The 57,671-nt window shown below is 55.8% G+C and carries 50 protein-coding genes and 1 tRNA gene (2 of these 51 running past the window's edge); 27 read left to right on the top strand and 24 right to left on the bottom strand.

Annotated elements, in window-relative coordinates:
- The 5 genes from ABJL60_RS05415 to ABJL60_RS05435 all read left to right on the top strand — a co-directional run.
- Nucleotides 1-486, top strand: the 3' portion of a protein-coding gene (locus tag ABJL60_RS05415) for an ASKHA domain-containing protein (protein WP_348375205.1). The gene continues 1,566 nt to the left of window position 1, outside the view; only the last 486 of its 2,052 coding nucleotides appear in the window; the start codon falls outside the window, past its left edge; its stop codon occupies nucleotides 484-486.
- Nucleotides 483-1,322: a methyltransferase domain-containing protein gene (locus ABJL60_RS05420; RefSeq protein ID WP_348375207.1), complete on the top strand. Its 840-nt coding sequence runs from the start codon at nucleotides 483-485 to the stop codon at nucleotides 1,320-1,322. Before ABJL60_RS05415 ends, ABJL60_RS05420 begins: the two co-directional genes overlap by 4 nt.
- A gap of 64 nt (nucleotides 1,323-1,386) precedes the next feature.
- Nucleotides 1,387-1,460, top strand: a tRNA-Gly gene (locus tag ABJL60_RS05425).
- Nucleotides 1,461-1,536: 76 nt separating this feature from the next.
- A complete protein-coding gene (nrtS, locus tag ABJL60_RS05430; protein WP_348375209.1) occupies nucleotides 1,537-1,782 on the top strand; it encodes a nitrate/nitrite transporter NrtS in 246 nt (81 codons plus the stop codon).
- Nucleotides 1,779-3,425 carry a sulfatase-like hydrolase/transferase gene (locus ABJL60_RS05435; RefSeq protein WP_348375211.1) on the top strand — a complete coding sequence of 549 codons (1,647 nt, stop codon included), beginning with the start codon at nucleotides 1,779-1,781 and terminating at the stop codon, nucleotides 3,423-3,425. The genes nrtS and ABJL60_RS05435 overlap by 4 nt, the downstream gene beginning before the upstream one ends.
- Nucleotides 3,426-3,461: 36 nt before the next feature.
- Here the strand turns inward: ABJL60_RS05435 and ABJL60_RS05440 are convergent, their stop codons facing one another.
- A complete protein-coding gene (locus tag ABJL60_RS05440; RefSeq protein ID WP_348291806.1) occupies nucleotides 3,462-5,084 on the bottom strand; it encodes a long-chain-fatty-acid--CoA ligase in 1,623 nt (540 codons plus the stop codon).
- A 123-nt stretch (nucleotides 5,085-5,207) separates the two neighbouring features.
- On the opposite strand from ABJL60_RS05440, the gene ABJL60_RS05445 reads away from it, so the two are divergent.
- Complete coding sequence (locus tag ABJL60_RS05445; protein WP_348291805.1) at nucleotides 5,208-5,687, top strand: thioesterase family protein; 480 nt, start codon at nucleotides 5,208-5,210, stop codon at nucleotides 5,685-5,687.
- A 57-nt stretch (nucleotides 5,688-5,744) separates the two neighbouring features.
- Here the strand turns inward: ABJL60_RS05445 and pgi are convergent, their stop codons facing one another.
- The 3 genes from pgi to zwf are packed head-to-tail and all read right to left on the bottom strand — an operon-like array spanning nucleotide 5,745 to nucleotide 9,465.
- Nucleotides 5,745-7,346: a glucose-6-phosphate isomerase gene (gene pgi / locus ABJL60_RS05450; RefSeq protein ID WP_348375212.1), complete on the bottom strand. Its 1,602-nt coding sequence runs from the start codon at nucleotides 7,344-7,346 to the stop codon at nucleotides 5,745-5,747.
- The gene (gene pgl / locus ABJL60_RS05455; RefSeq protein ID WP_348375214.1) at nucleotides 7,343-8,011 is read right to left on the bottom strand and encodes a 6-phosphogluconolactonase; all 669 of its coding nucleotides are present in this window, start codon (nucleotides 8,009-8,011) and stop codon (nucleotides 7,343-7,345) included. The genes pgi and pgl overlap by 4 nt, the downstream gene beginning before the upstream one ends.
- Nucleotides 8,008-9,465, bottom strand: a complete 1,458-nt coding sequence (gene zwf / locus ABJL60_RS05460; protein ID WP_348291799.1) for a glucose-6-phosphate dehydrogenase — start codon at nucleotides 9,463-9,465, stop codon at nucleotides 8,008-8,010. The genes pgl and zwf overlap by 4 nt, the downstream gene beginning before the upstream one ends.
- A gap of 185 nt (nucleotides 9,466-9,650) precedes the next feature.
- On the opposite strand from zwf, the gene ABJL60_RS05465 reads away from it, so the two are divergent.
- The 3 genes from ABJL60_RS05465 to ABJL60_RS05475 all read left to right on the top strand — a co-directional run bounded on the left by ABJL60_RS05465 (nucleotide 9,651) and on the right by ABJL60_RS05475 (nucleotide 14,637).
- Nucleotides 9,651-10,601, top strand: coding sequence for a radical SAM protein (locus ABJL60_RS05465; RefSeq protein ID WP_348375216.1), 951 nt, complete (start codon nucleotides 9,651-9,653; stop codon nucleotides 10,599-10,601).
- A 136-nt stretch (nucleotides 10,602-10,737) separates the two neighbouring features.
- Nucleotides 10,738-13,446 (top strand): DNA gyrase subunit A, encoded by a 2,709-nt coding sequence (gene gyrA / locus ABJL60_RS05470; RefSeq protein ID WP_348375375.1) that lies wholly within the window; start codon nucleotides 10,738-10,740, stop codon nucleotides 13,444-13,446.
- Nucleotides 13,447-13,767: 321 nt separating this feature from the next.
- Nucleotides 13,768-14,637 carry a 2-isopropylmalate synthase gene (locus ABJL60_RS05475; protein ID WP_348431246.1) on the top strand — a complete coding sequence of 290 codons (870 nt, stop codon included), beginning with the start codon at nucleotides 13,768-13,770 and terminating at the stop codon, nucleotides 14,635-14,637.
- Nucleotides 14,638-14,741: 104 nt separating this feature from the next.
- On the opposite strand, the gene ABJL60_RS05480 is transcribed toward ABJL60_RS05475, so the two are convergent.
- From ABJL60_RS05480 to ABJL60_RS05495, 4 genes are all read right to left on the bottom strand, one after another.
- The gene (locus ABJL60_RS05480; RefSeq protein ID WP_348291794.1) at nucleotides 14,742-15,074 is read right to left on the bottom strand and encodes a hypothetical protein; all 333 of its coding nucleotides are present in this window, start codon (nucleotides 15,072-15,074) and stop codon (nucleotides 14,742-14,744) included.
- Between the two features lie 142 nt (nucleotides 15,075-15,216).
- Nucleotides 15,217-16,692, bottom strand: a complete 1,476-nt coding sequence (locus tag ABJL60_RS05485; RefSeq protein ID WP_348375220.1) for a carboxypeptidase M32 — start codon at nucleotides 16,690-16,692, stop codon at nucleotides 15,217-15,219.
- A gap of 4 nt (nucleotides 16,693-16,696) precedes the next feature.
- Nucleotides 16,697-17,842: a heme A synthase gene (gene ctaA, locus ABJL60_RS05490; RefSeq protein WP_348375222.1), complete on the bottom strand. Its 1,146-nt coding sequence runs from the start codon at nucleotides 17,840-17,842 to the stop codon at nucleotides 16,697-16,699.
- A gap of 73 nt (nucleotides 17,843-17,915) precedes the next feature.
- Nucleotides 17,916-18,653, bottom strand: a complete 738-nt coding sequence (locus tag ABJL60_RS05495) for an RNA methyltransferase (protein WP_348291789.1) — start codon at nucleotides 18,651-18,653, stop codon at nucleotides 17,916-17,918.
- 168 nt (nucleotides 18,654-18,821) lie between these two features.
- On the opposite strand from ABJL60_RS05495, the gene ABJL60_RS05500 reads away from it, so the two are divergent.
- Nucleotides 18,822-19,448 (top strand): thiamine phosphate synthase, encoded by a 627-nt coding sequence (locus ABJL60_RS05500; protein WP_348375223.1) that lies wholly within the window; start codon nucleotides 18,822-18,824, stop codon nucleotides 19,446-19,448.
- 18 nt (nucleotides 19,449-19,466) lie between these two features.
- Here the strand turns inward: ABJL60_RS05500 and ABJL60_RS05505 are convergent, their stop codons facing one another.
- Nucleotides 19,467-20,615 (bottom strand): HupE/UreJ family protein, encoded by a 1,149-nt coding sequence (locus ABJL60_RS05505; RefSeq protein WP_348375225.1) that lies wholly within the window; start codon nucleotides 20,613-20,615, stop codon nucleotides 19,467-19,469.
- Between ABJL60_RS05505 and ABJL60_RS05510 the strand changes: the two genes are divergently transcribed.
- The 4 genes from ABJL60_RS05510 to ABJL60_RS05525 all read left to right on the top strand — a co-directional run bounded on the left by ABJL60_RS05510 (nucleotide 20,614) and on the right by ABJL60_RS05525 (nucleotide 24,069).
- Nucleotides 20,614-21,414, top strand: a complete 801-nt coding sequence (locus ABJL60_RS05510; RefSeq protein WP_348375227.1) for a DUF4198 domain-containing protein — start codon at nucleotides 20,614-20,616, stop codon at nucleotides 21,412-21,414. The genes ABJL60_RS05505 and ABJL60_RS05510 overlap by 2 nt on opposite strands.
- A gap of 40 nt (nucleotides 21,415-21,454) precedes the next feature.
- On the top strand, nucleotides 21,455-22,348 hold the full coding sequence (locus tag ABJL60_RS05515; RefSeq protein ID WP_348291781.1) for a PfkB family carbohydrate kinase: 894 nt from the start codon (nucleotides 21,455-21,457) through the stop codon (nucleotides 22,346-22,348).
- Nucleotides 22,345-23,256: a pseudouridine-5'-phosphate glycosidase gene (locus ABJL60_RS05520; RefSeq protein ID WP_348375229.1), complete on the top strand. Its 912-nt coding sequence runs from the start codon at nucleotides 22,345-22,347 to the stop codon at nucleotides 23,254-23,256. Before ABJL60_RS05515 ends, ABJL60_RS05520 begins: the two co-directional genes overlap by 4 nt.
- Before the next feature lie 93 nt (nucleotides 23,257-23,349).
- Entirely contained in the window at nucleotides 23,350-24,069 is a 720-nt protein-coding gene (locus ABJL60_RS05525) for a DUF502 domain-containing protein (protein ID WP_348291778.1), read from the top strand.
- Nucleotides 24,070-24,121: 52 nt separating this feature from the next.
- Here the strand turns inward: ABJL60_RS05525 and ABJL60_RS05530 are convergent, their stop codons facing one another.
- Nucleotides 24,122-25,153, bottom strand: coding sequence for a patatin-like phospholipase family protein (locus ABJL60_RS05530; RefSeq protein ID WP_348291776.1), 1,032 nt, complete (start codon nucleotides 25,151-25,153; stop codon nucleotides 24,122-24,124).
- A 79-nt stretch (nucleotides 25,154-25,232) separates the two neighbouring features.
- The gene (locus ABJL60_RS05535; RefSeq protein ID WP_348375231.1) at nucleotides 25,233-26,018 is read right to left on the bottom strand and encodes a 3-hydroxybutyrate dehydrogenase; all 786 of its coding nucleotides are present in this window, start codon (nucleotides 26,016-26,018) and stop codon (nucleotides 25,233-25,235) included.
- A 407-nt stretch (nucleotides 26,019-26,425) separates the two neighbouring features.
- Here ABJL60_RS05535 and ABJL60_RS05540 point away from each other — a divergent pair, with 407 nt between their 5' ends.
- Both ABJL60_RS05540 and ABJL60_RS05545 read left to right on the top strand, forming a co-directional pair.
- Nucleotides 26,426-28,138, top strand: a complete 1,713-nt coding sequence (locus tag ABJL60_RS05540) for an extracellular solute-binding protein (protein WP_348375377.1) — start codon at nucleotides 26,426-26,428, stop codon at nucleotides 28,136-28,138.
- 70 nt (nucleotides 28,139-28,208) lie between these two features.
- Nucleotides 28,209-28,868 carry an MIP/aquaporin family protein gene (locus tag ABJL60_RS05545; RefSeq protein WP_348375233.1) on the top strand — a complete coding sequence of 220 codons (660 nt, stop codon included), beginning with the start codon at nucleotides 28,209-28,211 and terminating at the stop codon, nucleotides 28,866-28,868.
- Here the strand turns inward: ABJL60_RS05545 and ABJL60_RS05550 are convergent.
- The gene (locus tag ABJL60_RS05550) at nucleotides 28,849-29,475 is read right to left on the bottom strand and encodes an XRE family transcriptional regulator (RefSeq protein ID WP_348375379.1); all 627 of its coding nucleotides are present in this window, start codon (nucleotides 29,473-29,475) and stop codon (nucleotides 28,849-28,851) included. The two genes, ABJL60_RS05545 and ABJL60_RS05550, sit on opposite strands and share 20 nt — an antisense overlap.
- A gap of 64 nt (nucleotides 29,476-29,539) precedes the next feature.
- Here ABJL60_RS05550 and ABJL60_RS05555 point away from each other — a divergent pair, with 64 nt between their 5' ends.
- The 3 genes from ABJL60_RS05555 (at nucleotide 29,540) to ABJL60_RS05565 (ending at nucleotide 33,087) form a co-directional block, all read left to right on the top strand.
- Nucleotides 29,540-31,063: a class I adenylate-forming enzyme family protein gene (locus tag ABJL60_RS05555; RefSeq protein ID WP_348375235.1), complete on the top strand. Its 1,524-nt coding sequence runs from the start codon at nucleotides 29,540-29,542 to the stop codon at nucleotides 31,061-31,063.
- A gap of 52 nt (nucleotides 31,064-31,115) precedes the next feature.
- Nucleotides 31,116-31,757, top strand: a complete 642-nt coding sequence (locus ABJL60_RS05560) for a DsbA family oxidoreductase (RefSeq protein ID WP_348375237.1) — start codon at nucleotides 31,116-31,118, stop codon at nucleotides 31,755-31,757.
- A gap of 124 nt (nucleotides 31,758-31,881) precedes the next feature.
- Nucleotides 31,882-33,087, top strand: a complete 1,206-nt coding sequence (locus ABJL60_RS05565; RefSeq protein WP_348375239.1) for an MFS transporter — start codon at nucleotides 31,882-31,884, stop codon at nucleotides 33,085-33,087.
- A 6-nt stretch (nucleotides 33,088-33,093) separates the two neighbouring features.
- Here the strand turns inward: ABJL60_RS05565 and mfd are convergent, their stop codons facing one another.
- Nucleotides 33,094-36,567, bottom strand: a complete 3,474-nt coding sequence (gene mfd, locus ABJL60_RS05570; RefSeq protein WP_348318601.1) for a transcription-repair coupling factor — start codon at nucleotides 36,565-36,567, stop codon at nucleotides 33,094-33,096.
- Between the two features lie 44 nt (nucleotides 36,568-36,611).
- The gene (locus ABJL60_RS05575; RefSeq protein ID WP_348285998.1) at nucleotides 36,612-37,139 is read right to left on the bottom strand and encodes a component of SufBCD complex; all 528 of its coding nucleotides are present in this window, start codon (nucleotides 37,137-37,139) and stop codon (nucleotides 36,612-36,614) included.
- Between the two features lie 113 nt (nucleotides 37,140-37,252).
- Here ABJL60_RS05575 and hemB point away from each other — a divergent pair, with 113 nt between their 5' ends.
- The gene (hemB, locus tag ABJL60_RS05580) at nucleotides 37,253-38,254 is read left to right on the top strand and encodes a porphobilinogen synthase (protein WP_108828433.1); all 1,002 of its coding nucleotides are present in this window, start codon (nucleotides 37,253-37,255) and stop codon (nucleotides 38,252-38,254) included.
- A gap of 129 nt (nucleotides 38,255-38,383) precedes the next feature.
- Complete coding sequence (locus tag ABJL60_RS05585; protein WP_108828432.1) at nucleotides 38,384-38,950, top strand: YSC84-related protein; 567 nt, start codon at nucleotides 38,384-38,386, stop codon at nucleotides 38,948-38,950.
- A gap of 87 nt (nucleotides 38,951-39,037) precedes the next feature.
- On the opposite strand, the gene ABJL60_RS05590 is transcribed toward ABJL60_RS05585, so the two are convergent.
- Both ABJL60_RS05590 and ABJL60_RS05595 read right to left on the bottom strand, forming a co-directional pair.
- A complete protein-coding gene (locus ABJL60_RS05590; protein WP_348375241.1) occupies nucleotides 39,038-40,258 on the bottom strand; it encodes a hypothetical protein in 1,221 nt (406 codons plus the stop codon).
- 109 nt (nucleotides 40,259-40,367) lie between these two features.
- Nucleotides 40,368-41,240, bottom strand: a complete 873-nt coding sequence (locus ABJL60_RS05595) for an NAD(P)-dependent oxidoreductase (RefSeq protein WP_348375242.1) — start codon at nucleotides 41,238-41,240, stop codon at nucleotides 40,368-40,370.
- 112 nt (nucleotides 41,241-41,352) lie between these two features.
- On the opposite strand from ABJL60_RS05595, the gene ABJL60_RS05600 reads away from it, so the two are divergent.
- From ABJL60_RS05600 to ABJL60_RS05615, 4 genes are read left to right on the top strand one after another with little or no spacing between them, the layout of a single operon-like run.
- Entirely contained in the window at nucleotides 41,353-43,821 is a 2,469-nt protein-coding gene (locus ABJL60_RS05600) for a penicillin acylase family protein (protein ID WP_348375244.1), read from the top strand.
- Nucleotides 43,818-44,366 carry a pseudouridine synthase gene (locus ABJL60_RS05605; protein ID WP_348375245.1) on the top strand — a complete coding sequence of 183 codons (549 nt, stop codon included), beginning with the start codon at nucleotides 43,818-43,820 and terminating at the stop codon, nucleotides 44,364-44,366. Before ABJL60_RS05600 ends, ABJL60_RS05605 begins: the two co-directional genes overlap by 4 nt.
- Nucleotides 44,367-44,425: 59 nt before the next feature.
- Nucleotides 44,426-44,965 carry a hypothetical protein gene (locus ABJL60_RS05610; protein ID WP_348285993.1) on the top strand — a complete coding sequence of 180 codons (540 nt, stop codon included), beginning with the start codon at nucleotides 44,426-44,428 and terminating at the stop codon, nucleotides 44,963-44,965.
- Nucleotides 44,966-44,993: 28 nt separating this feature from the next.
- Nucleotides 44,994-45,425, top strand: a complete 432-nt coding sequence (locus ABJL60_RS05615) for a YqaA family protein (RefSeq protein ID WP_348375247.1) — start codon at nucleotides 44,994-44,996, stop codon at nucleotides 45,423-45,425.
- On the opposite strand, the gene hflX is transcribed toward ABJL60_RS05615, so the two are convergent.
- The 4 genes from hflX to trkA form a co-directional block, all read right to left on the bottom strand.
- The gene (hflX, locus tag ABJL60_RS05620; protein ID WP_348375249.1) at nucleotides 45,422-46,720 is read right to left on the bottom strand and encodes a GTPase HflX; all 1,299 of its coding nucleotides are present in this window, start codon (nucleotides 46,718-46,720) and stop codon (nucleotides 45,422-45,424) included. The genes ABJL60_RS05615 and hflX overlap by 4 nt on opposite strands.
- Nucleotides 46,717-46,956, bottom strand: a complete 240-nt coding sequence (hfq, locus tag ABJL60_RS05625; RefSeq protein WP_108828425.1) for an RNA chaperone Hfq — start codon at nucleotides 46,954-46,956, stop codon at nucleotides 46,717-46,719. The genes hflX and hfq overlap by 4 nt, the downstream gene beginning before the upstream one ends.
- A 132-nt stretch (nucleotides 46,957-47,088) precedes the next feature.
- The gene (locus tag ABJL60_RS05630; RefSeq protein WP_348375251.1) at nucleotides 47,089-48,624 is read right to left on the bottom strand and encodes a potassium transporter TrkG; all 1,536 of its coding nucleotides are present in this window, start codon (nucleotides 48,622-48,624) and stop codon (nucleotides 47,089-47,091) included.
- 1 nt (nucleotide 48,625) lies between these two features.
- Complete coding sequence (gene trkA / locus ABJL60_RS05635) at nucleotides 48,626-50,002, bottom strand: Trk system potassium transporter TrkA (RefSeq protein WP_348285989.1); 1,377 nt, start codon at nucleotides 50,000-50,002, stop codon at nucleotides 48,626-48,628.
- 134 nt (nucleotides 50,003-50,136) lie between these two features.
- On the opposite strand from trkA, the gene ABJL60_RS05640 reads away from it, so the two are divergent.
- Both ABJL60_RS05640 and ABJL60_RS05645 read left to right on the top strand, forming a co-directional pair.
- Nucleotides 50,137-50,610, top strand: coding sequence for a hypothetical protein (locus tag ABJL60_RS05640; RefSeq protein ID WP_348375253.1), 474 nt, complete (start codon nucleotides 50,137-50,139; stop codon nucleotides 50,608-50,610).
- A 10-nt stretch (nucleotides 50,611-50,620) separates the two neighbouring features.
- Nucleotides 50,621-51,625, top strand: a complete 1,005-nt coding sequence (locus tag ABJL60_RS05645) for a nuclear transport factor 2 family protein (protein WP_348375255.1) — start codon at nucleotides 50,621-50,623, stop codon at nucleotides 51,623-51,625.
- Nucleotides 51,626-51,646: 21 nt separating this feature from the next.
- On the opposite strand, the gene ABJL60_RS05650 is transcribed toward ABJL60_RS05645, so the two are convergent.
- The 4 genes from ABJL60_RS05650 to ABJL60_RS05665 all read right to left on the bottom strand — a co-directional run.
- Nucleotides 51,647-53,059: a sigma-54 dependent transcriptional regulator gene (locus tag ABJL60_RS05650; protein ID WP_348285986.1), complete on the bottom strand. Its 1,413-nt coding sequence runs from the start codon at nucleotides 53,057-53,059 to the stop codon at nucleotides 51,647-51,649.
- Nucleotides 53,056-55,278: a PAS domain-containing sensor histidine kinase gene (locus ABJL60_RS05655; RefSeq protein ID WP_348375381.1), complete on the bottom strand. Its 2,223-nt coding sequence runs from the start codon at nucleotides 55,276-55,278 to the stop codon at nucleotides 53,056-53,058. The genes ABJL60_RS05650 and ABJL60_RS05655 overlap by 4 nt, the downstream gene beginning before the upstream one ends.
- Before the next feature lie 131 nt (nucleotides 55,279-55,409).
- Nucleotides 55,410-56,777 carry a sigma-54 dependent transcriptional regulator gene (locus ABJL60_RS05660; RefSeq protein ID WP_348375257.1) on the bottom strand — a complete coding sequence of 456 codons (1,368 nt, stop codon included), beginning with the start codon at nucleotides 56,775-56,777 and terminating at the stop codon, nucleotides 55,410-55,412.
- A 3-nt stretch (nucleotides 56,778-56,780) separates the two neighbouring features.
- Nucleotides 56,781-57,671 carry the 3' portion of an ATP-binding protein gene (locus ABJL60_RS05665; RefSeq protein WP_348285984.1) on the bottom strand. The gene runs 192 nt beyond the window's last position, so 891 of the gene's 1,083 nt are visible here — the last part of the coding sequence; its start codon lies off the right edge, out of view; its stop codon occupies nucleotides 56,781-56,783.

The raw sequence follows: 57,671 nt of genomic DNA on the forward strand, positions 1-57,671 counted from the left end.
AAAATCACGGTTACAAACCGCGACATCCGAGAAATTCAAATGGCGAAGGCTGCGTTGTATTCCGGTGCACGTTTGTTGATGGACAAGTTTGAAGTCGAGGCCGTGGACCGTGTGGTCCTTGCAGGGGCTTTTGGCGCACATATTTCCCCAAAACACGCGATGATCTTGGGCATGATCCCGGATGCGCCTTTGGACAAGGTCACGTCCGCAGGCAATGCGGCTGGCACTGGCGCACGTATTGCGCTGTTGAACCGCGAGGCCCGTGGCGAGATCGAGGCCACCGTGAAAGCTATCCACAAAATCGAGACCGCGATTGAACCACGCTTTCAGGAGCATTTCGTGAACGCCTCCGCCATTCCCAATTCGGTAGAACCGTTCCCGATCCTGAATTCGATTGTCACCCTTCCAACGCAAACCTTCAACACAGGTGGCGGAGGCGTGGACGGCGGTGAAACCGGTGGGCGCAGACGCAGGCGTCGTGGATGACTGACAACGAAGATCAAAAAACCTACTGGTCAGATAAGGCTGGCCAGAGCTGGGTCGCGCTTCAGGATGTGATGGATGCCACGCTGGCCCCCGTGCTGGATTTGGTGCTGGACCGTGCAGGGCTTCAAACCGGTCAAACCGTGTTGGACGTGGGATGTGGTGCGGGAACCAGCACGGTGCAGGTCGCACAACGCGTCGGACCACAGGGGCACGCGCAGGGTGTTGATATTTCCGACACTTTGCTGGCAAAGGCGAAAGATTTGGCCAAAGCCACCCCGCATGCATCATTCTTGCTGGCGGATGCGCAATCGTACCGCTTTGAAACCAACAGTTTTGATCATCTGCTGTCACGTTTTGGTGTGATGTTCTTTGAAGATACCACAGCCGCATTTCGCAACATGGCAAAAGCGCTGAAGCCGGATGGGAAAATCACGCTTGGGGCGTGGGGTCCTGCCCCGAACAATCCATGGTTTATGATTCCGGCCCGGGTTGCGGCCAAACGGTTGGGCACCCCCCCGAAAACCGATCGCACCCTGCCCGGACCATTTGCGTTTGAAGATCAAAACCGCGTGATCGAAATGCTGGAAAACGCGGGGCTGCGTGACGTTACTGCAACGACACATCACCTGATGTTGACGCCCCCCGCCGGTTTGGAAGAGGTGGCGGACCAGTGTTTTGCCATCGGGCCTGTGTCGCGTGTTGTCGAACATTTCAATGGTACTGCTGAAGACGTCGCAGCCATACATGAGGGCATAATAGAAGAATTTTCGCCATTTCTGACGCCAAACGGCATCCAAATTCCCGCCGACATCAATCTATTTGAAGCGCGCGTTTAGGCAGGGCATCACGCGCCAATCTGCTTGACGCTCCCTGCCCGATCTCATATTCCGACCCCACTGAGCGGGTATGGTGAAAAGGTATCACGGCAGCTTCCCAAGCTTTAGTTACGAGTTCGATTCTCGTTACCCGCTCCAGAATTTACTTTAGCGCCTGTTGCATCCGCGTCCTGCAGGCCTCACCTCTGTCGAAACTGGTAAAAGGGCGTGCATCATGGCGGATAGTTTTTGGTCGGTTGCAACAGATGTGTCTGTTGCAAGACGTGCGGGTAAAATCGCTTTGATTGTCGGAACCGTGTTGATGGCCATCAATTACGGGGATCATATTCTTAAAGGTGACATGGATATACGCGCCATCTTGAAATGTCTGGCGACGTATCTGGTGCCATACTGCGTTTCCACATATTCATCGGTTATGGCGGTCAGGGATCGCACTCAAACATTGGAGCCTGATGCATGAATATTTTGTTCATCATGTATGACCAGTTGCGGTTCGACTACCTTGGTTGTGCGGGGCATCCGCATCTGGAGACCCCGCATTTTGACCGTGTGGCCAATATGGGGGTGCGCTTTACAAATGCCTATGTGCAAAGCCCGATTTGCGGGGCGTCCCGCATGTCCACCTACACAGGGCGCTATGCATCGTCACACGGGGCGCAATGGAACGGCTTTCCGTTGCGTGTGGGCGAACAGACCATGGGGGATCACCTGCGTAAACTGGGTATGGACTGCTGGTTGATTGGCAAGACCCACATGAAAGCAGATGCAGAAGGAATGGCGCGTTTGGGGCTGGAAGCAGACAGCCTGATCGGGGTGCGCCAAGCGGAATGCGGGTTTGACGCATGGGTGCGTGATGATGGTCTTTGGGGTGAAGGTCCAGACGGATTTTATGACGAAAAAAGATCGCCTTACAACGAATACTTAAAGTCGAAAGGGTATGCTGGCGAAAACCCGTGGGCAGACTATGCCAATGCGGGGCTTGAAGACGGGCACGCCGCCAGCGGATGGATGTTCAAAAACGCGGACTTGCCTGCCAACATTCGTGAAGAAGACAGCGAAACGCCGTGGTTGACCTCCGAAACCATCCGGTTTGTCGATCAGGCCAAAGGGCCGTGGTGCGCGCATGTCAGCTATATCAAGCCACATTGGCCCTACATCGTACCTGCACCCTATCACGACATGTACGGCCCAGATCATGTACCGGCTGCTAAACGCGATCCCGTTGAATTGGAAAACACGCACCCCGTGTTGAAAGCCTTCATGGACGGCAAAGTCGGTCAGGCCTTTCAAAATGAAGCAACCCGTCAGAAGGTCATTCCGGCTTATATGGGGTTGATCAAGCAATGCGACGATCAATTGGGCCGGTTGCTTGCGCATCTTGAAGAGACCGACCAGCTGAACGACACCATGATCGTGTTAACGTCGGATCACGGTGATTATCTTGGCGATCACTATCTGGGCGAAAAGAACCTGTTCCATGACCCTTCGGTGAAGGTGCCGATGATCATTTACGACCCAAGACCGACAGCGAACGAAACGCGCGGCACAACGTGTGATGCACTAGTGGAAAGCATCGATCTCGCGCCGACCTTTGTGGACGCGGCCGGAGGCAGCGTGCCCGACCATATCCTTGAAGGGCGCAGCCTGATTCCTTGGATCAACGGGGACACGCCGGAATGGCGTGCGTATGCCGTTTCAGAATACGATTACTCTGCAACGCCGATTGGGCCAAGTTTGGGCTTGGAGCCGCGCGATTGCCGATTGTTTATGGTCTACGACGGGCGCTACAAACTGATGCATGCAGAAGGTGGGCTACGGCCTATGCTGTTCGATTTGCAAAGTGACCCCGGTGAAATTCACGACCTTTGCAAAACGGATCAAAACGCTGATATTGTTGATAAAATGTACGGGTATTTGCACAGTTGGGGCTTGCGTATGTCGCAACGTGTGACCCGCTCGGAACAAGATATCCGTGACATGCGCGGCCAAAGCGTGCGCCGCGGGATTTTGCCGTTCATGCATGACGGGTCGGAAGTGCCTGACGCATTGACTGAGAAATACCGCCGCCCCGTCAGCCAAAACCACCTAAAAGACATCGATTGAAAGGGGTGCGGGCGCCTTTATAGACGCCCGCCACTTTCACTTGCCGATCAAAACTTCGCCGAATTCTTCCTTCAGCTTGCGTTTTAGGACTTTGCCAGTCGCCCCCAAAGGCAACGCATCAACAAAGACGACTTCATCCGGTATTTGCCATTTGGCAATCTTGTCATCAAAGGCCGCCAGAACGTCAGCCGCACTTGGGTCAGCCCCTTCTGCTTTCACGGCGATCAGAATGGGGCGTTCGTCCCATTTTTCGTGACGCGCCCCGATGACAGCCGCATTGGCCAGATCGGGATGGGCAATGGCGATGTTTTCCAGATCCACGGACGAAATCCATTCGCCGCCAGACTTGATGATGTCCTTGGACCGGTCTTTGATGCTGAGATAGCCATCAGGGTCGATGGTTGCCACATCGCCCGTATCGAACCACCCGTCTGTCAGGGTCTCATCGCTGGTTTTGCGGAAATAGGCGTCCAGAACCCAATGGCCCCGCACCAACAAATCGCCTTGGGCTTCGCCGTCCTCGGGCAAGGTGGCCCCTGTGTCATCGACGATTTTCATCTCAACACCCCAAACCGGGCGCCCTTGATTTTCACGCAGCTTGTTTTGTTCGGCTTGTGGCAAATCGCCATGTTTGGCCAACGGCTGGTTTGCTGTGCCAAGTGGCGACATTTCCGTCATGCCCCAGGCGTGAATGGTTTCGACGTTGTATGTGTCGCGGAACGTGTCGATCATCGACGGCGGGCAAGCGGATCCGCCCACAACCGTGCGTGTCAGGCTTTCCAGCTTCGATCCCGCTTTTTCCGCCTCGCCCAAAAGCCCCAGCCAGATTGTGGGAACACCCAAAGCCGTGGTGACGTTGTAGGTATCGATCAAATTGACCAACGACGCGCCATCCAGGCCAGGCCCCGGCATCACCATACGTGCGCCCACCATGGCACAGGCATAGGGCGTGCCCCAGGCATTGACGTGGAACATGGGCACAACAGGCAGAACAACATCCATCGCCGAATTGCCAATGCAGTCTTTCAGGTTGGACGCAAAAGCGTGCAACACAGTTGAGCGGTGCGAATAAAGAACGCCTTTGGGATTGCCCGTGGTCCCGGAGGTATAGCACAATGATGACGCTGTGTTTTCGTCGATCTCGGGCCACTCGAAGTTTGCATCGCCTTCGGCAATGAAGTCGTCGTAGAATTTCAAACCTTCGATCTTGGCTGCGGCCTCTTCGTCGCGCCCTTCCATCAACACAACATGTTCCAAATGGGGGCATTTGTCGCGAATGGCCGCGACCAAAGGCACAAATGTCGCATCAATAAACAGGACTTTGTCTTCGGCGTGGTTGATGATGTAGACCAACTGTTCCGGAAAAAGGCGTGGGTTGATGGTGTGGCATACGAAACCCGCACCGGACACACCAAAGTAAATCTCAAGATGGCGGCGGTTGTTCCATGCGATGGTGGCACAGCGGGCTTGTGGGTCTAGACCCAGTTTGGTCAAGACATCGCCCAAACGCCGTGCATTCGCACCGACTTCCCCCCAGCTGGTGGTCTCGATCCCCCCGCCTGTATTTACGGAAAACACTTCGGTTTTCCCATGATAGCGCGCGGCGTGATCCACAAGTGACGAAATGGTCAAAGCGGATGTCATCATTTGGCCAAGCATTGGCACCTCCCAATTTTCTTTAACTCGCGCCAAACAAAACCATGGCGCTCTCCCTTGGTGCAGACCCTGCATGTGCAGACACGCGCTTGCAAGCCCCATGCTGGATCGCTAGTTGGTGACGTTATGTCACCACGCTATCATACCAACCTGACCGAGGCCGAGCAACGCGCCGAAGGTATCACGGAACCCGCCCCTTTGGCCTATGCCGACCGCGTACACCACGATGAATTGGACGCACTGCTGCATGTGAACAACGTGCGGTATTTTGTGTGGTTTGAACGACTGCGGGTGCGGTTTATGGAAATGCACAACATCGGCACAATCGGTGACGAAACCAGCCCGCGCATCGTGGTGCGTGGCGGCAGCGTGCGCTACATAGAAGAGATGCTGCGCAACGAAGACTACATCGTGACCACGCGGTGCACGGAAATGCGCACAACCTCGCTAACGCTGTGTCAAACGATTTGGGCGCAGGGGCGCAAACGGGCGACGTTTGATTGCGTGATGGTGCTGCTTAAACAAGACGGCACGGGGCGCCAGCCGATCCCCGAAACCATTAAGCAACAGCTGATCAACACTGATGGGGCAGTCCAAGCCCACTGATCCGTCTTCATCTCGCAAAGAAAACCTCGGGGTCTGGGGCTGGCCCCAGTCCGACACTTAGGGCGTGCGGTGCCGTTGCACAAAATCGACCAACGCTTGTGTCGACCCGTCTTTACCGTCCGCGCTTTGTGCACCTTCCACAACGGGTTGTAAGGCCGTTGCAAGTTCTTTGCCCAATTCCACACCCCATTGGTCAAACGAATTGATGCCCAGAATGACACCCTCAACAAACACCCGGTGCTCATAAAGGGATATGATTTGCCCCAGAACAAAAGGGTCCAGCTTTGGGTAGGCCAAAGTGATAGAAGGACGATTGCCGGAAAACACACGGTGGGCTGCCTGACGGTCCAGTTCTGCACCCTCAAAACCCTTCTTGCGCATCAACGCGCGGGCCTCATCTGTTGACCGCCCGCGCATCAAAGCTTCGGATTGCGCGAGGCAATTGGCGACCAGCAAATGATGGTGATGTTCCAGATCAGGCTCATGGCCCTGAGCGGCAATCATGAATTCGCACGGGATCGTGCGGGTGCCTTGATGGATCAACTGGTAAAACGCGTGCTGGCCGTTGGTGCCGGGCGCGCCCCAGACAACGGGGCCTGTGTGCACAGGAACATCCGATCCGTCCATCCGCACAGACTTGCCATTGCTTTCCATTTCAAGCTGCTGGAAATAGGCTGGCAGTTGCCCCAGACGTTGATCGTAAGGCAACACGGCACGGGTGGTGTGCCCGCAAAACTGGTTGTGCCAAATCCCGACCAATGCATGCATCAAAGGCATGTTTTCAGCGCCCTGCGCGGCCTGAAAATGTACGTCCATCGCCTGTCCACCGCGCAAAAACGCCATGAACCCGCGCCGACCGATGCCAATCATGAGACTTAGGCCAATTGGCCCCCACAGCGAATAGCGCCCCCCCACCCAGTCTTCAAATCCGAACACGCGTCCGGGTGGAATGCCAAACTGTGACGTGCCCTCTTCCGAGGTGCTCAGGGCTGCAAACTGTGTGCCCGGATCGCCACCACCCTCTGACATCCACGCCCGTGCGGTGCGGGCGTTGGTCATGGTTTCAATGGTTGTGAATGTTTTCGACGCCACAATCACCAGTGTCGTTTTGGGATCAAGGCCGCGCAATGTGTCAGACACATCCGCCGCATCAACATTAGATACAAAATGCACCGCAGGTCCATCATGATATGGGCTTAGGGCCTGTACGGCCATGGCGGGACCAAGATCAGAGCCACCAATCCCGATATTGACGACATCGGTGATCTTGCTGGACCGAATTTCGTCCGCAAAGGTGCCCATCCGCCCCAGCGTGTCCAAAACGCCCGGCATGACGTCAGAGCCATCCACCAGAACCGGACCGCCATCCAGATTGCGCAATGCGGTGTGCAACACGGCGCGGCCTTCGGTCTGGTTGATCTTTTGGCCGCTGAACATTGCATCGCGGTGCGCCGTGACATCGGCAGCTTCGGCCAGTGCCAACAAGGCGTCGCGGGTTTCGGCGTCAATGTTGGTTTTGGAATAGTCCAACCGCATGTCAGAGGTGTCACACCGAAACGTATCGGCGTGGCTGGTGTCGTCAAACAACGATAGAAATTTACGGTCTGCGGTTGCTGTGTGACGGGCTTCCACATCGGCCCAAGCGTCTGAAAATGTCATGCGGCCCAATGTACTGTTGCCCCCTGTACCACGGCGTTGATTGGTGCGTCTTCGGGGGGCGCATCCATGGCAGCTTCCAATGCTGCGCGTTTGTCATCGCCAAATATCACAAGATGTTTTTGCACAGCGCTGTTCAAAACCGGTGCGCTTAACGTCACGCGGGGTTCTTGGCCCTCCGCTTGTACCGCGCATAAGTGCGGCGCATCGGCAGCCATAGCGTCTGACAGTCCCAACGCACCGGGAAACAATGAGGCCGTGTGCATATCGGCGCCCATGCCAAGCACCACAACGTCCAGTGGCACATGCTGCTCAACCAGACCAGAGGTCTGCGCGGCCCCCTCTTTGGCCTCCTTGCCATCTACGTAATACGGCACAAAATGCGCGTCTGCGGCCCTGTCCATCAACAGGTGCCGATACAGCAGCCCGGCGTTTGAGCGGGCATGATCCGCAGGCACCCACCGTTCGTCGGTCAAAAGCACATCCACGCGGGCCCAATCCAGATCAGCCGCGCACAGCACATCGAAAATGGGTGCCGGCGTGGTGCCGCCGGGAACGGCAATCGATACGCGGTCAGGACCGACAAGGGCCATATTCAAGTCAGTCACAATTTGCTGGGCCACGTCCACCACAAGCATTTCACGGTCAGGATATTCTTTGAACTTCATGGTCTTACCTCGCGCCAGATACGCCCGTCACGGGCAAGAAGCTGGTCTGCATCTGTTGGGCCGTTGCTGCCTGAATCGTATGGTTTGGGCACATCACCCCGCGCCGTCCAGCCGTCGATGATAGGATCGGTCCAAGCCCATGCGGCTTCGACCTCGTCACCGCGCATGAATAGCGTTTGGTTTCCGCGAATGACATCCATAATCAACCGCTCATAGGCATCGGGCGGATCACCGCCGTCTTCGCCCAAGGCTTCGGCAAAGCTCATGTCCAGCGGCACATCGACCAGACGCATGCCCCCCGGCCCGGGTTCCTTGATGGTCACTTTCATCGTGATGCCCTCGTTGGGCTGCAGGCGGATAGACAACACGTTGCGGTGGTCTTCGCCGTCTTCTTCAAAGATGGAATGGTTGCGCGCCTTGAACACAACTGTGATTTCGCTGGACCGTGCCGACATGCGTTTGCCCGTGCGCAAATAGAATGGAATGCCAGCCCACCGCCAGTTGGAAATGCCGACCTTCATAGCCACAAAGCTTTCGGTTTTGGACCGCGCATCACCTACGGCTTCACGGAAATCGGGATTGTCAGGACCCGCTGCATATTGGCCACGCACAATGTGGTGCGGCTCAACTTTGTCCAAGGCGCGGATCACCTTTAGCTTTTCGTCCCGCACAGCGCCCGGATCAAACTTGGCCGGAGGTTCCATCGCAATCAGGCACAACAGCTGCATCAGGTGGTTTTGCACCATATCGCGCATCGCCCCCGATTTGTCATAGTATTCGCCCCTGCCCCCGACGCCTACGGTTTCGGCCACAGTGATCTGGATATGATCGACATATTGCGCGTTCCACAAAGGTTCGAACAGCGTATTGCCGAAGCGGACCGCCATCAGGTTTTGCACGGTTTCTTTGCCCAGATAATGATCAATCCGGTAGATTTGGCTTTCATCGAAATGCTCGGCCAAGGATGCATTCAGCGCCTTGGCGGTCTTCAAATCGCGCCCAAAGGGCTTTTCCACCACGATGCGGCTTTGATCATCAGCAAGACCGTGGCTGTGCAACCGTTCGGCCAGATCACCAAACAGGCTGGGCGCTACAGAGAAATAGTAGGCACGCACCTGAACGCTGTCGCGCATCAGGTCGCTCAGTTCGGACCACCCCGTTTCACCGCGCGCATCAATCGCCACATAATGCAACCGATCCAGAAAGGCATCCAATGTGCCGTCTTCGCAAGACCGACCGCCGCCAAATTCGCGGATGGCCTCGGCCACCATGGTCTTATAACCTGCCGCATCCATGTCTGATCGCGCGGCCCCGATCACCCGTGCCCCGTCAGGCATTTGCCCCGCGCAGTAGCGACGAAACAACCCAGGCAAGATCTTGCGGCGTGCCAAATCCCCCGTGCCACCGAAGATCACCAGATCGAATGCTTCGACGGGAATGATGCGAGATACCATGCTAAGTCTTCCTTAAGTCTTCCAGAGCCTATGTTACCGCTAACGGCGTCTACAGATATTCTACCTGTTGCGCAACATAAACGACAAAGTTCACAATGGTGTCAAAGGGGGAGACGCCGCCTTTTGTCTTGTCACGCTTTGCGCTAGGTCCCATGTACCACACGTAGCCAACCGAAAGGCGTCTTATGAAAGACCTCGATACATCCGCAAATCTTGGGAAGTTTCAAGACAGCGCCGTAACCGCCAAAGGTGAGGCACGCGCGACGGTGGCGTTGACCAATCCGCAAACGCTTTGGTTCAACACGGGCACGCTGTGCAACATTGAATGTGTGAACTGCTATATCGAAAGTAGCCCCACCAATGATGCGCTGGTCTATATAACCGCCGACGAAGTGCAGGATTATCTAAACCAGATCAAAGCGCGCAAATGGCCTGTGACGGAAATCGCCTTCACCGGCGGTGAGCCCTTTATGAACCCACAGATGATCGAAATCATGCGTCGGTCGCTGGACGCAGGCTATGACGTTTTGGTTCTGACCAATGCCATGCGTCCGATGATGCGCAAAACCATGCAGGCTGGTATTCTGGAATTGAACGCCGCCTACCCCGGCAAGCTGACATTCCGCATTTCCGTGGACCATTACCGCGCCGATCTTCACGATGCCGAACGCGGTGCGGGTGCTTTGGAAAAGACCATCACCGGCATGGCATGGTTGCGCGACAACGGTGTGCGTATGGCTGTGGCCGGACGTTCTGTTTTTGGGGACAGCGACGAAGACAGCCGCGCAGGCTACGCCGCCTTCTATGCCGAACACGGGCTTGAGATCGACGCGCAAGACCCCGGCATGACCGTGCTGTTTCCCGAAATGGACGAAACAGTGGAAGTGCCCGAAATCACCACCGCTTGCTGGGGCATTCTGGATAAATCGCCTGATGCGGTCATGTGCGCCTCAAGCCGTATGGTGGTGAAGCGCAAGGGTGCTGCCACTCCGGCTGTGCTGGCCTGTACGCTTTTGCCTTATTCGCCAGAGTTTGAATTGGGCACATCGCTGGAAGAGGCGGAAAAAGATGTGGCCCTCAATCATCCGCATTGTGCCAAGTTCTGCGTTTTGGGCGGGGCCAGCTGTTCGGCGTAAAAACGATCTAATTCCCGTCACGCCATTGCACATCATCTATGCTGTCTGCTAGTCTTCGCATCAAGATATAGATGCAACAAGACATCGGGACAATCACGTGAACGATACGCCACAACCCCCTGAAAACGATGATGAAATGCGCCCCGAGCGTCCGGCTTATGACGGCCCAAGCATTTCGATCGAGCAAGAAATGCGCACGTCCTATCTGGACTATGCCATGTCGGTCATCGTGTCCCGCGCGATTCCGGACCTGCGAGACGGTCTGAAACCGGTCCACCGGCGCATTCTTTATGCGATGCACGAAACCGGAAACAGCCACGACAAAGCCTACCGCAAGTCGGCGCGTCCTGTTGGCGATGTGATGGGGAAATACCACCCGCACGGTGACAGCGCCATTTATGACGCCCTTGTGCGCATGGCGCAGGATTTTTCCATGTCGCTGCCGCTTTTGGATGGTCAGGGCAACTTTGGCTCTATGGATGGCGATAACGCGGCGGCCATGCGGTACACCGAAGTGCGCATGGACAAACCCGCAGCCTATCTTCTGAGCGATATCGACAAAGATACGGTTGATTTTCAAGACAACTACGATGGCAAGGACCGTGAACCGACAGTCCTGCCCGCCCGCTTCCCCAATATGCTGGTCAATGGGGCTGGCGGTATCGCGGTTGGCATGGCCACCAACATCCCGCCCCACAACCTGGGCGAAGTGATTGATGCGTGCCTTGCGCTGATTGAACAACCGGATCTCAGCTCCGAAGAATTGATCGAATATGTGCCGGGTCCGGACTTCCCCACAGGTGGGATCATGTTGGGCCGCACAGGGGCACGCAAGGCCTATCTTGAAGGGCGCGGCAGCGTCATTGTACGCGCCAAAACGCGTGTCGAAGAGATCAGGAAAGACCGTTATGCTATTGTTTTGGATGAAATTCCCTATCAGGTGAACAAGGCCACAATGATCGAGCGTATCGCGGAAGCTGCGCGCGACAAAAAGATCGAAGGCATCGCCCACGTTCAAGACGAATCCGATCGCAACGGTGTGCGCGTGGTGGTCGAACTGAAACGCGATGCCACAGCTGAAGTGGTCATGAACCAGCTGTTCCGCTTTACGCCGATGCAGACGTATTTCGGCTGTAACATGCTGGCGTTGAACGGTGGCAAACCGGAAACTTTGACGCTGCGCCGCTTCCTGACGTCGTTCATCGATTTTCGCGAAGACGTTGTGGCGCGTCGCACCGCCTATCTGCTGCGCAAGGCACGCGAACGCAGCCATATCCTATGTGGCTTGGCTGTTGCCGTCACCAACATCGACGAAATCGTTGCAGCGATCCGGTCTTCTGCCGATGCGGCGGAAGCGCGTGAAAAACTGATGACGCGGCGCTGGCCTGCGCAAGACATTTTACCTTATATCGCGCTTATCGACGATCCGACCCATACGGCCAACGACGATGGCACCTATAACCTCTCTGAGACTCAGGCACGCGCGATCCTCGAATTGCGCTTGCAGCGTTTGACCCAGATCGGTGTGAAAGAAGTCACAGACGAGCTGGAAGAGCTGGCAGGCAAGATCAAGGAATACCTTGAAATCCTGGGATCCCGCGAACGGATTATGGGCATCATTGCGGACGAACTGACGGAAATCAAAGACCAGTTTGCTGTTCCACGTCGCACGGAAATCGTCGACTGGTCCGGTGACATGGACGATGAAGACCTGATTGAACGCGAAGACATGGTCGTGACCGTGACGTCCGGGGGCTACATCAAACGGACACCTTTGATCGATTTCCGCGCCCAAAAGCGCGGCGGCAAAGGTGTGGCGGGGATGCAGACCAAAGAAGAGGACGTGATCACCACCCTCTTTGTGGCCAACACGCACACGCAGCTGCTGTTCTTTACGACTGACGGTATGGTCTACAAGCTGAAAACCTGGCGTTTGCCGCAAGGTGGACGCACGTCCAAAGGCAAAGCGATTGTGAATATCCTGCCGATCCCTGTTGGCGTCTCGATTGCCGCTATTATGCCAGTGGACCGTGATGAGGACGAATGGGATGATCTGCAGGTGGTGTTTGCGACCTCGGCAGGCACCGTGCGTCGCAACAAACTGTCGGATTTCACCAAAGTCATGCGCAACGGCAAGATCGCGATGAAATTTGAAGACGATCATGCCGAAACGACCCTGATCAATGCCCGCATCGCATCAAATGATGATGATGTGATGTTGGTCACAAGTTCTGGCCGTGCCATCCGCTTCCCCGCAACAGATGTGCGTGTCTTTAACTCACGTAACTCGGTTGGGGTCCGTGGTGTTAAGCTTAATGACAACGACGCGGTTGTTTCGATGTCCATCATCCGCCACTTCGATGCGACGTCTGACGAACGGGCGGCCTATCTGAAAATGCGGCGTGCTATGGCAGGCTTGGCCGACGATGCGGAAGCACCGGATGAAGAAGAAGGCAACGCAAATACCCAGCTGCCGCAAGAACGCTACGCTGAAATGTCTGCGGCTGAAAACTTAATTCTTACAATCACATCGCAAGGATCTGGTAAGCTTTCGTCCAGCCACGACTACCCTGTTCGGGGCCGCGGTGGCATGGGCGTCACCGCCATGGACAAAGCCATGCGCGGTGGCCCGATTGTGGCGTCTTTCCCTGTCGAGATGGACGACCAGATCATGCTGGCCACCTCTAAAGGTCAAAGCATCCGTGTACCTGTTGACGGCATCAGCTTCCGGTCCCGCAGCGCAGGTGGTGTCAAAGTATTCAACACCGGCAAAAACGAAGAAGTGGTCAGCGTCGCTTGGATTGCCGATCAAGGCGACGAAGACGAAGGCACGACAGAGGCCTGAGGCGAACTGCGACGCGCATCGGTGATGGGTGTTGCCCTGCGCTATGACGGTTTTGTCCTGCCCTGCACTGTTGGATACAGTGGTTATGACTGAAAAACCAAAATGCGCGTCCAGACCGGGTGCGCATTTTGCGTGTCGGGCCACTGTAATATGGCGTGCCAACGGTCCTTGGGTCACGCGCAGCATCCAGATAGTGTTGCATTGATGCCACGGCACTCATTGTTAAAAACACCTAATTACAGAGGGTTACGGATGCGCTTGCCCTCCCTTTCGGCAAACCTTAACAAACAGTTATCTAATCAATTGAGCGTTAAGGGTTAAATGATGCGTAGCTTTTTTATAACAGCGGCAACACTCGCAATGGCCGGAACAACCGCAGCAGCCGAGGTGAACTATGCCAATGCTTTTGCAAAATATCACGATCTGGACGCGGGCGGCGCCAGCACGGATTTGACCGTTTATGGCGGTGCGATCGAATTTGGCACAGGTGCTTGGACTTTCTCGGGTGAAATCGGCGTATTTGATCTGGAAGGCAATGACCTGACGACCTTTTCGGTTGGCGGCGAATATGCCTTTTCCAACGGGTTCAGCCTTGGTCTGGACCATGCCCGCATCGACATCGACGGGTTCTCGGCAGACTTCGACCTAACGTCGATCTATGGCTACTACGATTTCGGTGACTATGCCTTGGGTCTGTCTGTCGGTGACGGTGATGATCTGGACGATCCGGTTGTGTCCATTTTCGGCACATGGGACGTGACGCCGACAGGGCGCCTTGGTCTGGACATCATGGAAATCGAAGATGAGACTTTGGTTGCAGGCTATGCCGACTATCAGGCCGACGCCTACGAGATCGGCGCCACTTTGCTGTCCACAGACGGCCTGGATGTTTTTGCAGTCAGCGGTGCCTATAATTTCAACAACGGTCTTTCCATCATCGGTTCTTTGGGTACTGCGGATCTGATCGGCAACGATCTGACGTCCGTGTCCATTGGTGGCGCCTATGAATTCGCTCCGGGTGTTTCGGCAGAGCTGAGTGTTGGCCGTTTGTCCGCAGGCGGCGGTGCTGACATCGACGTTGTGACATTTGGTCTGCAATATGAAACTGGCCGCAAGACAACCTCGCGCCGATCTTTGACCAACATCATCAACCACGCCACAGGCAACATTGTTGGTCTGAGCAGCTTCTGATCCCTTTGCGGCATCCAAAATGAAAGGCCCCGCAAATTGCGGGGCCTTTTTCGATTAAATCGCTTTAATCGGATGCCAACCGGTCACCCAGCCACCAGCCCCAGTCAGTTCGTTGTGGTCGTTGTCGATGGCGACCCGTCGCTGCCTGACACCAGCGCAATGAACACCAACGCGCCCAATGCTGCCCCGCCGCCTGCGGCAAGGCTGCCTTGGAATGCCGGTGTGTTTCCGGTTTGCACGCAAGGTCGTGACGGAACGCCGTCTACGTCGATGACATCGGGCCGGCAGTTGTAAGTTGCGCCATCGGCGCCCGTCACTTCCAACGAATAAACATCGTCACCCGAAGGGCCCACAACGCCTGTTTGTTGCGTCTGTTGTGCAAATGCGAGGTTGCCTGCAACCAGCGCAATCGATGTGGCAATTACAAATTTTCTCATAGCGTTTTCACTCCCAGTGATGATGTGCACCAGAATATGGTGAGCTGGGTGGAAACACATGGGAAGAAACAGCGTGTCACGTGACATGTGCAATACGCCGCCGAAACACTGTAAAATCACCTGAAAATCGGCAAAATACAGCTTAAAGCTTGTAAATATCGCTGAATTTTCGGTTGAGATATGCCAAAAGCGGCCTTGGTCCCGGCTCGATTCCGCTGGCCTTTGCGATCACGTCGCGGGGTTCATACAATCCGCCATAGGTTTGCACGTTGCTGCGCAGCCAATCGGTTGCGGCGGTTGTGTCGCCTTTGGCCAGATCGTCATCAAGGTCAGGCACTGCCTGTGTCATCGCTTCGTTCAGGCATCCTGCATAGACATTGCCCAAGGAATACGTCGGGAAATACCCGAACAGACCAATAGGCCAGTGCACATCCTGCAACAACCCGTTCGATGGCTTGTCGACCTCGTATCCGAAGTCAGCAGCAAAGCGATCGTTCCAGGCCGCTTCCAAATCTCCAACGGCCAAATCGCCAGACATCAAAGCACGCTCCAGATCAAAACGAAGCATGACGTGCAGGTTGTACTGTACTTCGTCTGCTTCGGTGCGGATGTAGCCGTCGTTCACACGGTTGACGGCTGCATAAAACGCTTCGGCATCGTCCAGACCAATGTCGCCAAAGGCCTCAACCATTTGTGTGTAAAGCCAGCTTGTGAAGGCCCGGCTGCGACCGATCTGGTTTTCGTAAATGCGGCTTTGGCTTTCATGCACGCCCATAGACACGCCCTGCCCCAACGGCGTCAAAAGGTAAGCGCGGTCGATGTTTTGTTCGTAGCAGGCGTGGCCAACTTCGTGGATTGTTGAATACAGGCAGTTGAAGGGATCGGTTTCCGAGGTGCGCGTGGTGATCCGCACATCCAGCCCCGACCCAGAGCTGAAGGGATGTACAGCCTTATCCACGCGCCCATGGCTCATGTCGTAGCCGAAGGTTTTGGCCAGCTGACGTGTCAGCTTCATCTGTTTGCTTTCGTCAAAGCGCCCTTCAAGGCGTTTGGGTTGTTCTGCTGCAATGATCGCTGCGCGCAAAGCTGTCAGTTCTGGACGCATGGCGTCGAACATGGTCGCCAGATCGGCCCCTGATGTGCCGGGTTCATAATCTGCCAGCATTGCATCATAGACATCTTCGCCGGCGGCCAGTGCCTGACCTTCCCAGCGCTTCAGCTTGATGATTTCCTCGAAGGTGGGCAAGAAGGCCGCCACATCGTCATTGCTGCGCGCCTCGGCCCATGTGCCTTGTGCGGTCGATGTGACACGCGCCAAAGTTGTTGCCAGATCAGCAGGCACTTTGTTGGCGCGTTCAAAACTGCGTGTGATGTGACGGACCTGTGCGCGGCCCGCATCATCAAGGTCGTCGGATTTGATCGCCGCCAACCAATCCCCAATGCGCGGATCTGTGCGGCGGGCATGTAACACGCTTTCGATTGCGGCCATTTCTTCACCGCGTTGGGCAGCTGCCCCGCGCGGCATCATGGTTTCCTGATCCCATTCCAGGCGCCCTGCGATCTGGCCAAGTGCCATTGTTTCGCGGGCATGTGCCGTCAGGTCTTGATATGCAGTCATGGGGTCAGTTTCCTCTTAGGGATGTCGTTATGGGATAGGCGGACAAGAAGCGCGCACGCAGGATCAACACCCACAAGATCACAGCCAGCACTTGGTGCACAATGGCGATATGCACCGGTGCTGCGTAAACAACGGTTACAATGCCCAGCACGATTTGCAAGCTCAGGGCCGCGAACGCCGCGTTAAAGGCAAATTGCGTGCGTGGATGGGCGCTGCGTCGGCCTTTCAGCCATACAACAACCGCGAAGGCAAACAGAAGATACCCCGTAACACGGTGCACAAATTGCACCAAACCGGGGCTTTCGAACAGGTTGCGCCACCACGGGTCCAACACGAAGGCAGAGGCCGGAAAGATCTGCCCCCCCATCAACGGCCAATCGGTATAGCTGCGCCCTGCATCAATGCCTGCCACCAACGCGCCCAGCAGGATTTGTAGAAATGCAAAGTGCAAAAGCCCGGTCGACAGGCCAAACAGCTTGGTTTCTTTGCCGCGTCGCGCCTGCATCAAGTCGCGCTCAGAGCGGCCCAGCATCATGACATACCACGCGATGAACCCAAGGATCACAAACGCCAGCCCCAGATGTGTGGCCAAGCGGTAGCTTGCCACATCCACCATGCCTTCGCCTGTGGTGACCCCTGACGCCACCATCCACCACCCAATCGCCCCCTGTGCGCCGCCCAAAGCGCCCAAAAGCAACAAGCGTGGCGTCCATCCTGTGGGGATCTGGCGGCGCAGTAAGAACCAGAAAAAGCCTATGGCCCAGATCAGACCAATGACCCGGCCCAATTGGCGGTGGCCCCATTCCCACCAGTATATCACTTTGAAATCAGATAGTTGCATCCATTGGTTTTGAATGCGGAATTCATCTATTGCCTGATATTTGGCAAATTCTGCCTGCCAATCCGCTGCATTCAATGGCGGAATTGCCCCCGTAAAGGGCCGCCATTCGGTGATGCTGAGGCCACTGTCTGTCAGACGCGTCAACCCGCCCACAGCAATCATAACAAAAACAAAAGCGAACAGGATCATCAACCAGATGCGGATGGCACCGCGGGCGCCTGAGCGCCCCTTGTCGATCAACCCAGGCGTGGCAACAGGCGCTTTGTCGGCGCTGGCGACCTCTTCGAAAATACTGCGTTTGGTGCTCATAGGACCCTCATGATCTGTTGGGCTAGTGCCTTTTGCGTTAATCTAGGCCCGGCGCAGACAATCGTCCAGCGCATCAACGGTCGCGTTCTTTCCAGCGGACCATCTGCCGCAGGATGCCATGGAACATCTGCACATCCGCGCGGGTCATGGGCATGCGGGACCACATGTTGCGCAGGTTCAGCTTCATGCTGGCGGATTTGTGTTCGGGCCAGAAAAAACCGGCGTCCTCCAAACGGTCTTCGTAGTGGCGCATCAGATGGTCTACTTCTTTAATCTCTGCCCAGTCGCTGCCGGCCATCTCGTGGACAACAGGGGTCACTTGTGACCGCTGGCGCATCCATTCGTAACCCACCAGCAAAACACACTGGGCAAGGTTCAAGGACGCGTAATCGGGGTTCACGGGCACCGAAATCAGCGCGTTCGCCTGCACCAGATCGTCGTTTTCCAAGCCTGCGCGTTCGGGACCAAACATGACGGCCACCTTTTGACCAGCGTCAATTTTTTGCACAGCCAAACGCATGGCTTCTTCGGGGGAATAGACGTCTTTCGTCAGGTCTCTGGACCGCGCTGTTGTTGCAAAAACGAACGCACAATCGCCCAAAGCACCCGCCACGTCAGGCGCAATCTGTGCATCGTCCAAAACACGCCCCGCCCCGGATGCCATGGCAACCGCAGACTGGTTGGGCCAACCATCGCGCGGATCAACGATCCGCATCCGCGTCAGGCCAAAATTCAACATAGCACGGGCTGCCGCACCGATGTTCTGGCCCATTTGCGGGCGCACAAGTACAATATAAGGATGATCCACCATAGGCGCCTCTTAGCGGGAACAGCTATGGCAAACAACATGGTGTTCCTTTTGATGCCAACATTTCTATGTGCACCACGGGTATAAAAGTTTTCTTTTCAAAACTTTTCAGTTACCCCCGCGCCAAGACAGCACCAGACCCGTGCCGCGACCACGCAAAGGATGACCCAGATGACCGAGACACAGATCGAGCAGCCACAACTCTACCTGATCACCCCGTCAGAGGTTGACCTAAGCGCGTTTCCCGATCAGCTGGCGGCCATGCTGGATGCGCATCCGATTGCCTGTGTGCGTATGGCGCTGGCCACCCAAGATGAATCCCACCTGTCAAAAGCGGCCGATGCCTTGCGCGAAGTGACCCATGCCCGCGATGTGGCATTGGTGGTCAGTGACCATCTTGCCATGGTGGATCGTTTGGGGCTGGACGGTGTCCATCTCAGCGACGGCGCGCATCAAATGCGCTACGCTCGCAAAGAACTGGGGCCCGACGCCATCATCGGCGCCCATTCCGGCACATCGCGCCACGATGGCATGAATGCCGGCGAAGCTGGCGCGGACTATATCTGTTTCGGGCCTGTGCGTGAAAACACATTGGGCGACGGCAGCTTTGCGCAAATAGACCTGTTCAAATGGTGGTCAGAGGTGATCGAAGTTCCCGTTGTCGCCGAAGGCTTGCTGGACACAAACATCATCCGCACCCTCGCGCCTTACACCGATTTCTTTGGCGTGGGCGACGAAGTCTGGTCAACCGATGATCCCGTCAAAGCCATGGCCGATCTGATGGCGGCCATGGCCTGAACGCATGTGGCGGGTGTTTTAGAAAAACACCCGTTCGATGCACCAATACGCACCGACCGCTGCAATCACACAAGACGCAGGGATCGCGATGGCACGGCGATACCAGTCGCGCTTCATGAACCAGCCGACCAAAACAAATGCGATGGCAATGACAGTCAACTGACCGAATTCGACACCGACGTTAAAGCCGATCAGGGCCGGAATAAACTGTCCTTCAGGCAATCCGAATTCGCCCAGAACCGATGCAAAACCAAGGCCGTGCAGCAACCCGAACCCGAAAATTACAAACGGGCGCCAGGGGCTTAATCCTGACGTAAAGATGTTTTCCACCGCGACATACACGATGGACGCGGCGATCAATGGCTCAACGATAGAGCCCGGCACATTCACCCAGCCCATAGCCCCCAAAGCCAATGTGACGGTGTGCGCAAGCGTGAACGCAGACACCTGCCAGATCAGCGGACGCAACCGTGTGGACAGGAAAAACAGGCCCAGAACAAACAGGATATGATCAAGACCTTTGGGCAAAATATGATCAAAACCCACAGGGATGTAATTGACGAACGCCTGCCAAAGCGTGGCTTGGCCCCCGCCTGACAAGGCGATTTCGGGGCTGGATGTGCCGCCTTGCAGCAGGCCGGTGAAGGGTTCGTTCACCCCTTGTTGGCGCAAAACGAAAGCGCCGTTGCCAGCGGGCCAGTTGATGACCACACTTTGAGACGCCGGTGGCATGTAGACGTCCATCACAATGTTAGTCTGACGTGGTTGTTCAAGGTCGGTTGGATCGTTGAAGGCATAGCTGCCAAGTGACAGCGGCTGTGGTGCACCGTCTACCACCACCATCTGCTGGTTTGCCCAATCGCGCAGCAATTCAGGCAAGCGCTGCGCCAGATCTGATGCAGGCAGTGCGCGCAGCGTTTTGTAATCAGTGGTGCCTTCGGCGTCGTCGGTGTCTTCGATAACGTCCAGATCAATGTCCGCCAAAAACGCTTCTGCGTTCAGCGTCATCTCGAACCGCAACACCGTGTCGTCGACCACAGTCATATCCGATAGCGTGGGCAGTACTTCGTGGGCGTGGCTCACAGTTGCGGCACACGCCAAGCAGATGCTTGACATCACAGCCCAAAGCCGCAGCTTAAGGCTTACCTGATTGAAAGCACCCACCATGTCTATTCTCCGTTTCTCACTTGCTGCAGTTTTGGCACTTCATGTGCACTCTGCCGACGCCCATGAGTTTTGGATCGAACCGCAGGACTTTCAAGTCGAAAGTGGCGGTACGTTGATTGCAAATCTCAAAAACGGGCAGGAATTTCAGGGTTCTGACCTGGCTTACTTTTCGACCTCTACGACGCGGTTTGATGTGATCACCAATGGTAGAACGACGCCGGTCGAAGGGCGTATGGGGGACCGTCCTGCGTTAAGCACGCAAGCAACAGAGGACGGTTTGGTTGTGATCGTGCATGAAACGACCCCGTCACGTCTGAAGTATGCGACCTGGGAAAAGTTTCAAAAGTTCGTAGATCACAAGGATTTTAAAGACATTGATGCGCGCCATGCGGCGTTGGGCGCCCCGCGCGAAGGGTTTCGTGAAAGCTACACCCGCCACACAAAAGCACTTATTGCGGTAGGGGATGGCGATGGTGCGGATGCGGCCTTCGGGTTGAAAACAGAATTCGTCGCCCGCACCAACCCCTATGCATCTGACTTTGACGGTAGGATGTCTGTGGCCCTTTATCTGGATGGGACCCCCCGTGCTGATGCGCAGGTCGAAGTGTTTGATCGCGATCCCGACGGCGCTGTCACCATTACCTTGCACCGCACCAACGCACAGGGTGTGGCAGACATTGCTGTGACGAAGGGACATGATTACCTGTTCGACGCAGTTCACCTGCAGCCCTACACTGGCGAAAAAGACGCGGTGTGGGAAACGCTTTGGGCCGCATTGACGTTCAGCGTACCGCAATAGTCGGTTGCACGCGGGTGCAAAGCGCTGCAAAACCAGACACATGATAAAACCATCTGACATTTTGTGTATTGGCTCTGTGCTTTGGGACGTGATTGGTCGTGCGCCTGCGGTGATGCGTCAGGGATCGGACGTGCCGGGGCGTATCACGCGATTGCCTGGTGGCGTTGCGATGAATATCGCGATGACATTGGCGCGCTTTGGCATGACCCCTGCCCTTTTGACGGCGATCGGGCGGGACGCTGAAGGGGACGAACTGGTGGCGGCCTGCGAGGCGCGCGGCATGGTGACATCAACGATCTATCGGTCCGATGATTTGCCGACAGACCGCTACATGGCGGTTGAAGGCGCAAACGGTTTGATTGCCGCCATCGCTGACGCACATTCATTGGAAGCTGCGGGCGAAAAGATTTTGAAACCTCTGCACAATGGCGAATTGGCAGACGCGGCCAATCCATATGGCGGGCTGATCGCCCTTGACGGGAACTTGACGCTGGATTTGCTGTCCAAGCTGGCCACAAGCCCGCTGACAGAACAGGCAGACTTGCGGGTGGCGCCTGCGTCCCCCGGAAAAGCGGAACGTTTGTCTCCGTTTATTAAATCGGGCCGTGGCACATTATATGTGAACCTCGAAGAAGCGGGTTTGCTGTGTCAGACCAGCTTTGAGGATGCGGCCAGCGCAGCTGCGGCCCTTTTGCAGCGTGGTGCGGCGCGTGTTCTGGTTACCAATGGCGGTGAAGATGCCGCCGAAGGCACCGCGTCGAACGTGATCCACGCCACCCCACCGCAAGTTTTGGTCACGCGCATCACCGGTGCAGGCGACACATTTATGGCAGCCCATATTGCCGCCGAAGCACGCGGCGCAGGCCGTGCAGATGCCTTGGAACAAGCTTTGAAAGCTGCCGCAATCTACGTCTCAGGAGACCCCGACACATGACCCTTATTACGCTGTCTGCCGAAGTGGCCGCCGCAAAAGCCGCAAACACGCCGGTTGTTGCGTTGGAAAGCACGATTATCACCCATGGCATGCCCTATCCGCAAAACCTGGACGTGGCCCGTCAGGTTGAGGCTGACATTCGTGCCGCAGGTGCCGTGCCAGCTACGATGGCTGTTATTGACGGTACGCTGCACGGCGGTCTGGAAGATGCACAGCTTGAGGCGTTGGCCCAAGCCAAAGGCGTGGCCAAGCTGTCGCGTGCCGATATGGCGGCTTGCATGGCCACAGGTGGCACAGGTGCGACAACCGTTGCGGCCACAATGATCGCGGCGCGTTTGGCGGGGATCGACGTTTTTGCCACCGGTGGCATTGGCGGCGCACATAAAGGATCGGAGCTAAATTTCGACATATCGGCGGACTTGATGGAATTGGCCCAAACGCCTGTCACGGTCGTCGCGGCGGGCGCAAAGGCGATTTTGGACATTCCCAAAACGCTGGAAGTGCTGGAAACCGAAGGTGTGCCTGTCATTGCGTATGGTCAGGATGACATGCCCGCATTCTGGAGCCGCGAAAGCGGGCTGCGCGCGCCCCTGCGGATGGATGATGCGGCGCAGATTGCCGCAAGCCACAGGTTGCGGGTGCAAATGGGCATCCCCGGTGGGCAACTTGTTGGCAATCCGATCCCGCAGGATGCTGAAATTTCGGCCTCAACCCTCGCACCGATCATTGCGCAAGCTCAAAAAGACGCAGAGGCACACGGTATCAGCGGCAAAGGTGTAACGCCGTATCTGTTGCAACGCATTTTTGAGCTGACCGACGGGCAATCGCTGACAGCCAACATCGCATTGGTGCGCAACAATGCAAAGCTGGCCGCCGACATTGCATCCCATTTGTGCAAAATGGCCTAAAATTGATCGTGGTATTAGGCATTTACACGCCAGAGCCATTGTAGGCGCGCTTCAAAACGCATACCTCGGATAAAACCTAATACGGAAGACCAGATGAACACGCCTTTCGATCCGAACCAACCCAGAAAACCGGGCCTGTTTGCCCGTCTTCGGTCGTCCTTTTTGACGGGACTGGTGGTTGTGGCCCCTGTCGGGCTGACGATCTGGTTGATTTGGACAGTGGTGGGCTGGTTTGACGGTTTCGTCTTGCAAGTGGTGCCACGCAGCTATCATCCCGACCGCCTTTTGCAAACGTGGTTGGGGCTGGATGAAACCATTCAGGTCAACATCCGCGGTGTGGGCGTCGTGCTGTTTTTCCTGTTTACGATTATCGTGGGCTGGATGGCGAAAGGGTTCATCGGACGGTCGTTCATCCGTGCGGCCGAAGGGCTGGTAGAACGGACCCCCGTTGTGCGATCGATCTATTCCGGTATCAAACAGATATCCGAGACGATTTTTGCCCAATCCGACCGGTCCTTTGAAAAAGCCTGTCTGATAGAATATCCAAGACGCGGCATGTGGGCCATCGGCTTTATTTCGACCACAGCCAAGGGCGAAATCATGGCCAGCACGGGACATGGAAAAGACGAATTGCTAAGCATTTTTGTGCCAACGACACCGAATCCAACGTCCGGATTTTTGCTGTTTGTTCCGGCCAATGATGTGATCGAATTGGATATGAGCGTTGAGGATTCCGCAAAACTGGTGATCTCGGCCGGTCTTGTCTATCCGAACGGCAAAGACCCCACCCAACCGCCTGCCATTGACGACTAGAGCCATCAGGTAGGGCTATCAGGTAGGGCCGCCGGGTCGCGCGACACCGCGGCTAGTTGAACATGTCTCGTAAATTCAGGCTCGACCGCTGGTTTAAATCTTCAAAATGGGCGTCCAGGAACCGTTTGGCCGCTTCTCGTCCCGCAACTCTGAGGGTTTGGATGATATAGGCGTTGGGCACTGTCTTCGTGGCCACAGACAGAATATTCATCAGGGCATCGTCTGCGATCATATGCATGTGGACATGCGCCATTTGACCGGGCTGCAAAGTGCCGCTGTCCAGAAGCCTTTGCACAAAATCGATGGCTCGCATTTCGCGCAACAATGACGAATTGAAGCTGATTTCATTCAGCCGGTTCTGGATTTGTTGCGGGGTTGTTGGCAGTTCTTTGCGTTCCAGCGGGTTCACGTTGATGACAACGATATCTTCTGGCAGCGATGTGTCAAACAAGGGAAACAACGCAGGATTACCCGTGTAGCCACCATCCCAGAACGCTTCGTCCTGACCGGTTTGTGTGTCAAACATCTCGACCGCCTGAAACAATGTCGGAAGACAGGCCGAAGCCATAATCACATCAGGTGTCACTTCGCGCGCGTTGAACACACGCAGCTTGCCGTCGCGTACTCTGGTGGCGTTTATGAAAAGATCGGGGCCTTCGTCGGCGCAGACGCAATCGTAGCTTAGCGCGTTGACGATGGGTTTCAGCGGGTTGTTGTAAAACACACCATATGAATAGGGCGACACCATGCGCGTAAACGCCTCGCCCACTGCATAGGGCCACGAATTTTCCAACGCCTTGCTGACGTTGTGCGCCCCCAAAGGCATCAGCCATTGCGTGATACCTTCGCTGTAGGCGCCGCTGACTTCCCCCCAAAGACTGGCCAGATTGTCCAAAGCACCTTGTTTGCCGTTCTGGATGATGCCGGATTTCACAGCCGCGCCATTCAATGCCCCCGCAGAGGTGCCAGACATGCCTGCGATTTCGATCCGGTCATCAGACAGCAGCGTTTCCAGCGCCCCCCACGTGAACGCGCCATGCGCACCACCGCCCTGCAAGGCCAGATTGATCTGTTTGGTTGTCATTGTGCGCTCCGATTTGCGGTGAGACATTGGAATGCCTCTGGCGGGGGATTATTGGGAAAAAGACAAAGCGGACCCTGTTTTACAGGGCTGTCCATCCGCCATCTACAGAGATCGTTGTGCCGGTGATTTGTGCCGCCGCATCCGAGCATAGAAAGACAGCTGTGCCCCCCATCTGTTCAGTTGTGGCGAATTCTTTCGAAGGTTGGCGTTTCAACATGACGTTCTGGATCACGTCTTCACGGCTCATGTCGTATTCTTTCATCGTGTCGGGGATTTGTTTTTCGACGATGGGGGTCAGCACATACCCGGGGCAGATTGCATTTGCCGTAATCGGTTCTTGTGCGGTTTCCAATGCAGTCGTTTTGGTCAGTCCGACGATGCCATGTTTGGCCGCGATATAGGCCGCCTTGTAAGGTGACGCGGTCAGCCCGTGCGCGGAGGCGATGTTGACGACCCTGCCCCAGCCGGCCTCGCGCATCATGGGCAATGCAATTGCAGAGGTGTGGAACGCAGAGCTGAGGTTGATGGCGATGATGGCATCCCATTTGTCAGCCGGAAAATCAGGGATCGCGGCGACGTGCTGGATGCCTGCATTGTTCACAAGAATGTCGCAGCGCCCAGCGTCTGTGATCAAGCGACGACATTGGTCGCCTTTGGACATGTCGGCCTGAATGTAACGGGCCTTGGTGTTTGTTTCTTTTGAGATTTCCTCTGCGATGGCATGATCGTCATCGCGATCAGTGAAGGAATTCAAAACCACGTCAGCGCCCGCGCGGGCCATTTCCCACGCAATGCCCAAACCAATGCCAGAGTTCGAACCGGTGATAACAGCCGTTTTGCCCGCCAGTGAAATCTCGAATGCCATGATGTGATCCTTGTTTTGATGTCTGCTTGCTTTGATTGCACCATGTCATGCTGCAAGTGCGAAATAAATGGGGTGCACAGCATCGTGTGGTCGGATAGAGCCAAAAAAAAACGCCAGCGCGAAGCTGGCGTTAAGTTATTGAGGCAGGTTTCATACAGGCAAGAAACCTATCGAGCAGTGACCCCTTTATAAGCAATCTAATGCCTCTGGCCAAGCTAAAAGTTTGATATTACGTGGAACCCACGTTACCAAATTAGTTAACAAAACAAGGCCGAAACGGGATTGTCACGAATATGAACACAGTGTTTTTCCAACAGGCGTGGCGCGAAATGCGCCGATTGTCGCTGATATCTGCTCTGATTCTGGGTGCTAAATCCGGTTATGCAGAATCGGTACATGGCATAGCTATGTATGGAGAGCCTGCACTTCCACCGGATTTTGTGTCTTTGCCCTATGTGAACGCCGCCGCCCCCAAAACAGGGCGTATTGTGCTGGGCAACACGGGCGGTTTCGATTCTTTGAACCCGTTTGTCTTCAAAGGAACAAAGCCCTGGCAGTTACCTTTCTTAACGCATGAGACGCTGATGGGGCGATCTTTGGACGAACCTTTCACACTTTACGGCCTTTTGGCCGAATCGATTGAAGTGCCGGACAACCGCAAATGGATTGAATTCAAGCTTCGAGACGATGCACGATTCGCTGATGGGACCCCTTTGACGGTTAAGGATGTGATCTGGTCCTTTAAGACTTTGGGAACCAAGGGGCATCCGAAGTATCACGGGCTTTGGAACCAGATCGAAACGATTGAAGAAACCAAACCGGGCCACGTTCGGATGACCTTTAACACCGACAACCGCGAACTGGTTATGCTGGTGGGGCTGCGTCCCATTTTGAAAGCAGCCCAATGGGACGGCAAAGATTTTGCAAATGCAGCATTAAACGATATTCCTGTCGGCTCCGGCCCTTACAGCGTTACCGATTTTGAAGCAGGCCGCTTTGTGCAGCTGACCCGCAATCCGGACTATTGGGGCAAGGACGTGCCGTTTGTTCAAGGCACTCACAACTTCGACGCCATTCGCATCGATTTTTACGGCGATGGCGATGTTCTGCGCGAAGGGTTCAAGGCGGGCCAGATCTCGGCTGTGCGTGAATTCAATGCAGAAACATGGGCGCGGTCCTACGACTTTCCACGCGCACAGTCCGGTGATGTGGTGAAAACCGAAATTCCCCATCAAAAGCCTTCGGGTATGACGGGGTTTGTTATGAACACGCGCAAAGCGCCGTTTGATGATTGGCGGGTGCGCGAGGCGATGATCCAGGCGTTTAACTTCGAATACATCAACGACACGTTTACGGGGGGCGCCCAACCGCGCATCACGTCGTATTTTTCAAACTCTGCACTGGCGATGAAACCGGGCAAAGCCGATGCGGATGTGACCAAATTGCTGGCGCCGTTTTCCGGCAGTATGCCACCCGATGCCATCAGCGGATACACCTTGCCCGCGTCCGACGGCAGTTTGCGCAACCGCAAAGGTCTGCGCCGGGCGATGAAACTTTTGGCACAGGCCGGGTATACAGTGGATGGCGGCATGATGCGCGATGCGTCCGGCACACCCTTGCGGTTTTCGATCCTTCTGCCAAAGGGCAGCACAGAAAATGCCGGTATCGCAGACATCTATATAGGTGCGCTGAAACGCCTTGGGATTGAAGTCACAATCGAGACAGTGGACGATGCGCAATTTGTCGAACGTACGGGCAGTTTCGCTTTTGATATGACCCATTTTCGCCGCGCACTTTCACTGTCGCCCGGCAACGAACAGCGGTTCTATTGGGGCAGTGCCGCAGCCTCCCAAGACGGCAGCCGCAACCTGATGGGCGTTCAATCCCCTGCCATTGATGCCATGATCGATTCCATGCTGGCAGCACCTGACCAACAGCAATTTAATGCAGCAGTGCGGGCTTTGGATCGTAGTTTGATGGCGGGCAGATATGTCATTCCCTTTTGGTCTTTCACCACTGGTCGTATTGCCCATATGCGCGAAATGAAACGCCCTGATGTGATCCCCGCATATGGTGACGGGCCGTCCTATATGCCGCATGTCTGGTGGTGGCAGCCCTAAACCGCAGTTGCGTCATGGCCCCGTTACACCGCATGGATAAGCGCAATCAAATGCAAGATGGATCGACACTTTGATACAAAAATTACTGGCCGAGGCATTGGGCACTGCGTTGTTGCTTATCGGCGTCGTGGGCTCTGGAATAATGGGCGCTGCATTGGCAGACGGGAACACTGCAATTGCGCTGTTGGCCAATGCGATTGCGACAGGCTGTATGCTGTATGTGATCATCACAGTGCTTGGCCCCATCAGTGGCGCACATTTTAACCCCGCGGTAACACTCGCGTTTTTCTTGCGCGGCGAAATTAACACTTCCCTTGCAGTAGCATACATCCTAACGCAGATTTTCGGCGGTATTCTGGGGGTTTGGGCCACGCACTTCATGTTTGACCTGAGCATTTTCCAAACTTCGCAAACGCTTCATCGCACGGGCGCTGCACAATGGGGATCAGAAGCAATTGCCACGTTCGGGCTGTTGTTTGTTATCTTCGGGGGGCTTCGGTCCAAGCCGGACGCCGTGCCGACTTTGGTTGCGATTTACATCACTGGCGCCTATTGGTTCACGTCGTCCACAAGTTTCGCAAATCCGGCGGTCACAATCGCACGCGGGTTCAGCGACACATTTGCAGGCATATACCCCGGCCATATCGCAGCATTCATTGTGGTGCAGATTGTGACAGTTTTCGTCGCCCATGCCGCGTTCAAAACGCTGTTCAGGACGACAAAGATGTAACCCATAAAATTGACGCGTCTTCGTCGCTGACAGAGATAACGTTGTGCCCCATCGACGCATCGTAGTAGGCGCTGTCGCCACGCCGCATTTCGACGGGTTCGTAAAATTCTGTGTATAGTTTGATGACCCCCGTCAGCACATACAAGAACTCTTCACCGCCATGACGCACCCAGCCATCAAACTCATCCATGGATCGGGCGCGAACGCGTGCGCGGTAGGGCAACATCTGCTTTTGCGTCAGCGTGTCACCCAGCAATTCATGTTCGTATGTGGTGGTGACCTGTGCACTGCCTTCGCCGCTTTTGGTGACAGCCATACGGCCCCCGACCTGACCCTGCGCAGGAGGCGTAAACAGTTGTGGCACCGAAATTTCCAACCCTGTCGCAAGCTTTTTCAAAGCTTCATACGTCGGAGACATTTGGCCGTTTTCAATTTTGGACAGGGTTGAGCGCGCAAGTCCAGCCTGTCCGGCAGCTTGTTCCAGTGTCCAATCGCGGGCTTTGCGCAATTCGCGCACACGCGCCCCCAAATCCAAAGGTTCGGAGATTTCCGTCGTGCCGCTTTGGCGGGCGATCTGGATCAATGATTTTGGGTCTTTGCCTATCATAACAGGTGTATAGGTGGCGCGGAGCTGCCTTGCAACGGCTTGGGCTTCGCGGTAGCTGAAAGACATGATGTCAGTATTCGAAAAAGGCACTCTGCCGCCCTGCCCTGCGCCGTTCAATATGGCGGCATACGTGCTTGGGAAGGCAGGCGATCACCCCGACAAATTGGCCTTGCGTGTTCTGGCGGGTGACGGGACCGCCCATGACTGGACCTACGCACAGCTTGAAGGCGCGGTTTTGGGCACGGCGTCCGGTCTATTGGGCCTTGGTGCGACCCCCGGTGATAAAATCCTGATGCGTTTGGGCAATACGGTTGATTTTCCACTGGCCTATTTGGGGGCTTTGGCTGCGGGTTTGGTACCTGTGCCAACCTCCGCTGCATTGACCACGCACGAAATCGCCCCGATTATAAAGGAACTTGACCCGAAGCTTGTAATACGTGCGCCCGACGTCGCGTGTCCCGATATTGAAAATTGCGTCGATGTTGACCTGTTGCGCACCTTTCGGGACATGCCCCACGCGCCGTATCATTTGGGCGATCCAAATCGATTAGGATATGTGATTTATACCTCCGGCACGTCGGGACGCCCGCGTGCCGTGGCACATGCACACCGTGCAATCTGGGCGCGGCAGATGATGTTTGACGGATGGTACGGGTTGCGGGGCAATGACCGGGTTTTGCATGCCGGCGCCTTTAACTGGACATACACATTGGGCACAGGCCTGATGGATCCTTGGACAGTCGGGGCCACAGCAATCATTCCGGCCCCTGAAACGGCTGCGTCTGACTTGCCGATGCTTCTGGAACGCCACGAGGCTACGATTTTTGCAGCCGCGCCAGGTGTTTACCGGCAATTTTTGAAGTCAGATGTTAGAATTGACTTACCCACGTTGCGGCATGGTTTGAGTGCCGGGGAAAAGCTGCCCAACCGTGTGCGTCAACGCTGGGTCGACAGCACTGGCTGTGATATTTACGAAGCTTACGGCATGTCGGAGTGTTCAACGTTCTTGTCTGCATGTCCGACTGCCCCGGCTACAAATGATAGTTTAGGGCGTCCGCAACCGGGTCGCCGCGTGGCCATACTGGATGCTGACGGCCCCGTTCCATTGGGTGTGGAAGGCACCATAGCTGTGCATAAAAGTGACCCCGGCTTGATGCTGGGGTATCTGGGCGATCCCGATGAAACAGCGTCCAAAATGCAAGGGGACTGGTTTTTGACAGGAGATCAGGGATTGATGCACGCCGATGATCAAATCACCTATCTGGGCCGCCGCGATGACATGATGAACGCTGGTGGCTACCGTGTGTCCCCTTTGGAAGTCGAACACGTGTTGACGCAGGTAGAGGGCGTGCAATCCGTGGGATGTGTCGCGGTTGAGGTGAAACAAGACACGTTTGTAATCGCCGCCTACTACACGGCGGCATCACCCTTGGATCCGGACGTAATAAAAGACCACGCGGCGCACAGTCTGGCCCGCTACAAACAGCCGCGCATTTACATCCAGATTGATGTGTTGCCCACTGGGGCGAACAACAAAATCAAACGCAATGCCCTGCGCGATCTGTTTGCACAACAAACTGTTACATAGGTCAGCCCCCTGCGCTCTGGTCTATTCAGGCGACACCGGATAAAGGTCCAGCATGATAAAACTCGATATTATGTCCGACCCGATCTGCCCGTGGTGTTTCATTGGCAAGGCCCATCTTGATAAAGCTTTGCAAGCGCACCCCGACCATCCGTTCGAAATCGAATGGCACCCCTTTCAGCTGAACCCGGACATGCCGATGGATGGCATGGACCGACGTGCGTATCTGGAGGGCAAATTTGGTGGCAAGGAAGGTGCTGTGCGTGCTTATGCGCCAGTGGTGGAAAATGCGGAAAAGGCCGGTGTGGATATCGACTTTGAAGGTATGAAACGCACCCCCAACACCATAAACGCGCACCGCCTGATCCATTGGGCCGGGATTGAAGGGCGCCAAACCGCTGCGGTGTCCGCATTGTTCAAAGCATATTTCACAGACACGCGCGACATTGGCGATCTTGAGGTGTTGGCAGACATTGCTGACAGCATTGAAATGGACGCCTCTGTGGTGACACGCCTGTTGAACACAGACGAAGATATGCAAAGCATTCGCGATCGAGACGCACACAGCCGGAAGATGGGCGTGAATTCGGTTCCGACCTTTATTGTGGGTGGACGGCATGCTGTACCGGGCGCACAGCCCCCTGAATTATGGGCGCAAGTGATTGCGGACTTTGCACAGCAAGCCGAAAACAGATAACACCTTGACGCTACGTTAACTGCGTTGTTTGTGCGAAAGGCGCATTTAGGCATTTTCAACCATAAGGTGTTGCGCCATAGTTTTTTGACGCATATTGGCGTCATTGTTTTTCGTATAGGTTTCTGTGAATACCACTCAAGATCAATCCATTGGGCGTTTCGAATTTGTCATGCTGATGGCGGCCATGTTCGCCACAACAGCCTTTTCGATCGACGCTATGCTGCCCGGAATGCGCGAAATCGCATCTGAGATCACCCCTGACGCACCGGCACGGGCAGCCTGGGTTTTGACAGCTTTCGTGGGCGGACTTGGGTTTGGAACATTTTTTGCGGGCCCTTTATCCGATGCTTACGGGCGAAAAACAGCAATTTATGCAGGAACTTTTATCTACATTCTGGCCGCAGCTTTCGCATGGCTGACACATTCACTGGAATGGATGCTGGTGGCCCGGTTTGTGCAAGGGATCGGGGCTGCGGGTCCACGGATTGTGTCATTGGCGATCATTCGCGATCTCTATCAGGGCCGCGAAATGGCCCGGATCGTGTCGTTTGCAACGACGCTTTTCATTCTTGTGCCTGCGATTGCGCCGGCTATGGGAGCGGGCATTATCGCACTTGCCGGATGGCGCAGTATTTTTGGCGCGTTCATTTTGTTCTCGGTGATCACCGTTTTCTGGCTTGGGGTACGCTTGAAAGAACCTTTGCCACGCGCAGCACGACGCCCGATCCGCTTGAACCTGTTGTTTTCGGCCATTGGTGAAATGGCCCGCCATGCGGGTGTGCGGCGCGCGATCATTGTTCAGACTTTGGTGATGGCGATGTTGTTTGCAACGCTGACAATGATCCAACCGATCTATGACGTGGCCTACGGCGCAGCCGATACATTTCATTGGTATTTCGGGGGAATTGCGCTGCTATCTGCCAGCGCCAGTTTGCTGAATGCGCGCATCGTGGTGCGGGTCGGCATGCAGGCTGTGGTGACATGGACGCTGGGATGTCAGGTGGTGCTGTCGTCGATCTTGCTGGCATTGCTTTGGAATGACAGCAGTTCGCATTTCTATATCTTTTTGGTTTGGCAGTTGTTCCTGTTTTGCCAAGCGGGTCTGACTGTTGGCAATTTGAACGCCATCGCAATGGAACCTATGGGGCATATTGCAGGCATGGCCGCTTCCGTTGTGGGGTCTGTTTCGACGGTGGTTGCCGCGATGATCGCGTCGCCCATCGGATTGCTGTTCGATGGCACACCGCGCCCTTTGATGGGATCCATCATCGTATTGGGCATTGCCGCCATATTTATCATGCGAGGCATCAACGCTGCGACCAAAGCCTGAAAAAAATCAGGCTTTGGTCTTTTTGCGCTTTTTCTCTTCGACGACTTTTTCGGCCAGGTCGCGGGCTATTGAAAACGCACCTTTGATCTTGTCGGCGTCCTTTGTCCAATCGCGGCGCACGACAATCTTGTTGTCTTTGACCTTCGCCAAGCCGCGCTGGTTTTCGATGAATTCCACCAAACCTTGTGGAGACGCGAATTTGTCGTTGTGAAACTGCAAAGTTGCCCCTTTTGGTCCGCCATCCAGCTTCGCGATTCCGGCCTTTTTGCACATGGCTTTGATGCGCACGATCAGCATCAGCGTGTTGACCTCGCGGGGCAGCGGGCCAAAACGGTCAATCAATTCCGCCGCAAAACCTTCCAGTTCAACCTTTGTACTGAGCGACGACAAGCGCCGGTAAAGGCCCAGACGCACGTCTAGATCCTGCACATAGTCTTCGGGGATCAGAACAGGCACGCCCAGATTGATTTGCGGCGCCCATTGATCGTCTGTCTCGGAAAGACCTTCCATCTGGCCGGTCCGTATCTTGGCAATCGCCTCTTCCAGCATGTTCTGGTACAGCTCAAAGCCCACATCACGCATCTGGCCGGATTGTTCTTCGCCCAGCAGGTTGCCTGCGCCGCGAATGTCCAAATCCTGTGACGCCAGCGTAAAGCCGGCCCCAAGCGTGTCCAAGGACGACAGCACCCGCAGTCGTTTCTCGGCTGTGGTTGTCAACTTGGCGCGTGGTTTTGTCGTCAGGTAGGCATAGGCGCGGGTCTTGGAGCGCCCCACCCGCCCGCGTATCTGGTACAGCTGTGCCAAACCAAACATGTCCGCGCGGTGCACGATCATGGTGTTGGCCGTTGGGATGTCCAAACCGGATTCGACAATTGTGGTGGCCAACAGCACGTCATATTTTCCATCGTAAAACGCATTCATGCGATCGTCCAATTCGCCAGCCGCCATCTGGCCATGGGCCACGATATAGGTCAGTTCCGGCATCTGGTCTTTCAGAAACTCTTCGATCTCGCGCAGGTCCGAAATGCGGGGCACCACATAAAAAGACTGCCCGCCGCGATAGTGTTCACGCAACAGCGCCTCGCGGATCGTGACGCGGTCAAATTCGCTGACATAGGTGCGGATGGCCAAGCGGTCGACGGGCGGTGTTCCGATAATCGACAGATCACGTACACCCGTGAGCGATAATTGCAGCGTGCGCGGAATTGGCGTCGCTGTCAGTGTCAGGACGTGAATATCGGTCCGCATCTGCTTAAGACGCTCTTTGTGGGTGACGCCAAATTTCTGTTCTTCATCGATCACCAACAACCCGAGATTTTTGAACCGAACGGTTTTTGCCAACAGCGCGTGTGTGCCAACCACAATATCCACGGTGCCACGGGCCAGCCCGTCACGGGTGGCGTTTGCGTCTTTTGCGCTGACAAAGCGGGACAGTTGGCGCACTTCGATGGGAAAGCCGCGGAAGCGTTCGGCAAAGGATTTGTAGTGCTGGCGTGCCAACAGCGTCGTGGGCGCAATGATTGCCACCTGAGTGCCCGCCATTGCCGCCACAAAGGCCGCGCGCATGGCAACTTCGGTTTTGCCAAATCCAACATCGCCACAGATCAGCCGGTCCATGGGGGATCCACCGGTCAAATCGTCTATGACGTCGCCGATGGCCGTCAACTGGTCGTCGGTTTCGGTGTAGGGGAAGCGCGCTGAAAACGCGTCCCACATCCCCGGGGGCGGCTCTAACACAGGGGCTTTGCGCAAGGCGCGTTCGGCGGCTACGCGGATCAGCTTGTCGGCCATCTCGCGGATGCGTTCTTTTAGCTTGGCCTTCTTGGCTTGCCATGCCCCGCCACCCAAGCGGTCCAACAGCCCTTCGTCATGACCGTATTTTGACAACAATTCGATGTTTTCGACCGGCATATACAGCTTTGAGTTCTCTGCATATTCCAGCAACAGACATTCATGGGCCGCACCTGCAGCGGTGACAACTTCCATGCCCATATAGCGGCCAATGCCGTGGTCCACATGCACGATCAGATCACCGGGCGACAAAGACTGGGTTTCGGTCAGGAAGTTTTCAGCACGTCGTTTCTTGCGGGTTTGACGGATCAAACGATCGCCCAGAACGTCCTGTTCGGAAATGACTGTCAGATCCGGTGTTTCGAAACCATGTTCCAGCGCCCAAACCACCAGATGCAGGCCGCGCTTTCCGATGCGGGAGGCATTCGGGACCGGTATCGCTTCGGCAACGCCTTCGTCTTCGATCAATCCTGCCAGACGTTCACGCGCCCCTTCCGAATAGCTTGCGATCACGACGGGGCCTTGGCCCATTTTTGCTTTAATGTGATCCGCTAAGGCACCAAAAAGGCTTATACTTTCCTGCTGACGTTCGGGGGCGAAATTGCGCCCGATGCGTCCGCCTGCGTCAGTGACACCCGGCCCTGTGGCTTGCTGCAACACCGAATATTGCACCACGCGGCGGTCAACCAACGCGCTCTCCCACGCCAGATCGTTCAGATACAGACCTTCGGGTTTGGCAGGTTTATAGACGCTGTCATTTTTGGACCGATGGTCCATCGCCAGTTTGCGCGTTTCATACTGGTCTTCGATACCGTCCCAACGGGCCAGCCGTGCACCTGTCAGCTGATCGTCCAGCGTGATTGTGGCATTGGGCAAATAATCGAACAGGGTTTCAAGTTCATCATGAAAAAATGGCAGCCAATGTTCCGCACCTTGATGCTTGCGGCCTGCCGAAATCGCCTCATACAGCGGATCATCGGTGCCTGCGGCCCCGAATTCCAAACGGTAGCTTTGGCGAAAGCGCGTCACGGCGGCTTCGTCCAAAATCACCTCTGAGACGGGCGCAAGTTCAATAACGTCCAGCTTTTCGGTTGTGCGTTGTGTGGCAGGATCAAAGCGTCGCGCACCATCTAGAACATCGCCAAACAGATCTAGACGGATTGGTCCCAGATCACCGGGGGGGTAAATGTCGATGATGCCGCCGCGAATGGCGTAATCGCCGGGTTCCATCACCGTGGGACTTTGCACAAACCCCATCCGCACCAGAAAGCGGCGCAGGGCCTTTTCGTCGACACGGTCGCCGACGCGTGCGGAAAATGCAGCTTCACGCAGCAAGTTGCGTGCGGGCACCCGCTGGGTCGCGGCATTTAACGTGGTCAACAGCACAAAGCGTTCCGGCATGCCATGCGCCAACCCCGCCAGGGTGGCCATACGCTGTGCGCAAATGTCGGCGTTGGGGGACACGCGATCATAAGGCAGGCAATCCCATCCCGGAAACACCACGACCGGAACATCCGGTGCAAAGAACCGCAGCGCGTCCTGCATCGCCACCAATCGCTTGTCATCACGGGCGACATGGGCCACGGCGGCCCCTTTGGCCAGCTCCGACAGGATCAGCTGGGCATCGAACCCTTCAGGGGCACCGCTGACGGTGACATGCGACGTGGCGATATGGGGTGTTTTAGGCATCAGACCGCTTCAATTGTGTCTGGACGGGATGAAGTCAAGAACGATCACTGCAGGAAAATGATGTCACGCAGGTTTTGATACATCCCCCAGAGCGATGTGGCGAAAATGGCGATCATACCGATAATTTGGGTGTAGGTACGCTGACGCGACAGGCGCTTGCGCAATGCTTCGCCTTTGGGCTGTGTGTCCACGATCAGCCGCGCCGTCGAGATATTCAAAAGCCCGACCAGTGACATGGGAAAGCCAAGTAAAAACAACGCCTGCGCCAGTTGCACATCATAAAACAGCCCCATGGTGAACAGACCCGTCAGAATAAAGCACCCCAGCCCCAACAACCAAAGACCAGACACTTGGGCAATATACAGCAACCGGTTGCAGTTGATGCGCACAAGATCTTCCAGATCGACTTCTGCCTGACCTGCGCTGCGCCGTGCGCGCACAATCATATCGTTGGGCACGCCCAGCACCCAATGGCTGGCGGTGGACCACATCACAGCAAGCGCAATCCAGAACCACAGGTTCGAGAAAGACCGCATGTCGATGATTTCCAGAAGTGTTTCGCTTAGATCCAAGAGACGCGCCTATATGCTTTTTGTCCTCATAACGGGCGAACAGGGAAATTCCTAGCCTTGCGAGGCGCAAAAATCCATGGCAGCAAGGAAGTGTCAACAAAAGGTTACACAGCATGCGCCCCACACAAGCCTCCTTTCCTGCCACGCGCCTGCGTCGCGCCCGCCAAACCGCCCCCATTCGTGCGTTGACCCGGGAGAATACGCTGTCGGTGGACGACTTTATCTGGCCTGTGTTTGTGCGATCCGGTGAAGGGATTGAAGAACCTATCCCGTCGATGCCGGGTGTCTTTCGCCGCTCTGTTGATAAAATCGTCGATGCCGCGCGTGATGCCGCAGACCTTGGTATTCCTGCCATCTGCATTTTTCCCTACACAGGGCTGGAAGAACGCACAGAAGACTGCGCAGGTGCCTGGGATCCCGACAATCATGCCAACCGCGCCATTCGCGCCATCAAGGCCGCTGTGCCCGACATTGCCATTATGACAGATGTGGCTTTGGACACCTACAACATCAACGGCCACGACGGGTTCGTGGAAAACGGCGAGATCGTGAATGACCGCACTGTTGAGGCGTTGGTCAAAATGACACTGGCCCAAGCCGAAGCTGGGGCAGACATCATCGGGCCGTCGGATATGATGGACGGTCGTATTGGCGCGATGCGATCTGCTTTAGAAGGCGCAGGCCACCAAAACACGATGATCCTAAGCTATTCTGCCAAATATGCGTCCGGTTTCTATGGCCCGTTTCGGGACGCCGTTGGCGCCTCGGGGGCGCTGACCGGCGACAAGAAAACCTATCAAATGGACCCCGCCAATTCCGACGAAGCCCTGCGTTTGATCGAACGCGATCTGCGCGAAGGGGCTGACATGGTCATGGTCAAACCCGGCCTGCCCTATCTGGATATTTGTCGGCGGGTCAAAGACACCTTTGGCGCCCCGACTTATGCCTATCAGGTTTCGGGCGAATACAGCATGATCCAAGCGGCGGCCCAACAAGGCTGGATCGACGGGGACAAGGTGATGATGGAAAGCCTTATGGCGTTCAAACGCGCAGGCTGCGATGGTATTCTGACCTATTTTGCACCTGCGGCTGCGAGGCTTTTGGCTGGAAAATAGATCACTTTTTGCGGCGATTTCCTGCCCATGGACACCATGACAGGTGACAAGGCTGCTTGATCGGCGTATATCTGCCACCAACGACCGGATAACCGGCGGAGCACAAACCAATTACAGGCGGTTTACATTATGAACGATACAACATTGTCGCGCCGCGCATTCGCGTTGGGCGCGGTTGCAGCGACGGGTACACTTGCGGCTTGCGGAAACGGCGTCGGCGGACGGGGTCCGTCGTTGATTGATGCGCGGGTCGATGCCACGTTGCAAGAGATGTACAGATCATTCCCCAACACAATCCAGCTGGCTGACAAAGCCAACGGCATGTTGGTGATGCCTTTGGTCACAGAAGCGGGCCTTGGCTTTGGCGGGGCATATGGGCGTGGCGCGTTGCGCGTCGGCAGCAGCACAGTTGATTACTATTCCGTAACCAAAGCGTCAGGCGGTTTTCAGATCGGTGCACAACAATATGCGCATGTCTTGTTCTTTATGACACAAGAAGCACTGACAGGGTTCCGCCGGTCTCCGGGCTGGGCGGCTGGTGCGGATTTGGAATATGTCATTTCCGACAAAGGCGACAGTGTGAACGCCGAAACAACGACGGTTCTGGCCCCCGTGCTGGCTGCCGTCTTCGGGCGGGCCGGTTTGCGGATTGGCGCGACGCTGGAAGGTACCAAATACACCCGCATCATTCCTTGATTGGGCATGCGCCGTTGCACATGTGGCGGCGCATCATCGATGATAAGGCACAAACATCTGGCATAGCCAAACCGCGTTCAAGATAGGCTACGCCGCTTTTTGCTTGCGTGCATCCTTCATGTCTTGCGCCTTTTGTAGGGCGTTGTCCGCTTCACGTTCAATTTTTGTCATCCATTTTAGTAAGTCTGCATGGACTTGGTGCAATTGGTCTTCGATATCCATAAGACCCTCAGCGCCATCGCTCAAACGAGAGCGTTCGATTTTGCACATCATGCGCGTGGTCTCCATTGCTGACAAAGAACGGCGCATGCGGTGGCAAATCGCGGCAAGTTTCAGAATTGACCGGTCTACACGGACCAAAAGTGTCATGATTTGCAGGCTGCAGTCAGCAATCAGATATTCCAGTTCCGCAAGCGTGCTTTCAGCATCAATATCGCCGATGCAATTATCAACCTGATCTGTTTCGATCAGCTCTGCAGCCAATGTGCTTTGTGCCAGATACGCCATCGCATCCATAACAGCATCAACTTCGCTGGAAGACGCGCCGCGCAATTCGTCTGTGATACCCAGTAAGGATTGGGTCAATTCCTGATGATTGCTTGCGATGACACCAAACGGGCCACGCCCCCCTTCAAGGCGCGCGGCTTGCAATTTTAGTTGATAGGGAATTAATTTGCTGCGCGCGGACATCCCGTCGATGCGCTTGGCATAATCATCAATCTGGACCAAAGCGGATAGAATGTTGTGCAACGAGATGAAATCGTTATGGTGATGGCAATCGCGACCTTTGGTGCGTTTGGTCAATTCCTCCGACATGATAGTAACAGCCAATGTACGATATTTTGAGATGTCGGCCTGGCTCTGCTCCGCGGGTCGCGCGGGCTGGTCTTGTGGACCTTTTGTGCTGTGTTCGGCGCTTTTGATGTGGGAATAGAAATCCGCAAATTCTTTAACCACGGGGGATGATACCGCGAAATGGCACACTGCGCGCCCATTTTTGGAATTGAAAAAATTTACCGAAATCCAGAAATTGTGTCCTTCTGACGTCTGGCACAAATAGAATCCTGCCGCGCCCGATTCCGTTTTGATGCGGTGTTCCATCCGGTTGTAAATGGCATCCGGCATATCAGGATGGGGGGTCACGCCATAGGCCAGCCTGATCACATCAGGCAGCGGCAAATCTTTGTTTGTTCCCAAAGGATAGTTGGATGTACAAACCTGCCCGTCCCCATCCAAGATGCAAACATGAAGTTTGCCAGCATGTTTGCCACTGGTAGATGTGTGATCCGACACGATGTGGGAGGGCATGCAACGCTCTTTGATGACTGGACTGCTATGACATCAAAGTGCGGGCAAAACCCTTTATAAATCCCTTACCAAAGCCCGAAAATTTGCTGTTCTGGGCTTTGGTGCACACTCACCCCATAGATTGCAGGCGTTTGAACAAGCTGGACGTATCCCAGCGACCACCGTCCATTTTCTGGACGTCTTTGTAGAACTGATCGACCAATGCCGTCACCGGCAAAGACGCCCCTGTGTCATTGGCGGTGTCCAGACAAATGCCCAAATCCTTACGCATCCAGTCGACCGCAAAACCGTGATCAAAATGGTCATCCAGCATCGTCTCAAAACGGTTGGCCATCTGCCAGCTGCCCGCAGCGCCCTGACTGATTACTTCAACCACAGATCGGCCATCCAGTCCTGCCTTGTCAGCAAAATGCAGGGCTTCGGACAGCCCCTGAACAAGACCCGCAATGGCGATCTGGTTGCACATTTTCGTCATTTGTCCGGCCCCGCTGTCGCCAATTCTACGACAGATCTTGGAATAGACCTCCATGATTGGCAAAGCGCGATCAAAGGCGCCCGTTTCGCCGCCACACATAATAGACAGCACGCCATTTTCGGCACCCGCCTGCCCGCCTGAAATCGGCGCATCGACAAAGCTGATGTTCGCGGCGTCGGCAGCGGCGAAAAGCTCAGACGTCACTTTTGCGGAAACTGTGGTATGATCCACAAACACTGTGCCCGCATTCATGCCGGAAAATGCCCCATCTTCGCCCGTGCACACCGCGCGCAGATCATCGTCATTGCCGACACATGACATGACGAAATCGGCGCCTTTCGCGGCGTCACGTGGCGTTTTGGCCGCCGCGCCGCCATAGGTTTTCACCCAATCTTCCGCTTTTGCGTAGGTGCGGTTGTAGACGGTCACGTCATGGCCCGCTTTTTGCAGATGCCCCGCCATCGGCGCGCCCATGACACCCAATCCCAAAAATGCCAATTTGGCCATATCTTTCCCTAACTCTAGCTGTTGCGTATTTCTGCATGCATACCTAACAGTCGAAGCCCAAGGGTCAACGCAAACTGCAAGGCTTTGGTCGTATCTATAGGATGGGGTGCCGATGGCGCTGGTGTTTCAATGGTTGGTAAAGATCGCAACAGCACTGATTGTGCTGTGTGTTTTGTCTGTGCTGCTGATCTACTATCTTGCCTCGCGGTCTTTGCCTGAATACACGGCGACGGCCGAGGTTAGCGGCTTGCAAGCGCCATTGGAAATTGTGCGTGACAACGCCAATGTGCCCCATATTCTGGCGACCACCGATCAGGATGCATTTTTCTCGCTTGGATATGCCCATGCGCAAGACCGTCTGTGGCAGATGATTGTGTTGCGACGCACAGCGCAGGGGCGCTTGTCAGAGGTTTTTGGTGCCTCGACCATTGAAACCGACTCCATCATGCGGCGCCTTGATTTGTACCGCTTGTCTGTGGCCTCAGTAGATGCGCAAACCCCCGCCACGCAAACAGCCCTTGAAGCCTATGCGCGGGGCGTGAACGCGCAGCTCGCGCAGATCAACAAAGGGGCGCAGGGCCGCGGTGCACCCGAGCTGTTTGTCTTTAACGCCCCCATGGCCCCTTGGCGTCCCGCGGACAGCATCGCGATTGGAAAGCTGATGGCGGTTCAAAGCACAGGCCATCTGAAACAAGAGGTTCTGCGGGCCCGTATGTCATTGGCCCTGCCAGATGCGGCCCGTTTGAAAGACATTCTGCCCGATGCACCTGGCACAGGCGTGGCAAGCTTGCCTGAATATGCCAGCCTGATCCCAAATGCGCCCCGTTTTGCGCAGGCTCCAGTCCCGGTTTCGCACCCCTTGTCGCCTTTCAAAATGCGGGGCCATGCAGGGGCATCAAACGCTTGGGCCGCCGCCCCGACACGATCAGCCACAGGCGGCACATTGTTGGCCAACGACCCACATTTGGCGCTGACCGCGCCATCAATCTGGTATCTGGCGCGCATGAACCTCAGCACCGGTGCTGTGATCGGTGCAACTGTGCCAGGACTGCCTGTGGTGCTGTCGGGACGCAGCGACGCTTTGGGATGGGGGGTGACCACGGCCTATGCGGACGATCAGGATTTGCATATCGAAGAGGTCAATCCAGACAACCCGGACGAATACCGCAGCCTCCATGGGTTCAAGCCCTTCGATGTGCGCCCATCAATCATCAACATCAAAGACGCAGACCCCATCACACTGACCCTGCGCTGGACAGAAAACGGGCCTGTGTTGCCCGGCAGTTTTGAAAACCTACGCAGCATCACGCCGCCCGGCCATGTGGTTTCGGTGGCATTTACGGCCCTAAGCCCGCGCGATACATCCATCAGTGCGGCCATCGGTGTGATGCAATCACGCACCGTGGCACAAGCTGTGGACGCCGCCGCTACCCATATCGCGCCAGCGCAAAACCTCACGCTTGCAGATCGCAACACGATTGCCATGAAAACCATCGGGGCCTTGCCAAGACGCGACACCGGACATCAAAGCCAAGGACGCATGCCCACGCTGGGGTGGGAAAAAACAAATCGCTGGGACGGGCGCATGCCCTATACGTCGAACCCGGGGTTTGTGCAGCCCATGGGCGGTATTTTGGGCAACACCAACAACAAAATGGTGGAACGCCCCTTTCCCGGTCACGTCAGCTTTACCTGGGGCGACACGCAAAGGGTGCAACGCTGGCAACGGCTGATGCAGGCGCGGCAAGTCCACACCCGCGACAGCTTTGTTGAGGCGCAACTGGACACGGTCAGTTTCACGGCGCGGTCATTGTTGCCGCTGATCGGCGCAGAGCTTTGGTTCACCGGCGAAGCCGCCCCCGATGGCACACCCGCCCGCAAGCGGCAAAGGGCGCTGACCCTGCTGGCCTCGTGGAATGGGGATATGAACGAACACTTGCCAGAGCCGCTGATTTACAGCCATTGGGTGCGTGCCCTGCAAGACCGGTTGATGCGCGACGAATTGGGGCCGATGGCCAGCATCTTTACCCATATAGAACCTTTGTTCATCGAACGCGTGTTTCGTAATATCGACGGCGCATCGATCTGGTGTGATGTGATCCAAAGTGCGCCGAAAGAAAGCTGCCCTGACATGGCGCGGCTGGCGCTGGATGATGCGCTTTTAGAGATCGAGGAACGCTATTCCGGTGCGTTGGAAAGCCTGCGCTGGGGCGACGCGCATCAAGCGGCACAAGACCACCCGACATTGGGGCAAGTGCCTTTGCTGCGGTATTTCGTGAACATCCGTCAAAGCACATCGGGTGGCGACAACACACTGAACCGTGGATTGTCGCGCGGCACCGGAGACGCCCCGTTCCAGAACGTCAATGGTGCCGGCTATCGCGGCGTGTATGACTTTGCGGACCCCGACAGTTCGGTGTTCATTATGTCGACAGGGCAATCGGGGCATTTCCTGTCACGCCACTATGACGACATGGCGCAGCTGTGGCGGCGTGGCGAATACATCCTGATGTCGCTGGACGCCGATCTGGCGCGGGCGGCCGCCGTAGGTGTCACAACTTTGGTCCCGGAGGTGCAATGACCCGCGTCATCTTGTTCAACAAACCCTTTGGCGTGCTGTCGCAGTTTACCGACAAAGGCTCTGCCGGTTCACCCCGCCCGACTCTGTCCAATTTCATCAACGTGCCGGGCGTTTACGCCGCCGGGCGTTTGGACCGCGACAGCGAAGGTCTGATGGTGTTGACGGACAACGGCAAACTGCAAGCGCGGATTTCAGACCCCAAAAACAAAATGGCCAAGACCTACTGGGTGCAGGTCGAAGGCACACCCGACGGCAAAGACCTGCGCGACTTAGCAAACGGCGTACGCTTGAAAGATGGCATGACCGCCCCTGCCCGCGTGGCGCAAATCGGTGAACCGGAAAACCTGTGGGACCGCGACCCGCCGGTGCGTTTCCGAAAATCCGTGCCCGATACTTGGTTAGAAATCACAATCTCGGAAGGCCGCAACCGCCAAGTGCGCCGCATGACAGCTCATGTGGGCCACCCCACGCTGCGTTTGGTCCGCGCCCGGATCGGTGATTGGAGTCTTGGGGATTTGGATGTAGGGCAATGGTATGAACCTTGAAACAAGCCTGTTTTAAATTGAAATCTGCCCTGTTCAGGGGCATAGGGAGTTCTTCCAAAATGCGTATTCTATCTATTTTTACAATTCTAGGCTTGGCCCTCGGCGCGTGTAGCACACCATCGCAACAAAGCAGCAAGGGCAGCGCAACAGTTGACGGTGCGCAGATCATCTGGAGTGATATTCGCACCAAAGGCAGTCCCTTTACGGCAGCGTTCCCAATGCCCGAAGGCACATCTGTTTTTCTATTCGCCGTCCAAGGGGCCCCTGTAGGCCCGTCCGTTCAATTGTCGGATGGCTCAACCGTGACCGGGACCGTAAAGACTTGCGATTTGCTGAATTTGCGCAAACGTCCCGTGGCGCCAGGCTTGCTAGAGGAATGCCGCGCAAAAATGGCCAAGGTCAAACCACTTCCGCCGAAACAGAAACGCAGCAAGGCGTCCCTGATTGCGCTGTCACAGCAAGCCATCGCCCAAGATGGCCGCTGTCGTTGGTTGGGGTATGACGCGCAGATTGATCAAAAGGTTCGTGCATTTGGCTCATTTGCCAGTGCCCGCGATGAAAGAGTGGTTTTCGTAAAACTACAATGTGCGGGACTATAACCTTTAAGACCATGCGGTCCTTAGCCCTATGATCGCATACACCACTCTTTTTGCCTCGGCCTTGATTGCCGCCACCATCCTGCCGCTTCAATCCGAGGCGGTGTTGGTGGCGTTGATGTTGGATGGCATGCGTCCTGTGGCTGTTTTGCTGATGGTGGCGACCTTTGGCAATGTGTTGGGCGCGGTGGTGAATTGGGGGCTGGGGCGGTTTTTGGTGCGCTTTAAGGATCGGCGCTGGTTTCCGGCATCTCAAGACAGATTGCAGCAGGCAGAGCGATGGTATCGCCGCTATGGGCTGTGGTCGTTGTTGGCCAGTTGGGTGCCTATCATTGGCGACCCCATAACGGTGATCGCAGGCGTGTTGCGCGCGCCGTTCTGGCCGTTTTTGGTCTTGGTGACAGTGGCCAAAGCGGGGCGATATCTGGTGTTGGCCGCTGTCACGCTGGCATGGGTGGGTTAAAGGGCTGCGAACTGCGCCTTTTGCTTGCCGCTCCAGCGCACTTCGATCTCGAAACCGTCTTCGGTCTGCGCCTCGGATTGCACCACATCTTCCTGAAACAACCATGCCCGTTTGCGGCCGTCTGAGAATGGCAAAACAAGGTCTTCGGACATCAAAGCGCCCTGCAAGGCTTCGGCGATGGCCGCCAGCAAAGGATCGACACCCGCGCCAGTGACGGCAGAGGTCGCAAAGATCATGTCGTCACGGTCTGCGCGGGCTTGAACGGCATCCGCTTCGTCAGCGTCCAACACGTCCACCTTGTTCCAGACTTCAAAGGTGGGCCGATCCTGTTCGACGCCAAGAACCTTCATGATCTCGATGACATCGGCAGATTGTTCTTCGGTTTGCGGATGGCTGATGTCGCGCACATGGCAAATAATGTCAGCGGCCAGCACTTCCTCAAGCGTGGCGCGAAAGGCCGCGACAAGTTCCGTGGGCAAGTCGGAAATGAAGCCCACAGTGTCGGACATGATGACTTCGGGGCCATCAGGCAACACAAGGCGGCGCATTGTGGGGTCCAAAGTGGCAAACAACATGTCCTTTGCCATGACGTCTGCGCCGGTCAACTTATTGAACAGCGTGGATTTTCCGGCGTTGGTGTAGCCGACCAAAGCGACGATGGGATATGGAATTTTGGCACGGGCCGCGCGGTGCAGGGCACGCGTTTTCACGACCTTTTCCAACTGCCGCTTCAAGCGTACCAATTGATCGTCGATCGCACGTCTGTCGGCCTCGATCTGGGTTTCGCCCGGACCGCCCACAAAACCCAAACCACCACGTTGGCGTTCAAGGTGGGTCCAAGCGCGTACAAGTCGCGTGCGTTGATAGGACAATGCCGCCATTTCAACCTGCAACACGCCTTCGCGGGTTGCTGCGCGGTCGCTGAAGATTTCAAGGATCAGGCCAGTGCGGTCCAGAACCTTAACCCCCCAGTCTTTTTCAAGATTGCGTTGCTGCACAGGCGTCACGGGGCCGTCGATCAAGACCAATTCGATCTCGGCCACTTCAAACGTGTCGTGTAGTTCCTGAATTTTGCCCTTGCCGAACAACTTGCCCGCATGGGGTTTTGGCAATGGGACAACAGTTTCGCCCATAACCTCAAGGTTGGGCAAAGCATGGGCCAGCGACACAGCTTCGGCCAAGGCATACCCTGCCTCACGTCGCGTGTGGTCGCTTTTGATGTCGGGGTGCAAGACCCACGCACGGGTCAGTTTTGGCCCGTCCGTGTTGTCAATTTGAAACTGCTCTTTACTCAAGCGGAGTCTTCGCCCTCATATAGGCTGATCGGCTGGCTGGGCATAATCGTCGAAATTGCGTGTTTATACACCAGCTGTGATTGACCATCGCGGCGCAAAAGCACGCAGAAGTTGTCAAACCAAGTGATAACACCTTGCAGTTTCACGCCATTGATCAGGAAAATTGTCACGGGCACTTTGGTTTTGCGCACGTGGTTCAAAAATGCATCTTGTAAATTCTGTCTGTCCGAAGCCATGTCGGTCTCGCCTTTTTTTATTGTTGTTGGCCTGCGGATCACGTCACCCGCATAGATGCGATTATGGATAAGGTTCAAAGGAGTTTCCACCCCAAAAAACACCCACCCCTAGGCAGCTTTACGCCAAAGCTGTCAGCCGCGCCACAAATCCGGTGTCAAAAGTGCGATGATTGCCAAAGTTTCTAATCTTCCCAGTACCATAGCGGCAGCAAAGACGCCCTTGGCGACCGGTGTAAGATCGCGCAACCGGATGGCCACTTCGGTGGCATGTTCCAAAAGGGGACCCGTTGTCGAAAGACCGGTGATGGCCAGTACCATCGCATTTTCGAACGGTACACCGAGAAAAGCAAAGGTAATGACCAACGCCGCCAGCGAAATCGCAAAGAGCATAAAGAATATCCAAGCGATGAAAGCGCCATTCTTTTGCAGGCGTCGTCCCATGGCACCTGCCCCGCTGACAGACGACGGATGTACAAGTCGTTCCATTTCCCGTTTGCCATTTCGGTACAACGCAAACACCCGCAGCAGTTTCACACCACCTGCCGTCGTCGCCACACCACCCCCGATCAAAGACAATCCCATCAGGATCAATCCAGGGGTGCCCAAACCAGACCACGCTTGGGCAATGCCCCAATCTGCACTGACAAATCCGGTCGTTGTCACAAAGGACATGACCGTAAACATGGACCCCCAAAAGGCTTGAACAGCTTCATGGGGCGTGGCGTTGGCGTCGACGTCCAAAGCGCCCCACCAGTGCCGCACAAACAGCAACAAAGGCACGCCGACAACAAGCGCAATCCCGATCCGGAACTCCGGGTCCGTTTTGATGCCACCGCTGTCGCTGGTCACTGTATCGGTGGAAAACGTCAGTCGAGACAACGCAAATAGCATGAACAAAACCATAACAATCTCGCCGATCAGGCCCGAGCTTCCGTTCTCAACACCGCCCACAGCCGAAATGCCGGACGTGGCCATCACGGACATTGCATGGCTTAAAGCCACCAAGGCCCGATCGCCTGACACCAGCAACAAAATCCACAACAATGCCGTGAGCCCCACGTAAATTGGCAACAGGGTGCTTGTGACTTTCACCAGCCGTGCGCGTCCCTCGGGGTGCGCTCCGCCCACTCGGCCTTCGCTGCGGCGTCCGGGTTCAGCCCGTGCCGTCACTTCAAACCCGCCAAGGTTCAACGGCGCCAGAATGGCAGAGGCCGCGATCCACATAATCAAACCGCCCATCCAGCCCACCTGCGCGCGCCAAAGGTGTAAAGGATCACTTAAGCGATTGGGATCATTGAAGAAGGTAGCGCCCGTGGTCGTGATTGCCGACACCATTTCAACGTAAGAATTCAAAAAGCTGGTTGTGCGCAGCCCTTCAAAAAAGGGCACAGCCAGAAACAGCGGTAAAAACACAAACGCCGAAAACAGCGACATCAACGGGCCCAAAGCCCCGTGCCGCGGCGTGCGTCCTGCGTGAGCCAGCGCGAGCAAAACAAAGATGATGATGCCCAGAACTCCGGAATATAAAAACGCCCGTGCCGTCTCGTTTTGTCCCAAAAGCCCCGCATGAACTGCAGGTGCCAACATCGAAAATGAAGCAAACCCAAATAGCAACATAAACAAAGGCAGTTGCAACATGCGGTCCAAAAACGTCTGTTGCGTGCCCATGTCAGAAGAAGTCGATAGACACTTGCATCAGGCGTTCCACCTCGGGCACGTCCTTGGCAAGTGCGAATATGGCAATGACGTCGCCCTCGTCGATCCGGGTGTCCCCCATGGGGCGGATGACCTTGTCGCCTTTGCGCACAGCACCGACAAGCACGCCTTCCGGAAAGTCGATTTCATTGATCTGGCGGCCAGCGATCGGGGATGTTGACAGAACTTCTGCCTCGATCACCTCTGCTTCGGCGTCCCCGATGGAATAGACGGATCGCACCCGTCCGTGCCGGATATGACGCAAAATAGAGGAAACGGTTGTGGCACGCGGGTTGATGTAGGCGTCGATGCCCAAAGGTTCCATCATCGGCACCAACGTGGGGTCGTTGATCAGCGCAATAGCATAGGGGCAACCTTCGGCCTTCGCACGCACAGCTGCCAGCATGTTGGTCTTGTCGTCGTCCGTCACCGCCAGCATCGCGTCCGCACGGCTGATGCCCGCTTCGGACAACAACGACACGTCCAGCCCGTCGCCATTTAGCACAATTGTACGTTCCAGCGCTTCGGCGGCATGCTCTGCACAAGCGCGGCTTTTTTCGATGATCTTGGTGCGCACCCGTCTTGTACGGCTTTCGAGTGATTTCGCCACAGCAAGGCCGACGTTGCCGCCCCCCACCATGACGATGCGTTCTTGTTTGGCCATTTTCTTGCCGAAAATTTCCATGGTGCGGCTGATATCATCCACATGGGAAAAGACGTAACACTGATCGCCGGTGAACAATTGGTCGCCTGCGGCCGGAGCAAACAGCGCGCCGTCACGGCGGACCCCCACAACCACCGCACGCAGTGTCGAAAATAGATCCGTGAGCTGCCGCAAAGGTGTGTTGACCACGGGGCAATCGTCGTCGATTAAAATCCCCAGCAGATGTGCCTGCCCCTCCATGAACCGTTCGGTGTCAAAAGCAGCGGTCGCAGACAGCCGTTGCAAGGCAGCGGCCGCCACTTCGCGTTCGGGGCTGATCACCACATCAATCGGCATATGATCGCGCCGATAGAGGTCGGAATAAATGGCATCCAGATAGGACTGGCTGCGCAAACGCGCGATCTTGCGGTTCACCCCGAACACCGAATGGGCGACCTGACAGGTGACCATGTTCACCTCATCGGAATGAGTGGCCGCTATAACCATATCCGCGTCGCGCGCACCGGCTTTGTCCAGAACATTGGGATAACTCGCAAATCCGGCAACACCTTGGACATCAAGCGTGTCCGTGGCGCGGCGAACAAGGTCGGGATCCTGATCCACGACCGTGACGTCATTGCGTTCGCCTGACAAATGACGTGCGATTTGCCAGCCGACTTGCCCGGCCCCACATATGATCACCTTCATACGGTCACATCCATTGATAGGCATCCTTGGTTTGGAGGGATTTCATGACAGATGGTCCCAGATGGGTCAATTCAATTGTATCAGGGTTTGTATGACGCATTGTATGACGGGGGGAATCGCGGCACAGTTTGGATATGCGTATTCCAGTCATCTTTTCTGTTATGTCAGCCGCAGCTTTGACAGCTTGTGTTCCTTTGTCCACATACTACCGCGAGGGGGCGGCGGTATCGCTTGTGCAACGTGACACTTTGAACTGCGAGGTCAAAGCCCTCAAGGATGCGCCTGTTGCGAACCAGACGCGTGTCACACCGCCACGGTATGTGCCTGCGCGGCGCAATTGTTCATCATCGGGTGCATGCCACGTAACACCGGGCTATTACATTCCGGGCCAGACATACACCATTGATGCCAATCAGGGCTTGCGTAAACGGGTCGAAGCGCAATGTATGGCCGATAAAGGCTACGCACCGGTCGATATTCCCGCCTGCCCCGACCGTATTGTCAAAGCGGCCCCCCCTGCCGTCACATCCACATTGCCTGCGCTGACGCCCAAATCCTGCGTCATCAAATACAAAAACGGCACCTATCAAATCGTCAACAAAAGCTGAAATCCCTCCAATGTTCCAAGATGCTAAAGCGTGTGTGCGCGCCCATTATGCTGCTCTTTCCAAAGCAGATCCCAATACTGTCGCCGACGTATTGGCCCAAACCATGACACCGGATGCAACATGGCGCGGGTTTCACCCATTTAACGACCAAAGCGGACCCCAAGACGTTGCAGCCACATTCTGGACGCCGTTTTTGAACGCAATGTCGCGCGTTCAGCGCCGCGAAGACATTTTTTTCGCAGGCGACAACATGATCGAAGGCCATAAAGGTCAATGGGTTGTCTCTATGGGGCATTTGATGGGTCTGTTTGATGCGCCGTTTCTGGGTATTCCGCCCACGGGCAAAATTGCGATGCTGCGTTATGCGGAATTCAACAAGGTCGAAGACGGCAAGATCACCGACACGGCGTTCTACTGTGATCTGTTGCATCTGATGGCGCAGGCCGGTGTGTACCCCCTGCCGCCACAAACCGGCGCAGAGCTGGTGCAGCCGGGACCTATGACGCATGACGGGTTGCTGTTTGATGATGCTGCACCAAAAGACGGGGCAAAGACCCTTGCGGTGATCGAGAACATGATGGATTCCATCAATCGTGCCAACAGTCTGGATCACCCCCCCACCCCGCAAGAAGAACTGGCGATGGATTGGCACGACGACATGTTGTGGTGGGGTCCGACAGGGATCGGTGCCACATACACAATCGATCGTTACATCCAGCAACACCAACAACCGTTCCGCACCCAAACGGAAAACCGGCAATTTTATGGTCATTTGTGTCGGATCGCCGAAGGCCACTACGGTGCATTTTTTGGGCGTCCGAACCTAAGCATCACACCGATTGGCGGCTATTTGGGGATGCCTGCCAGCAATGTGCCTTGCGACATGCGCGTGATTGACGTCTATCGCCGCGACGGCGACAAACTGGCAGAAAACTGGATTTTCATCGACATGCTGCATTTCCTGAAAATGCAGGGGTTGGACGTCTTGGAACGGATGGACAGCCTGCGCATCTAGCGCAGGCGCTCTGCGCGTATCTTACGCCAGTTTGGCTTCGTCGTCGTCGACATGGGCCACGCGCGTGCCAGCTTTGGCCGATGTCACAACACCCAGACTTTTGAGCTTGCGGTGCAAGGCAGAGCGTTCCATGCCGACAAAGTTTGCAGTGCGGCTGATGTTGCCGCCAAAACGGTTGATCTGCGTCAGCAGGTATTCGCGTTCAAACGCCTCGCGGGCTTCGCGTAGTGGCAATGTTGCCAATGCCCCCGACAACACAACGCGGCCTTCTTCGCTGCTGGGTTCATCATCGCCCGGCAACTCACGCGCTTCGATGGGACCGGTGCTGTCGCTTAGGATCAGCACGCGTTCTATCAGGTTCTTCAACTGACGCACGTTTCCGGGCCAAACCATCGTTTGCATCAGCGCTGTTGCGTCATCCGTCATTTCACGCAAAGCCAAACCTTGGGCCGCGTTCAGCTGATCGATGAAGTAAGCCGCGAGCATTGGAATGTCTTCGCGGCGTTCTTCCAGCGACGGCACAGCAATCGGCACCACATTCAGACGATGGTACAATTCCTGACGGAACGTTTCAGCCGCAATTTCGGCTTCCAAGTCTTTGTTTGTACTGGAAATAACGCGCAAATCGACGCGCACCTTGTCACTGCCGCCAACGCGGGTGAATTGTTGATCGACCAGAACACGCAGGATTTTGGACTGGGTGCCGACGGGCATGTCTGCGACCTCGTCAAAGTAGATGACGCCTCCGTGCGCTTGCTCTAGCAGTCCCGGCTCAACCCCTCGTTCAGCGCCTTCGCGGCCAAACAGAACTTCTTCCATGCGTTCAGGTGCGACACCGGCACAATTCACCGTAATGAACGGGGCCGACGCGCGGTTGGAATTGGCGTGGATGTAACGCGCGGCCATTTCCTTGCCGCTGCCTGCGGGGCCTGTCAGCATCACGCGGCCATTGGACTTGGTGACTTTGTCCAGCTGCGAAATCAAAGCGCGGAAGGCCGCCGAATTGCCAACCATTTCACCCGACCCGACCTCTTGCCGTTTCAAGGTGAGGTTTTCGCGGCGCAAGCGGCTGGTTTCCATCGCGCGTCGGATCACCACCAACAACTGGTCGATATTGAATGGCTTTTCGATGAAGTCATAAGCGCCCTGTTTGATTGCAGCGACGGCAATTTCGATATTGCCATGACCGGAAATGATCACCACCGGGACATCCGGGTTGTCGCGCTTGACGGTTTTCAGAATGTCGATGCCGTCCATGCGGCTGTCTTTCAGCCAGATATCCAACACCATTAATGCGGGCGCGTCGGCGTTGATCGCGGCCATGGCGTCGTCGGAATTGCCGGCCAGTCGGGTCTGATAGCCCTCGTCTTTCAAAATATCCGAAATCAGTTCCCGGATGTCGCGCTCATCATCTACGATTAGAATGTCGCTCATTTTACTGTCACCTCTTCTTGGGTATGCGGGGCCGCCGCTGCTTCGTTAAGTGGCAGCGTGATCACCGCCATGGCCCCGAAATGGGTTTGGCCCTCAAAAACGGGGGCGTCGTCCAGCACCAAAGTGCCGCCGTGTTCTTCAATAATCTTCTTCACAATAGGCAGTCCCAACCCGGTGCCTTCACTGCGGGTTGTCACATAGGGTTCAAACAGCCGCGCACGGTCTTCGGGCAATCCGATGCCGTTGTCCGCGATGCTGATTTTCACCTGGGCGCCCAGCTGTGCCATGGTCACATGGACGCGTGGCACCAAATTCTCTGGCGGCTCTTTTTGCTTCAAGCTTTCAATGGCTTCGCCTGCGTTCTTGATTAAGTTTGTCAACGCTTGCGATATCATCGTGGCGTCCAAATCGAGGTCGGTTGGCGATTTCGGCAAATCGGATGTTATTGTCACATCGGGCTGTCCAGCTTGCTGCAACATCACCGCACCTTGGACCAGTTCCGTCAGGTTTGTGGGTTTGCGTTCGGGTTCCGGCATACGGGCGAATTTTGAGAACTCGTCCACGATGCGACGCAAGTCTCCGGTCTGCCGGATGATGACGTCAGTCATTTGCTCAAGGCTGTCGCTGTCTTCACCCACTTTGGGTGCAAATTTGCGTTTGATCCGCTCGGCGCTTAGCTGGATGGGCGTCAGCGGGTTCTTGATTTCGTGGGCAATACGCCGCGCCACATCACCCCAAGCGGCCATGCGTTGCGCGCTGACCAGATCGGTCACATCGTCAAAGGCCACAACATAGCCTTCGCGGCGGCCATCATCATTGCGCCGTGTGGCCATGCGCACCAGAAGGTTTTCCATACGCCCCTTGCGGCTTACTTTGACCTCGCCTTGTGCGACCTCCGCAGGCCCTGCCCGCAAAACGGCAAACAATGCGCCAAATTCCGGCACGGCAACCGAAAGCGGTACAGATTGCTGATCTTCCTGCCAATCCAACAGCCCGGCAGCCGAACGGTTCACAAAGGTCACCTTCCCCGTGGCATCCAGACCAACAACCCCCGACGTAACCGAACTTAGGACTGAATCAAACAGGCGCCGGCGTCGTTCAATCTGGCCCGTGTTCTCAAGCAGCGTGTCGCGCTGGCCTTTTAATTGCTTGGTCATTTGGTTGAAATAGCGGCTGAGCATTGCGATCTCGTCGTCGCCGCTTTCTTCAATAACCTTCACGTCCAGGTCACCGGCCCCAACCCGTTGCGCCGCCCCCGTCAAACGCCCCACCGGACCCGACAGACGTTCCGCAAACCACAGCCCCAACCAAATGGCGGCAAGGATCAAAATCACCGCAAACCCCAAATAAAGCAGGCCAAATTCGAACAAAACACGCCCACGATCGCTTTCGAGCTGTTGATACAACCGCACTGTTTCTTGAGTTTCGTCCAACAGCGCGAGGATTTCCCCGTCAACGTCGCGGCTTACGTATAGATAGCGGTCTGCGTAGCTGTCCAAAGGCACAAGGGCGCGAAATTCGTTGATAGGCCAATCTTCGATGATCAGCAGGCCTTTTTCACGGGCTTCTATGATCTGGCTTGGCTTAGGGGCTTCAAAGTCGAACAGATACGATTGATCGCCACGTGCACGGATGTCTGCGGTGCCATCTATCATAAAGGCTTCACGCAGGCCGCGCTGGATCTGGCGTTGGCCTTCCCCCAGCAATTCGCTGTCGCTTAGGGCGATGGCCGCACGCCGTGCCCCGTCAATGCTGCGGGCCAACGCAACGGTATCTTCCGCCAGATCTTCGCGCTGTTCCGATTCGTAAGCTTCAGCCGCGGCAAGCGAGCTGCTGACAACCGCACTGACGCGATCCGAAAACCAGCCCTCAAGTCCCACATTCAGCGTCAGACCTGCGAAAACAGCTACCGTCACCGTTGGGATCAAAGCCAACAAAGCAAAGGCGCCCGTTAAACGCAGGTGCAAACGCGATCCCGCCGATTTGGCCCGTCTTGCGGATATCAAACGCGCGACTTGCGCCATCACAAGCGCTGCGACTGCAAGGATATAAACCAGATCGGTCAAAAGGATAAGGCGCAAACTTAAAGCGGATGACCCTTGGTCGAAGGGCCCAAGTACCAAAAAAGTCGCAAGCGCCAGGACAGGCCCTAAAACGACCAAACCCAAGGTTGCAAAATTGCGCACACGACGTTTGCGGCGCAAACGCCCCATCGTCATCAACCACTTTGAATGTGTCCGGGTTGCCACCCTCGTTCCACCTGTTGATGCGGTGCGTAACGCACCTGACCGCCATATTATGTGATCCTGAACAGGGGTGTCCCCCGTTGGCCACGGTTTATGTGGCCTTTTTACATCAATTTGCGGCGGCGTGTCACCTGAATATCGAGCTCTGTGATCTTCTTACGCAAAGTATTGCGGTTGATCCCCAACAAATCAGCACATTTTGCTTGGTTGCCGCCCGTTGCATCCAACGCAATTTCGATCAGTGGCGCTTCAACTTCGCGTAGAATACGCCCGTAGAGGCCCTCTGGGGGTAACAAATCACCATGCAGATCAAAATAGCGCTTCAGATGCCGCCCGACCGAAGCCCCAAGCTTTTCGGTGTCGGTGCCCCCGTCGCGCAAAGGTTCCTGATCGGGCTGGCTGCCCAACACCTGATTGACCTCGGACGCTGTAATCTCCGCCGCACGGCTTGTCAGTCCCAAACGCCGCACCGCATTCTCCAACTGTCGCACATTGCCCGGCCAGCTGTACTTGCGGAAAATCTCTGCTGCATCCTCTGACAACACCCACTGCGCACCACCGGCTTTGTCGAGACGCGCCAGAAAATGGTCGGCAAGCAGCGGAATGTCATCAACGCGTTCGCGCAAAGCCGGCACGTTCAACGTCGCCCCACTCAGACGGTAATACAGATCCTTGCGCACATAGCCTGCTTCCATCGCGGCGGTCAGATCGGCTTGGCTGGTGGCCAAGAAGCGTGGAACATGTTCACCGGGCGTGTCCATCATACGCACGATGCGGGCCTGGATGTCCTCGGAGATGTCTGCGATTTCATCAACCAACAGTGTGCCGCCCTTAACGCGCGCCAAAACGCGTGCAGGTCCTTCAAGATCTTGCAAATCGGCAGATGTGGCCGTGACAAATGGCAATGTCCGCCTGTCGGAAAAGTCGTGTATGGCCTTGGCAATCAGCGATTTTCCTGTGCCACTTTCCCCCCATATCAGAACGGGCAAGTCAGTGTTCATGACGCGCGCAACCACACGGTACAGCGATTGCATCACGGCTGTGCGCCCCACCAATGGCAGATCCTCGGGACGGTCCTTATCTTGCGGTGCCGGGGCCACGCGATGTTGTTTCATATCCAACGCACGCGCGGTCCGCTTCATCAGATCGGGCAAATCAAACGGTTTTGGCAAATAGTCATAGGCTTCGGCTTCGGCGGCCTGAATTGCAGTCATGATCGTATTTTGCGCGGATATGACGATGACAGGCAGACCGGGGCGGTCTTCGGCAATTTTTGGCAGCATTTCCAGACCGTTGCCATCGGGCATAACCACATCGGAAATCACCACATCCCCTTTGCCCTCACCCACCCAACGCATCAATGTCGTCAAGCTGGAGGTCGCATGCACTTTGCATCCCGCCCGTGTCAGGGCCTGTGTCAAAACAGTGCGAATGGTGCGGTCGTCATCTGCAACAAGAACGGTTCCGTCCATGGGTTACTCCTGTGTGGTGGTGGCAGTTCCGGGCTTTGAGGCGCGCGGCAGAGATATGCGGAAAATGGTTTGGCCGGGCACTGAAGTGACAGAAATCCAGCCCCCGTGGTCCGAGATGATTTTGCTGACCAAAGCCAACCCAAGCCCGGTGCCGTTTTCCTTGCCCGACACAAACGGGTCAAACACATCCCCTTTGATGTGTTCTGGAAGGCCTGGACCATCGTCAATAATTTCGATTTGCAAAGGCAGCGACTGACCGGATCCGTCGGCGCGGCGCAAACGGAATGAATGTTCAAAGTAGCTGTGCAAGCGGATCGTCCCCCCCGCATCGCCCGCAGCCTCAGAGGCATTTTTCAACAGGTTCAGGATCACTTGCAACAGCTGATCGGGATCGCCCAAAGCCAAAGGCAACGACGGATCATAGTCTTCGACGATCTTCATCGCAGCCCCGAACCCCAGCAAAGCAGACCGTCGCGCCCGGTCCAAGACGTCATGGATGTTTACAGGTTTGAAATCAGGGGTTTGCAGATTGCCGAATTGTTCGACCTGTTCCAACAGCTTCACAATGCGCCGGCTTTCTTCGACGATCAGGTCCGTCAGCTCAAGATCGCCCGCAGACAAATTCATACTCAGCAATTGGGCTGCACCGGTGATCCCCGCCAATGGGTTCTTGATTTCATGCGCCAGCATTTCCGCCATGCCAATCGCGGATTTGGCCGCGGATTTCACCGTGTGGTTCTGGGTCATGCGCCCGGCCAGTTCACGGGGGGAAATCATCATGATCATTTGCCCCGGCGCCCCCACCAAAGGTGCGATATGCAAAGCGCATTGCAGTGGGGCACGTTGTCCACTGCCCACATCCACATCATTCACAAACAAGGGTGTGCCCTGATC

This window comes from Ascidiaceihabitans sp., from assembly GCF_039986515.1.
In the GTDB taxonomy this organism is placed as follows: Bacteria; Pseudomonadota; Alphaproteobacteria; order Rhodobacterales; family Rhodobacteraceae; genus Ascidiaceihabitans.

Excerpts from the sequence above, each read along its gene's own strand:
- ABJL60_RS05420 (WP_348375207.1), top strand. The coding sequence starts at position 483 with ATGACTGACAACGAAGATCAAAAAACCTACTGGTCAGATAAGGCTGGC.
- nrtS (WP_348375209.1), top strand. The coding sequence starts at position 1,537 with ATGGCGGATAGTTTTTGGTCGGTTGCAACAGATGTGTCTGTTGCAAGA.
- ABJL60_RS05435 (WP_348375211.1), top strand. The coding sequence starts at position 1,779 with ATGAATATTTTGTTCATCATGTATGACCAGTTGCGGTTCGACTACCTT.
- ABJL60_RS05440 (WP_348291806.1), bottom strand. The coding sequence starts at position 5,084 with ATGCTTGGCCAAATGATGACATCCGCTTTGACCATTTCGTCACTTGTG.
- ABJL60_RS05445 (WP_348291805.1), top strand. The coding sequence starts at position 5,208 with ATGTCACCACGCTATCATACCAACCTGACCGAGGCCGAGCAACGCGCC.
- pgi (WP_348375212.1), bottom strand. The coding sequence starts at position 7,346 with ATGACATTTTCAGACGCTTGGGCCGATGTGGAAGCCCGTCACACAGCA.
- pgl (WP_348375214.1), bottom strand. The coding sequence starts at position 8,011 with ATGAAGTTCAAAGAATATCCTGACCGTGAAATGCTTGTGGTGGACGTG.
- zwf (WP_348291799.1), bottom strand. The coding sequence starts at position 9,465 with ATGGTATCTCGCATCATTCCCGTCGAAGCATTCGATCTGGTGATCTTC.
- ABJL60_RS05465 (WP_348375216.1), top strand. The coding sequence starts at position 9,651 with ATGAAAGACCTCGATACATCCGCAAATCTTGGGAAGTTTCAAGACAGC.
- gyrA (WP_348375375.1), top strand. The coding sequence starts at position 10,738 with ATGCGCCCCGAGCGTCCGGCTTATGACGGCCCAAGCATTTCGATCGAG.
- ABJL60_RS05475 (WP_348431246.1), top strand. The coding sequence starts at position 13,768 with ATGATGCGTAGCTTTTTTATAACAGCGGCAACACTCGCAATGGCCGGA.
- ABJL60_RS05480 (WP_348291794.1), bottom strand. The coding sequence starts at position 15,074 with ATGAGAAAATTTGTAATTGCCACATCGATTGCGCTGGTTGCAGGCAAC.
- ABJL60_RS05485 (WP_348375220.1), bottom strand. The coding sequence starts at position 16,692 with ATGACTGCATATCAAGACCTGACGGCACATGCCCGCGAAACAATGGCA.
- ctaA (WP_348375222.1), bottom strand. The coding sequence starts at position 17,842 with ATGAGCACCAAACGCAGTATTTTCGAAGAGGTCGCCAGCGCCGACAAA.
- ABJL60_RS05495 (WP_348291789.1), bottom strand. The coding sequence starts at position 18,653 with ATGGTGGATCATCCTTATATTGTACTTGTGCGCCCGCAAATGGGCCAG.
- ABJL60_RS05500 (WP_348375223.1), top strand. The coding sequence starts at position 18,822 with ATGACCGAGACACAGATCGAGCAGCCACAACTCTACCTGATCACCCCG.
- ABJL60_RS05510 (WP_348375227.1), top strand. The coding sequence starts at position 20,614 with ATGTCTATTCTCCGTTTCTCACTTGCTGCAGTTTTGGCACTTCATGTG.
- ABJL60_RS05505 (WP_348375225.1), bottom strand. The coding sequence starts at position 20,615 with ATGGTGGGTGCTTTCAATCAGGTAAGCCTTAAGCTGCGGCTTTGGGCT.
- ABJL60_RS05515 (WP_348291781.1), top strand. The coding sequence starts at position 21,455 with ATGATAAAACCATCTGACATTTTGTGTATTGGCTCTGTGCTTTGGGAC.
- ABJL60_RS05520 (WP_348375229.1), top strand. The coding sequence starts at position 22,345 with ATGACCCTTATTACGCTGTCTGCCGAAGTGGCCGCCGCAAAAGCCGCA.
- ABJL60_RS05525 (WP_348291778.1), top strand. The coding sequence starts at position 23,350 with ATGAACACGCCTTTCGATCCGAACCAACCCAGAAAACCGGGCCTGTTT.
- ABJL60_RS05530 (WP_348291776.1), bottom strand. The coding sequence starts at position 25,153 with ATGACAACCAAACAGATCAATCTGGCCTTGCAGGGCGGTGGTGCGCAT.
- ABJL60_RS05535 (WP_348375231.1), bottom strand. The coding sequence starts at position 26,018 with ATGGCATTCGAGATTTCACTGGCGGGCAAAACGGCTGTTATCACCGGT.
- ABJL60_RS05540 (WP_348375377.1), top strand. The coding sequence starts at position 26,426 with ATGTATGGAGAGCCTGCACTTCCACCGGATTTTGTGTCTTTGCCCTAT.
- ABJL60_RS05550 (WP_348375379.1), bottom strand. The coding sequence starts at position 29,475 with ATGATAGGCAAAGACCCAAAATCATTGATCCAGATCGCCCGCCAAAGC.
- ABJL60_RS05555 (WP_348375235.1), top strand. The coding sequence starts at position 29,540 with ATGATGTCAGTATTCGAAAAAGGCACTCTGCCGCCCTGCCCTGCGCCG.
- ABJL60_RS05560 (WP_348375237.1), top strand. The coding sequence starts at position 31,116 with ATGATAAAACTCGATATTATGTCCGACCCGATCTGCCCGTGGTGTTTC.
- mfd (WP_348318601.1), bottom strand. The coding sequence starts at position 36,567 with ATGCCTAAAACACCCCATATCGCCACGTCGCATGTCACCGTCAGCGGT.
- hemB (WP_108828433.1), top strand. The coding sequence starts at position 37,253 with ATGCGCCCCACACAAGCCTCCTTTCCTGCCACGCGCCTGCGTCGCGCC.
- ABJL60_RS05585 (WP_108828432.1), top strand. The coding sequence starts at position 38,384 with ATGAACGATACAACATTGTCGCGCCGCGCATTCGCGTTGGGCGCGGTT.
- ABJL60_RS05590 (WP_348375241.1), bottom strand. The coding sequence starts at position 40,258 with ATGCCCTCCCACATCGTGTCGGATCACACATCTACCAGTGGCAAACAT.
- ABJL60_RS05595 (WP_348375242.1), bottom strand. The coding sequence starts at position 41,240 with ATGGCCAAATTGGCATTTTTGGGATTGGGTGTCATGGGCGCGCCGATG.
- ABJL60_RS05600 (WP_348375244.1), top strand. The coding sequence starts at position 41,353 with ATGGCGCTGGTGTTTCAATGGTTGGTAAAGATCGCAACAGCACTGATT.
- ABJL60_RS05605 (WP_348375245.1), top strand. The coding sequence starts at position 43,818 with ATGACCCGCGTCATCTTGTTCAACAAACCCTTTGGCGTGCTGTCGCAG.
- ABJL60_RS05610 (WP_348285993.1), top strand. The coding sequence starts at position 44,426 with ATGCGTATTCTATCTATTTTTACAATTCTAGGCTTGGCCCTCGGCGCG.
- ABJL60_RS05615 (WP_348375247.1), top strand. The coding sequence starts at position 44,994 with ATGATCGCATACACCACTCTTTTTGCCTCGGCCTTGATTGCCGCCACC.
- hfq (WP_108828425.1), bottom strand. The coding sequence starts at position 46,956 with ATGGCTTCGGACAGACAGAATTTACAAGATGCATTTTTGAACCACGTG.
- ABJL60_RS05630 (WP_348375251.1), bottom strand. The coding sequence starts at position 48,624 with ATGGGCACGCAACAGACGTTTTTGGACCGCATGTTGCAACTGCCTTTG.
- trkA (WP_348285989.1), bottom strand. The coding sequence starts at position 50,002 with ATGAAGGTGATCATATGTGGGGCCGGGCAAGTCGGCTGGCAAATCGCA.
- ABJL60_RS05640 (WP_348375253.1), top strand. The coding sequence starts at position 50,137 with ATGCGTATTCCAGTCATCTTTTCTGTTATGTCAGCCGCAGCTTTGACA.
- ABJL60_RS05645 (WP_348375255.1), top strand. The coding sequence starts at position 50,621 with ATGTTCCAAGATGCTAAAGCGTGTGTGCGCGCCCATTATGCTGCTCTT.
- ABJL60_RS05650 (WP_348285986.1), bottom strand. The coding sequence starts at position 53,059 with ATGAGCGACATTCTAATCGTAGATGATGAGCGCGACATCCGGGAACTG.
- ABJL60_RS05655 (WP_348375381.1), bottom strand. The coding sequence starts at position 55,278 with ATGACGATGGGGCGTTTGCGCCGCAAACGTCGTGTGCGCAATTTTGCA.
- ABJL60_RS05660 (WP_348375257.1), bottom strand. The coding sequence starts at position 56,777 with ATGGACGGAACCGTTCTTGTTGCAGATGACGACCGCACCATTCGCACT.